A 47,154-nucleotide genomic window follows, 5' to 3' on the forward strand; every position below is an offset into this window, starting at 1 on the left:
CACGCCCTCGACCACGGCGGAGATGTACTCCGCCTTGTGGTGTCCGTAGGGATGGTTGGTGTCCGCCGGCTGGGCGGAGATGTGGAGCGCCGCCAGCGCCGCCAGCGAGGCGGCGACATTGATGATGCTTTCCAGCGCGTCCGACAGCAGCGCCACCGAGCCGGTGACGAGATAAGCGAGCGTCTTGAGGCCCAGGACCACGACGCCGACGCCGACGCTGGCCACCGCCACCCACAGCGTGGAGCGCTTCATCATCGCCTCCCGGCGCAGGATGGAGGAAGAGCCGTCCTCGGGCGCGGCTCGGCCCGGGCCGCGGCACGCCGGGGGGCTGTAGCCCTCTTTCAGCCGCAGTGCAACATGGCCGCGTCCCGGCCCGCGTCTCAGGACGCCGCGGCGGCTTTTTCCCCGATGCGCCTAGCGCCGGCGTCGGGCAGCGGCGCGAGCCGGCGGTGCAGGTGCACCATGTAGGCCATGCCGAACACCGGGGTGATGAGGTTGAGGATCGGCACCAGCAGGATCGGCGAAATCAGGAGGCCGGCAATGAAGATGGTGGTGGCGTTGGCCCGGCGCAGCGCCCGTGCCTCCTCCGGCGTGCGGTAGCGCATGGCCGCCATCTCGAAATATTCGCGCGAGAGCAGGTAGGCGTTGGCGACATAGAAGACGATCACGTTCACGCCCGGCACCAGCAGCAGGAGCAAAGCGGCGAGGTTGACCGCCAGCACCAGGCCGAAGAAGCGGATGGAATAGGCAAGCGAGCGCAGGATGGGCTGCGGCGTGCCGCGCCGGTCGCCGGGATAGCTCGCGCCCTCCACCCGCTCCGCCACGTCGTCGGCGAAGAAGCCGGCCACCAGCGAGGAGGCCGCCGGCACCAGATAGAACACGCCGAACACCAGCCCGAGCCCGGCCACCACGGCGAGCGTGGTCTCGACCCAGGGATAGGTCGGGATGTCGACGAAATGGGTCAGCGCCGCCTCCAGGCCGACGCCGAGCGCCACCAGCACCAGCAGGGCCAGGACGACGGATTTCAGCAGCAGCCCCCTCAGGAGGGGCGAGAAGGTCTGGCGCAGGGCTTCGAAGGCGGCGGCGAGCATGGCGCGTCCCGGTGGCGGTTCCGGTCACAGGTAAGCGCTCCCGGCCGCGCCCTCAAGGGCACGATGGCACCCGGCGCAGGGTGGCCGCCAGATCGGCGCGGCACGTCGGCTGCGCCCGTCTAAAACGCGAATGAACGTTCATTCTTGCGCGAGCGTGGCCTTTCGGGTAGTGAGAGCGAACGTTCATTCGCATCCCGGAGCCTGCCTTGTCCCTCCTCCTAGCGCCGCGCGCGGAAACGCCTGCCGGCCCGAAGCGCAGTCCCCAGCAGCAGCGCATCCTCGCCGCCGCCATGGCCTGCTTCGCGCGCGACGGCTTCCACGGCGCCTCCATGCAGAAGATCTGCGCCGAGGCGGGGATGAGCGCCGGGACGCTCTACCGCCACTTCCCCTCCAAGGAGGCGATCATCGCCGCCATCGTCGAGGACGAGCGGGCGGAGCGGCTCAAGGTGTTCGACGAGGTGCACAAGGCGCCCACCATCCTCGGCGGGCTGATGCACTGCCTGCGCCTGCTGCTTGAGGAGCAGGCACTGCCCACCGCCACGCTCGGCCCCGAGATCATGGCCGAGGCGATCCGCAACGCCTCGCTGCGCGCAGCGGTGGAGCCCTGCGAGGCGGAGACCCGCGGCCACCTGATGGCGGCGCTGGAGGAGGCGGTGGCGCGCGGCGAGATCGACCCTGCAATTCCCCTCGACCAGGTGCTGGTGCTGCTCCAGATCCTCGGCGACGGCATCATCCTCAACCATCAGCTTCACCCCGAATGGAACATCACGGAGCGGCTGCCGGAGCTGCACCGGCTGGTGGTGCGCATGCTCGCGCCGGCGCCGAAGGCCGTCTGACCATGGCCGCCCGCCGCCGCTCGCCCCTGCGTCAACCTGGCCGTGGCCCGTCCGCATCGCGTCACGGGATTGCCGCCGTTGCTGCCCATCTTCCGCCGCCCGCACTTCAGAAGGTCCTCTCCCTCATGGCCCGCGCCGCCACTCCTGCGTTCCCCGTGCTCGTCCTGGCCGCGGCCGGCCTGATGGCAGCGCCCGCCGCCGCGCTGGCCGAGGCCTCCACCGCCGCGGCGCCGTCCGCCCTCAGCGTCACCGTGGTGCGGCCGCTGGAGGACAAGATCACCGAGACGCTGCTCGTCACCGGCTCGCTTCTGCCGCGCGAGGAGATCGAGGTCGGCCCCGAGATCGAGGGCTACCGCGTGGTGGAGATCCTGGCGGAGGTCGGCGACGCGGTGGCCAAGGGCCAGGTGCTCGCCCGCCTCTCCCGCGAGGTGCTGGAGACCCAGCTCGCCCAGAACACCGCCAGCGCCGCCAAGGCCCGCGCCGCCATCGCCCAGCAGCGCGCCACGGTCGACCAGACGCTGGCGCAGGAGACCGAGGCGAGCGCCGCGGTCGACCGCGCCCGCCAGCTGCGCAAGAGCGGCACCGTCTCCCAGGAGACCCTCGACGAGCGCGAGCGCGCCGTGAAGGTGGCGAGCGCCCAGGTGGCGGCCGCCCGCGAGGCGCTCATCGCCGCCGAAGCGGAGGAGGTGTTCGTCAAGGCGCAGCGCGACGAGATCGAGGTGCGGCTGAAGCGCACCGAGGTGCGCGCCCCGGCGGCCGGCATCGTTCTGGCGCGCACCGCCCGCGTCGGCGCCATCGCCTTGTCGGCGCGCGCCGAGCCGCTGTTCCGCATCGCCCAGGACGGCGCCATCGACCTCGACGCCGAGGTGCCCGAGGACGCCATGCCGCGCATGAAGGCCGGCCTCAAGGCCGAGGTCACGCCCGCCGGCTTCGACGCGCCGCTCGCCGGGACGGTGCGCCTCGTCTCCGCCGAGGTGGACAGGTCCACCCGGCTCGGCAAGGTGAAGATTGCGCTCCCCGCGGACCCGCGCCTGAAGCCCGGCGCCTACGGGCGCGGCGTGATCGAGCTCGGCAGCCGGAGCGGCCTGTCGCTGCCGCAGTCGGCCGTGATGTTCGACGCCGCCGGCGCCTATGTGCTCGGCGTCGCGAACGGCATCGTCGCGCGCCGCCCGGTGAAGGTGGCGCTCAAGAGCGCCGGACGCATCCTCGTCGTCGACGGGCTCGTGGCCGGCGAACAGGTGGTGGCGCGCGCCGGCGGCTTCCTGCGCGAGGGCGACCGGGTCAGCCCGATCGAGACCGCCGCGAACGAGGTGCGCTGATGGCTCTGAACGTCTCCGCCTGGGCGATCCGCAAGCCGATCCCCTCGCTCGTCCTGTTCGTGGTGCTCACCGCGCTCGGCATCGTGCATTTCCGCTCGCTGCCGGTGACGCAGATGCCGAACATCGACGTGCCCATCGTCATGGTCACCGTCACCCAGGCAGGCGCCGCGCCGAGCGAGCTTGAGACCCAGGTGACCAAGAAGGTGGAGAACGCCATCGCCGGCGTCTCCGGGGTGAAGCACATCACCTCCTCGATCTCCGAGGGAACCAGCGTGACCACGGTGGAATTCCACCTGGAGACGCTGGTGGACCGGGCGGTGAACGACACCCGAGACGCCGTCACCAAGATCCGCACCGAGCTGCCGCGCACCATCGACGAGCCGCTGATCCAGCGCGTGGACATCGAGGGCCTGCCGATCGTCACCTTCGCGGTGTCCTCGCCGGCCATGACGCCGGAGGAGCTGTCCTGGTTCGTCGACGACACCATCGCCCGCGCGCTCCAGGGCATCCGCGGCGTCGCCCAGGTGAAGCGCGAGGGCGGTGTCGACCGCGAGATCCGCGTGGCGCTCGACCCCGACCGGCTGATGGCGCTCGGCGTCACCGCCGCCGAGGTCTCGCGCCAGCTGCGCGCCACCAACGTGGACGTCTCCGGCGGCCGCGGCGAGGTGGGCACCCAGGAGCAGTCGATCCGCACGCTGGCTGGCGCCGCCAGCGTCGAGGACCTGGCCGACACCCGCATCGCGCTGTCCAACGGGCGCTCGGTGCGCCTGAAAGACCTCGGCACGGTGAGCGACGGCGCGGCTGAGCCGCGCGTCTTCGCCCAGCTCAACGGCAAGAACGTGGTGGCGTTCGGCGTCTACCGCGCCAAGGGCTTCTCCGACGTCACGGTCTACGACCGGGTGCAGAAAGACCTCGACAAGCTGCGCGCCGCCTATCCCAACGTCACCGTCACCGAGATCGACACCACGGTCCGCTTCACCAAGTCGGACTACCAGAGCGCCATGCACACGCTGATCGAGGGGGCGATACTCGCGGTCATCGTGGTGTTCCTGTTCCTGCGCGACTTCCGGGCGACGGTCATCACCACGCTCGCCATCCCGCTGTCCATCCTGCCCACCTTCTGGGTCATGGACATGCTGGGCTTCTCGCTCAACGCGGTGAGCCTCCTGGCGGTCACGCTCGTCACCGGCATCCTGGTGGACGACGCCATCGTCGAGATCGAGAACATCGTGCGGCACATGCGGCAGGGCAAGTCGCCCTACCGCGCCGCCATCGAGGCGGCGGACGAGATCGGCCTCGCGGTGATGGCCACCACGCTCACCATCGTCGCGGTGTTCGTGCCGGTATCCTTCATGGGCGGCATCGCCGGGCAGTACTTCAAGCAGTTCGGCATCACGGTGGCGATCGCGGTGCTGTTCTCGCTGGCGGTGGCGCGGCTCATCACGCCGCTGCTCGCCGCTTACTTCCTGCGCGACGGCGGGCACGTGCCGAAAGACGGCATCGCCATGCGGGGCTACATGCGCCTGCTCGGCTGGTCGGTGCGGCACCGCTTCGTGACCATCGCCATGGGCCTCGGCATCTTCGTCGGCACCGTGTTCCTGTCGACGCTCCTGCCGTCCGGATTCCTGCCCACCAACGACATCTCCCGCTCCATGCTCTCCATCGAGCTGCCGCCGGGCACGACGCTGGCCGAGACCCAGCGCGTCGCCGACCGCATCACCCGGATGATGCTGGAGCGGCCCGAGGTGCGCGCGGTCTACGCCACCGCCGGCGGCGGCGGGCAGGGCGGCCTCGCCATGATGGCCGGCGAGGTGCGCAAGGCGCAGATCGTCATCAACCTGAAGCCGCGCGCCGAGCGTGAGATCAGCCAGAAGGCCTTCGAGGCCGAGCTGCGCGCGCCGCTCGCCGCCATGCCCGACATGCGCGTGACCTGGAGCAATGACGGCCAGAACGCGCAGCGCGGTTTCCAGGTGATCCTCTCCGGCAATGACGGCGCGGCGGTGGAAAAGGCGGCGCTGGCGCTGGAGAAGGAGATCCGCGACGGCGTGCCGGAGCTCACCAACGTGGTGTCCTCCGCCGCCCTCGACCGGCCGGAGATCCGCATCGTGCCGAAGCTCGACGAGGCGGCCGACCTCGGCGTCTCGGTGGATACCATCGCCGAGACCGTGCGCATCGCCACCATCGGCGACATCTCCGCCAACCTCGCCAAGTTCTCCGCCAGCGACCGGCAGATCGACATCCGCGTGCAGCTCGACGAGCGCGCCCGCACCCGGCTCGCCACCTTCGACGCGCTCAAGGTGCCCACCGCCTCAGGCGCCGCGGTGCCGCTCTCGGCGGTGGCGCGGGTGGAGTTCGGCAAGGGGCCGACCGCGCTCGACCGCTACGACCGCGCCCGCCGCATCGCGGTGGAAGCCGACCTCGTCGGCGCGACGCCGCTCGGCTCGGCGCTCGACAAGGTGAAGGCGCTGCCAGCGGCCCGGAACCTGCCGGCCGGCGTGACGCTGAAGGAAGCGGGCGACGCCGAGATCATGGAGGAGGTGTTCTCCGGCTTCGCCATGGCCATGGGGGCTGGCCTGATGATGGTGCTCGCCGTGCTGGTGCTGCTGTTCCACGACGTGCTGCAGCCCATTACCATCCTGATCTCGCTGCCGCTCTCGGTGGGCGGCGCCTTCATCGCCTTGCTCGTCACCGGCAATTCCATCTCGCTACCGGTGGTGATCGGCTTCCTGATGCTGATGGGCATCGTCACCAAGAACGCGATCCTCCTGGTCGACTTCGCCATCGAGGCGATGGCGCACGGCATGGACCGCACCACGGCGCTGATGGAGGCCGGGCACAAGCGGGCGCAGCCCATCGTCATGACTACCATCGCCATGGTGGCGGGCATGGTGCCCTCGGCGCTGGCGTTCGGCGAGGGCGGCGCGTTCCGCGCGCCCATGGCGATCGCCGTGATCGGCGGCCTCATCACCTCCACCGTGCTGTCGCTGGTGTTCGTGCCGGCGGTGTTCTCGGTGATGGACGACGTGAGCCGCTTCCTCGGCCGACTGTTCGGCCGCTTCATCGGCGCCCGCGACGAGGCGCCGGAGGCAGGGCCGGGCGGCCACGGCGACAGCCCGCATCAGCCGACCCTTCCGGGGCTGCCCCATCTGCCGCATGCCGCGGAGTGAGGCGGGTTCAGGAGCCTTCGGCGATATCCTCTCCGGTGATCTCCTGGAAGAGGCGGGCGCGCGCCGCCTCCAGCTCGCCGCGGTAGTCCTCGGCGAACGGCGCGCTCAGCACCTGCTCGAACGCCGCCACCAGGGTCCACAAAGCGGCGGGCTCGGCCGGGTGGCCGAAGCGGGCGCTCTGCAACTCGGCGTCGGGCGGGTCCGCGAGCCGGGCGATGACGTCGAATGCCACGATCGCCGCATCGCGCGGCAAGGTCAGCGTCACCATGTCGTCGGCGGGCGTTTCGGGCTCGGTCATCGGCTCTCCCTCGGCTCGGTCTTTGCTGCGCTCTTGGGGACGACTATCGGCGCGCAACGGCTACGATGAACAGGCGGGTGAACGGCAGCAGCACCTTGCCGTCCGCCCGCCGGTGGTAGGAGGCGGCGAGGCGCGCCTCGTACTCCTCCAGGAACTGGACGCGCTCGTCGCCCTCCAGCGGGTCGATGAACGGCCTCAGGCCGGCGCCCTTCATCCAGTCGACGATGGCGCCCACCCCGTCGAGCGGGTGGTTGTAGACCGAATGCCAGATGTCCACCTGGGCGGCGTCGCGCACCAGCATGTCGTAATAGGTCTCGGGCGCCGGCAGCGGCGTGCGGGCGGCGGCGGCCTGCCTGAGCTTGTCCGCCCACGGGCCGACCAGCGCCGTCTCGCGCATGGCGACATGCGCCGGGCCGTCGAGATTGTCCGGCATCTGCACCGCCAGCGCGCCGCCCGGCGCCAGCAGCGACATGAGACGCGGCAGCACGGTCGCGTGGTCCGGCACCCATTGCAGCACGGCATTGGCATAGATGAGGGCGGCCGGGCGATCGAGCGTGAAGGTCGCGGCGTCGGCCAGCGCGAACCGCGCGCCCGGCAGCCGGTGGCGGGCGGCGGCGATCATGTCGGGCGAGGTATCGAGGCCGAGGATCTCGGCATCCGGAAAGCGCGCGGCGAGCAGCTCGGTGGAATTGCCCGGCCCGCAGCCGAGGTCCACCACCAGCGGCGGCGCGGCGTCCGAAGCCGCGACGTCGGGCACCTGCGCCAGCAGATCGCGCGCCGGGCGGGTGCGGGCATCCTCGAACTTCAGATACTGGCGGGCGTTCCAGTCGGCCATGGTCCGTCTCCGGGCGGGAAGCGCCACTCTACAGAAGGTGCGTGCGGCGGGCAGCCGGAACATCGCCTCGTCCACCACCCGATCGCCACCGCCCGCGCGCGGCGTTCCGGGCTGGGACGAGCGTTCCGGCAAACGGCGCCGGCGCACGGTTTTCCGGCGAATGTCTCCCCGCTTCGGGAGCCGGGAGGGGCGGCGGCTGGAACCGCGCGATGCAGGAGGCGCGCGGCGCGATGGGGCGCCCGGACCACTGTAGTCGTCGCGTCACAGAAAATTCGTACATCCCCTCCACCGATCCCGTCCCTGGAGGGTTCCATGTCCTTCGCCGCCTTCGCGCGCGTCACGCTCGCGGCCGCCGCCTTGCTGCTGCCCGGCGCCGCGCTCGCCGACTTCAAGCTCGATCCGCGATTTACCGACGCCAACGGCGACATGGTCGCCGACGCGCCGGCCGACACGGCCAAGCAGCTCGACCCCGACACCCTGGTGTTCGCCTATACCCCGGTGGAGGACCCCGCGGTCTATGCCAAGGTGTGGGCCGAGTTCCTCGACCACCTGGCGAAGACCACCGGCAAGAAGGTCCAGTTCTTCCCGGTACAGTCCAACGCCGCGCAGCTCGAAGCGATGCGCGCGGGGCGCCTGCACGTGGCCGGCTTCAACACCGGCTCCAATCCCATCGCGGTGGCCTGTTCCGGCTTCGTGCCCTTCACCATGATGGCGGCGAAGGACGGGGCCTACGGCTACGAGATGGAGATCATCACCTATCCCGGTTCCGGCATCGCCAAGGTCGAGGACATCAAGGGCAAGAAGATGGCCTTCACCTCCGAGACCTCGAACTCCGGCTACAAGGCGCCGTCCGCGCTTCTGAAGTCGCAGTTCGGCATGGAGGCCGGCAAGGACTTCGAGCCGGTGTTCTCGGGCAAGCACGACAATTCCATCATCGGCGTCGCCAACAAGGACTATCCCGCCGCCGCCATCGCCAATTCGGTGATGAAGCGCATGATCGCCCGCGGCGTCATCAAGCCCGAGCAGGTGGTGACGATCTACAAGTCGCAGACCTTCCCCACCACCGGCTACGGCTATGTCTACAACCTGAAGCCCGAGCTGGCCGAGAAGGTGAAGCAGGCCTTCTTCACCTTCGACTGGGAAGGCACCGCGCTCCAGAAGGAGTTCAAGTCCGCCGAGCCGCCGCAGGAGAAGTTCATCCCCATCACCTTCAAGGACACCTGGGCGGTGGTGCGGCAGATCGACGACGCCATGGGCGTCGCCTACACCTGCAAGTGACGCCGAAGGCGTCACAGCCGGCGCGCGTGACAGGTGTGGGTCATGAGCCCCCTGCACGCGGCCTTGAGGGTCCGTCATCCCCCGGCTTGTCCGGGGGATCCACGGTGCCGCGAGGCCGTGCCCTGCGAACGCGTGGCCCCTGCGCCGCCCGGTGGATGCCCCGGACAAGCCGGGGCATGGCGGCGGTGGACGGGGCCTTGTCCGGGACCATTCGGTATCCGCTCCCCGGCCTACGCTTATGCTGACCCTCTCCCGCCTCACCAAGCGCTATGCCAAGGGCGACGCGGCGCTCACCGACGTGTCGCTGGAGGTGCCGGCGGGCCAGGTGGTCGGCCTCATCGGCCCGTCGGGCGCGGGCAAGTCCACCCTCATCCGCTGTGTCAACCGTCTGGTGGAGCCCACCTCCGGCGCGGTGCGGCTCGGCGCGCTCGACGTCACCGCCCTCTCGCGCTCCGGCCTGCGCAAGGCGCGCCGGCGTATGGGCATGATCTTCCAGGAATATGCTTTGGTGGAGCGGCTCTCCGTGATGGAGAACGTGCTCTCCGGCCGGCTCGGCTATGTGGGCTTCTGGCGCGCCTTCCTGCGCCGCTTCCCCCAGGCGGACGTGGACCGCGCCTTCGCGGTGCTGGAGCGCGTCGGCCTGCTCGACCATGTGGACAAGCGCGCCGACGAACTGTCCGGCGGCCAGCGCCAGCGCGTCGGCATCGCCCGCGCTCTGGTTCAGGAGCCGGACCTGCTGCTGGTGGACGAGCCCACCGCCAGCCTCGACCCCAAGACCTCGCGCCAGATCATGCGGCTCATCGTCGAGGTCTGCGCCGAGCGGCAACTGGCGGCGATCGTCAACATCCACGACGTGGCGCTGGCGCAGATGTTCGTCGAGCGCATCGTCGGGCTGAAGGCCGGGCGCATCGTGTTCGACGGGCCGCCCGACACTCTCGATGCCGCCGCGCTCACCGCCATCTATGGCGAGGAGGACTGGTCGCGCACCATCCGCGACGCGGACGACGCCGATGAGGGTCCCGACGAGGCCGACGAGGAGGCGCCCCGCGCCCCGCGCCCGGCCGCGCTGGGGGCCCGCGCGCTGTGAGCGCCGCTCCCGCGCGCCGCTGGCGCCCGCCGCCGCTGATCGCCAGCCCCTGGCTGCGCTACGGCCTCGCACTCGGCGCCGCCGTTTATCTCGCGCTGGCGCTCGGCTCGGTCGAGGTGAACTGGGCGCGCCTTTCCGAGGGCTGGGCGCGGGGGTTGCGCTTCCTCTCGGGCTTCGCCGCGCCGGACTTCTCGCGCCGCTGGGATGACATCGCCCAGGGCATGGTGGAGAGCCTCACCATGACGGTGACGGCGACCGTGGCGGGCATCGCCATCTCGGTGCCCATCGGCATCGGCGCGGCGCGCAACCTGGTGCCGCTGCCGGTCTATCTCGTGTGCCGCGCCATCGTCGCGCTGTCGCGCGCGCTGCATGAGATCGTGGTCGCCATCCTCCTGGTGGCGCTGGTGGGCTTCGGGCCGTTCGCGGGCTTCCTGACGCTTGCCTTCGCCACCATCGGCTTCCTCGCCAAGCTCCTGGCGGAGGACATCGAGGACGCGGACGCCGCGCCCATCGAGGCGGTGCGCGCCACCGGGGCGCCGTGGCTCTCGCTGGTGGCGTTCGGCGTGCTGCCGCAGGTGGCGCCGCGCCTGCTGGGGTTGTCGCTCTACCGGCTCGACATCAATTTCCGCGAATCCGCGGTGGTGGGCATCGTCGGCGCCGGCGGCATCGGCGCGACGCTCAACACCGCCATCGACCGCTACGAGTTCGACAGCGCCGCGGCGGTGCTGATCCTCATCATCGCCATCGTCATGGCGAGCGAATACGTCTCCGGCCTCGTCCGGGCGCGGGTGAAGTGATGCCCGTCGCCCCCCTCTCCGATGGCCGCAGGGCCTGGGCGCGCCGCACCCCGGCGGGCACGCTCGCCGCCTGGCTCGGCTGGCTCGCGCTGGTGGCGCTCACCGTGTTCTGCTGGCGCGTGATGACGCAGGACACCATCTGGAGCTTCGTGCGCGACGCGCCGGCCCAGGCGGCCGATATCGGCGCGCGCATGTTCCCGCCGCGCTGGAGCTATTTCCCGGTGCTCCTCAAGCCGCTGTGGGACACGCTCAACATCGCCACCCTGGGCACGCTGGCGGCGATCGTGCTCTCGGTCCCGGTGGCCTTCCTTGCCGCCCGCAACACCACGCCGAGCGCGGCGCTGGTGCGTCCCGCGGCGCTGTTCGTCATCGTCGCCTCGCGCTCCATCAACGCCATCATCTGGGCGCTGCTGCTGGTGGCGATCCTCGGGCCGGGCGTGCTGGCGGGCATCTGCGCCATCGCGCTCCGGTCCATCGGCTTCATCGGCAAGCTGCTCTACGAGGCGATCGAGGAGATCGACGCCACCCAGGTGGAGGCGGTCCGCGCCACCGGCGCCTCTGGGCCGCAGGTGCTCACTTACGCCATCGTGCCGCAGATCATGCCCGCCTTCGCCGGCATCAGCGTGTTTCGCTGGGACATCAACATCCGCGAATCCACGGTGCTCGGCCTCGTGGGCGCGGGCGGCCTCGGGCTCAACCTGGAAAGCTCGCTCAACACGCTGGCCTGGCCTCAGGTGACGCTGATCCTCATCGTCATCCTCGCGACCGTGGTGGCGAGCGAGTGGATCTCCGCCAAGGTCCGCGCCCGGTTCGGATGAGGCTGCGGCGGCGTCAGCGCCGCTTCGACCAGTTGACGATCATGTCGGAGGCCGTGAGCACGATCAGCGCCGTCATGGCGAGCGCAGTCGCCGTCAGCGCATAGATGATGAGGAAGGCGTAGCCGAACTTGTAGGTCAGCGCGGCGAAGAGAAATCCGAGATTGGCGATGAAGTAGTATTTCGCGTCCGGCAGCCCGTAGATGGCGTCCTTGAGGAACCAGCCGATAACGGGAACGCGGAGAACGGCGCGCGCGGCAGCCTGCATGATGACATCCCAATTACATCGCGTGCCCGCCCAATTCAGTTGAATGAGATGGGTGCGGTGTCGGAAGACACAGAAATCCTTGCCTGCACGTTCGCCGATGCGCCGGCATTGATCAAGCGCCGGAACGCCCCGGCGGCCTGCATCGGTGTCGCACCCCGCGCCCGGCTCGACAGAGTGCGGCGCGCTATGCGGCGCCCGGCGGCGCGCCTTCGGTGAGCGCCGCGAGGCCGGCGATGGCGGGCACCACGGCGCGGCGCATGGCGTGGCCGTAGAACAGCGAGAAATGGCCCGCCTTCGGCAAGGTGAGCCGCCGGCGCAAGCCTTCGGGCACGCCGGCGCACAGATCGTGCGCCGCGGCAGTCTGGCAGGGGGCGGAGATGTCGTCGTCCTCGGCCTCCACCGTGAGCAGCGCAGTGCGCGCGAGGGCCTGCGGCCGCACCGGCCGGCCGGCGATGGCGAGGGTGCCGCGGGCGAGCGCGTTCTCGCGGAAGATGGTCGCCACATTCTCCATGAAGAACTCGGCGGCGACGTCCATCATGGTCCAGCACAGGCGCGAGAGCGGGAAGCGCAGCGGGTCCGCGCCCTCGTCGAAGGTGAGCTTCATCGGCATCTCTCCGCCGGAGAGCGCCTGCCGCCAGAGATAGAGGCCGAACGTGTCCATCTGCCGCCAGGCGGGGAAGACGCGCCGGCCTGCGCCGGGAAAGCCGGTGCGCACGGTCTCGATCACCTGCGCCTCCAGCGCGTCGAGCGAGCGGTCCTGGAGTATGCGCCACAGCCGGGTGGGGTTGCGCGAAGGGTCCACCGGCCCGCCCATCAGCGTCAGGCTCGCCGGTGCTGCCCCCTCCTCGGAGAGCATCAGCGCCGCGACCAATGCCGGAACCACGCCCTGGCAGACGCCCACCAGATGCACCGGCGCGCCGCCGTCGTCCGGCCCGCCGCCCAGCGCGCGGGCCATCTGCGCGGCCTCCATGCAGTTCTCGGCGAAGCCGAAGCGGCCGGCCGCGAGCGGCACGTCGCGGGCATTGGGCCAGTCGGTGACGGCCACCGCGTCGAACGGCGCCAGCAGCGCCACCACGAGGTCGCGCATGAGCAGGGGATAGCTGCCGGCGAGCGGCGCCACCACCAGGGCCCTGCGGCGCGGATTTTCGCTGCGGCGGAAGCTGCGCAGCACGCCGAACGGCAAATGCGCCAGGATCTGGGACTGCACCGGCACCCGCACGCCGTCGTGATCGACCGACAGGATGCCGAAGTCGCGAAAGGCGTCATCCCCCGGTCCCGCGCCCGCCGGGGGCGGGCCGAGGCGCATGGGTCGGTGATCGTCGAGCCACATGACCGAACGCTCCTCGGGGAGCTGGCTTCAGCCCGTGAGCCTAAAGTGGGATCGACGCAAATAGAACCCGCTTGCGCAACCCCCGTGCGAAACGGGCGTCCGCCGCCCGTTCCCCGTCGCCCGTTCTCGGCCGCTGTTCCCGGTCCGCTGCCCGGCCGGATGCCGACCGGGCGGACGCGCCGCGCAGAAGGCGGCGCGCCCGCGCACGTCAAGCTCAGGCTAGGCCCGAATCACGCCGCAGCGGGGGGCTGGGGCGGCGCCAGGCCTCAGTTCTTGGGCGCAGTGGTGGCGGCGCCCGCCGGCGCGGCCGAGGCCATGGCAGCCTTGCACTGGGCCGAGACCTTGCTGCTCTGGTCGGTCAGGCACTTGGCGATGCGGCCGCCACCGGGCTGAATGCCTGCGCACAGGGTCTTCACATCGTTGCCGCACGCGGCCCTCAGCGCATCGTTCTGCGCCATGGCGGGGGAGGCGAGGAGCGCAAGCGCCGCGGCGAGGGGAAGAATCTGCTTCAGGGTCATGGGATCTCCGTCTGTCGTGAGGCGCGGACGCCGGACCAGGGCAATGGGGCGGCGTCGCCACGACCCGGCGTCCGCATGGCGGCGGCCTATCAGGGATAGACCACCACCGAGCCGGACCGCGTGACGGACCGGCCATAGGACCCCGTGGTCGTGCGCGAGTACATATAGGAGGGATAGCTGGTGCGCGCCACGCTGCCGGAGCGGGATACGGAGTTTCCATGGGGCCGGGTGACGCTGGCGGTCCGCGCGCATACGCCCGCGGCGCAGCCGCTGCCGGTATAGGTGCCGCGCGGGGTCGTGACAGTACCGGAGCGCGTCCAGGCCGCCGCCTCGCTCGCGATGGCGACGCTGAACAGCGCCGCGAGGGCGAGACGAAGGGCAAGGGACTTCGAGAGCTTCATGGGTCCAGCCTCCATGATGGGGCAAGCCGACGCCTGCCGGCCCGCCAATCCGATGGGGGCATGCTCGCCGCGGCGCTTTGCAGCGGCATTGCAGCCGGGTCCGGAGGCGTAACGTTTTGTAACGCCGGAGGCGGAGCCATTGCCGCCTGCGCGCGCGCCGCCTTAACGTCGCGCCATGGCCCAGCACACCCTGCTCATCGTCGAGGACGACCGCGAGATCCGCGCGCTGCTGTCGGATTTCCTCACGCGCGAGGGGTATGAGGTGCTGGCCGCCGCCGACGGAACGGCCATGGACCGCATCATCGCCGCCGCCCGCCCCGACCTCGTGGTGCTCGACCTGATGCTGCCCGGTGAGGACGGCCTGTCCATCTGCCGGCGGCTCAGGGCCAAAGGCGGCCTGCCCATCCTCATGCTCACCGCCAAGGGCGAGGAGATCGACCGCATCCTCGGCCTGGAGATGGGCGCCGACGACTATCTGCCCAAGCCCTTCAATCCCCGCGAACTGCTGGCGCGCATCCGCGCCGTGCTGCGCCGCGCCGAGGCCGGGACGGCGGCGGCGCCCGCGCGCCGGCTCGCGTTCGCCGATTTCGTCGCCGACCTCGACGCCCGCAGCCTTGCCGCCCCGGGCGGTGGGCCGCTGGACCTCACGTCGGCCGAGTTCGAGCTGCTGACCTGCTTCGTCGAGCGGCCGAAGCGCGTGCTCAGCCGCGACCAGCTGCTCGACTGGACGCGCGGGCGCACCGCCGACCCGTTCGACCGCACCATCGATGTCTCGGTGAGCCGCCTCAGGCGCAAGCTCGCCTCGGCGGACCCCGAGGCGGCCCAGCTCATCAAGACCGTGCGCAACGGCGGCTACCTGTTCGCCGCCGACGTGCGCGCCCTCTGAGCGCCCATGCCGCGCTTCGGCATCGCCGCGCGCATCGCGCTCATCGTCATGGCGGCGCTGGTCGCCGTGCAACTCCTCATGGTGGCGGCCTATGTGGCGGAGCGCCGCCAGGTGGCCTCCAGCCCGCCCTTCACGCCGCTGCTGGGGCAGATCGCCGCTCTGGCCAAGCTGATGGACGCGTTCGGCCCCCGGGAACGGGCGCTGGCCCTGGCCGCGAGCGCCCATCCCGGCTTCGTGCCGCGCATCGTCGATCAGGCGCCGGACGTCACGACGCCGCGGCTGCTGCGCCCCGCGGTGCGGCGGCTGCGGACGCTGGCCGATCTGGCGCCGGACCGGGACGTGGCGCTCGCGCTCATCGCCGGCGAGCGGCGCGGCGACCGGCCGGTGCAGCGGCTGCGGGAGCTGGTCGGCGCGCGCCTGCTCGCCGTGATCCAGCTGTCCGACGGCCGCTATCTGGAGGTGACGGCAGGGGGCGATCTCACCGTGCGGCTCATGGGGCTCCCGATCGGGCTCCTGTCCGGCATCCTCGGCCTGCTTGTGGCGATCGCCGCTTTGGTCGCGGTGCGGCGCGAGACGCGGCCGCTCTCCGACCTCGCCGAGGCGGTAGGCCGCTTCGGCGCGGCGCTGGAGCCGCAGACCGTGCGCGAGCGCGGCGCGCCGGACGTGCGCGCGGTGATCGGTGCGGTCAATGCCATGCAGGCCCGCATCGCCGATCTGGTGCGGACCCGCACGCTGGTCCTCGGCGCCATCAGCCACGATCTGCGCACCTATCTCACGCGCCTGCGGCTGCGGCTGGAACTGCTGCCGGAGGGACCGCAGGTGGAGAAGGCCCGTGCCGATCTCGACGACATGCGCGCACTTGTGGAGGACGCGCTCGCCTTCGCGCGCGCCTCCTTCTCAGCGGCCTCCGACGAGGTGGTGGACCTCGCGCGGATCGCCCGCACCGAATACGAGGCGCGCCGCGCCCAGGGCGCGCAGGTGACGCTATCGGGCGCCGATGCGCCGCTGGAGGTGCGCGGCTCGCCGGCGGCGCTCGCGCGCGTTGCCGCCAACCTTGTGGGCAACGCCATCGCCTATGCCGGCGCCGCCGAGGTGCGGCTTGCGGCCGAGGACGGCTTCGCCCTGCTGGTGGTGGAGGACCGCGGGCCGGGCATCCCGCAGGCGGAACGGGCGGCGGTGTTCGAGCCGTTCTACCGGGTGGAGCCCTCGCGCAACCGCGAGAGCGGCGGCGCGGGGCTCGGCCTCACCATCGTGCGGCAGATCGTCGAGGGCCACGGCGGCACGGTCGCGGCCGAGGACCGGCCCGGCGGCGGCGCCCGCCTCGCGGTGAGGCTTCCGCGGGCGGCACTGCCGGCGGGGTGAGGCTTTCGCACTGGGGCGGTATCGGCTACCCCTCGGCGGCACGCGACCCGCCCGGATGCCCCGATGCCCGAGACCCTGCTCTTCCACAGCGACTATGACGATGCCGCCGCCTGGAGCGGGGCATTGAAGGGCCAGTTGCCCGATCTCGACATCGTCGTCTCGACGCAGCCCTACGACCCGGCCGCGGTGCGGTATGCGCTGGTCTGGCAGCCGCCCATGGGCTTCTTCGCGCCGCTGGCGAACCTCGCCCTCGTCACCAATCTCGGCGCCGGGGTGGATGCGCTGGTGGGGCGCGCCGACCTGCCCGGCGTGCCGGTGACCCGCATCTGCGATCCGGAGATGGCGCGCATGATGGCCTCGTTCGTGCTCATGGCGGTGCTGCGCCACGCCCGCGACGTGCCGGAACTGGAGCGGGCGCGGCGCGCGCGGCGCTGGCACTGGGTGAACCCGCGCACGGCGGGCGAGATCACGGTGGGCATCCTCGGCCTCGGCGAGCTGGGCGCCAGGGCGGCGCGCGAGGTGGCCGGCCAGGGCTTCCGGGTGAAGGGTTGGTCGCGCTCGCCCAAGCGGCTCACCGGCATCGAGACCGTCCACGGCCTCGGGGCGCTGGACGGCTTCCTCGCCGACGTGGAGATCCTGGTGGTCATGCTGCCGCTCACGCCGCAGACGCGGCACGTGCTCGATGCCCGCCGCCTCGCTTTGCTGCCGAAAGGCGCGAAGCTCATCAACGTGGCGCGCGGCCCGGTGGTGGACGAGCAGGCGCTGATCGCGGCACTGCGTTCCGGCCACATGGAAAGCGCCACGCTCGACGTGTTCGAGGCGGAGCCGCTGCCGCAGGACAGCCCGCTCTGGGAGATGGAGAACGTGCTCATCACGCCGCATCTCGCCTCGGTGGCCATCCCGGCGAGCGCGGCGGCGCAGATCGCCGAGAACATCCGCCGCCTGCGGCGCGGCGAGGCGCCTCTGTTCCAGGTGGAGCCCGAGCGGGGCTATTGAGCGTCCGTACCCAGGGCGTCGGCGGCGAGCCGCGCCTCGATCTCGCCGACCGATCCCGCCGCGCGCACGGCGCCGCGCTCGATCAGGAGCGCCCGGTCGGCGATGGCGCGGGTGAAGGCGACGTTCTGCTCGCTGACGAGGATGGACAGGCCCTCGGCCTTGAGCGCCGCCACCGCCTTCGCCATCTCGGCGACGATGCGCGGGGCGAGGCCCTCGGACGGCTCGTCGAGCAGCAGCACCGCCGGATTGCCCATCAGGGTACGGGCGAGCGCGAGCATCTGCTGCTCGCCGCCGCTCATGGCGCCGCCGCGCCGGTGGCGCATCTCGGCGAGGTTGGGGAACATGGCGAACAGCCGCGCCTCGGTGAACGGTGCCCGGCCGGAGCGCGGCGGCCGGCGGCCGGTCTCCAGGTTCTCCAGCACGGTCAGGTCGGTGAAAATGCGCCGGTCCTCCGGCACGTAGCCGAGGCCGAGCCGGGCGCGCTCGAACGCCGGCAGGCGCGCGATGTCCTGCCCGCCCAGCCGCACCGTCCCGGTGGCCGGCACGAGGCCCATGATCGCCTTCAGCGTGGTGGACTTGCCCGCGCCGTTGCGGCCCACGAGGGCCAGCACCTCCCCCGGCGCCAGCGCCAGCGAGACGCCGAACAGCACCTGCGCCCTGCCGTAGGCGGCGGCGAGATCCTGCGCTTCGAGCTGGAGGCCGCCGCTCACGGACCCGCCTCCTCGCCCAGATAGACCGCGCGCACCTTCGGGTCGCGCCGGACGGCGTCGGGTGGTCCCTCGGCGATCAGCGCGCCGCGGTCGAGCACCAGGATGCGGTCGGCATGGCCGAACACCGCCTCCATGTCGTGCTCGGTGAACAGGACGCCGATGGCGCGGTCGCGGGCGATGTCGCGGGCGAGGCGCATGAGGTCGGCCCGTTCGGCGCGGGCCATGCCGGCGGTGGGCTCGTCCATCAGCAGCAGGCGCGGCGCATTGCCCAGCGCCAGCGCCAGCTCCAGCCGCTTCACGTCGCCATAGGCGAGTTCGCCCGCCGCCCGGTCGGCGGCGCCGGCGAGCCCCACATGGCCGAGCAGCGCGTCGGCCTCGGCGCGGTGGCTCCGGTCGGCGCGGCCCATGAGGCGGAACAGCTCGCCGGCGCGCGAGAGCAGCGCGGTCTGCACGTTCTCGCGCACGCTCAGGGACGGGAACGTCGCCGCCACCTGGAAGGTGCGCCCCACCCCGAGCGCGAAGCGCCCGCTGGCCGGCACGCGCGTGATGTCGCGGCCTTGGAGCAGCACCCGCCCGGCGTCGGGCCGCAACTGCCCGCCGAGCATGGCGAACAGCGTGCTCTTTCCCGCGCCGTTGGGGCCTATCAGCGCCAGCATCTCGCCCGGCGCCAGCGTGAACGAGACGTCGCGCACCGCCTCGACGCCGCCATAGGCCTTGGCGAGGCCCCGCGCCTCCAGGAGCGGGGCGCTCATGGCGTCGCCCTCCGCCGCGCCAGGAGGTCGAGCGCGGCCCCGGCGATGCCGCGCGGCGCGGCCACCACCAGCGCCACCACGAGGCCGCCCAGCAGCAGCTTGGAATAGGCCGTGGCGCTGACGAGGACGATGGACAGGAGCTTGTAGAGGATGGCGCCGGGCACCGGCCCGATCACCGTGCCGACGCCGCCCAGCAGCACCATGGCGAGCGCGTCCACCGAGAGCGGGATGCCCAGCACGTCCGGGAACACGCTGCCCTTCAGGAACGCGAACAAGGCGCCCGCCACCCCCGCGAGCGTGCCGGCGATGGCGAAGGCGGCCCACTGCACGCGCTGGCGCGACAAACCGAGCGCCTCGGCGCGGGCCGGGTTGTCGCGCACCGCCCGCAGCGCAAGGCCGAAGGGCGAGAAGATCACCATGCGCAGCAGCGCCACCCCGAGGAGCGCCGCCGCAAGGGAAAGCCAGTAGAACGTTGCGGGCGAAGCGGCCCAGGCGGCGGGCCAGATGCCGATCAGCCCGTTGTCGCCGCCGGTGACGCCGACCCACTGGAACGCCACCGCCCAGGCGATCTGCGCGAAGGCGAGCGTCAGCATGGCCGAATAGACGCCCGAGAGCCGCACGCAGAACCAGCCGAACGCCACCGCGCCGAGCAAGGCGAGGAGCGGCCCCGCCGCGAGGGCGGCCAGCATGGGCGCGCCGGCGGTCACCGCCAGCGCCGCGCCATATGCGCCGAGGCCGAAATAGGCGGCGTGCCCGAACGAGGCCATGCCGCCCGCGCCCATGACGAGGTGCAGGCTTGCGGCGAACAGCACGAACAGCGCCACCTCCGCGCCCACCGAGAGCGCATAGGCGCCGCCGGCGAGCGGCAGCATCGCGGCGAGGGCGGCGAGCGCCAGCGCAATCGCCCGCTCCGGCGCGGTGAACGGGCGCCACGGCCGCGCCGTCACCACGAGCGCGCCGCGCTGCGCGCTCTGCGGGCGCCCGAGCAGCCCGTAGGGCCGCGCCACCAGGACCACCGCCATCACGAGGAACACCAGGACCAGCGAGACCTCCGGCAGCACCAGGATGCCGAAGGCGTTCAGCTCCGCCACCAGCAGCGCGGCGAGGAAGGCGCCCGGCACCGAGCCCAGCCCGCCGATCACCACCACCACGAACGCCTCGACGATGATCTTGAGGTCCATGGTGTGGTGGGCGGTCTCCCCGCGCGGCAATTGCAGCGCCCCGCCCAAGGCGGCGAGGACGATGCCGAGCGCGAACACCGAGGTGAAGAGCCATTTCTGGTTCACGCCCAGCGCCGCCACCATGTCGCGATCCTGCGTCGCCGCGCGCACCAGGATGCCCCAGCGCGTGCGCTTGAGCGCCAGCGTGAGGGCGAGCAGCACCAGGGGGCCGAGCGCCACCAGGAAGAGGTCGTAGGCGGGCACCTGCTGGCCCATCACCTCCACGGCCCCCTTGAGGCCGGGGGCGCGCGCGCCGAGCAGGTCCTCCGGGCCGAACAGGAGGACGACCACATCCTCCATCATCAGCGTCACGCCGAAGGTGGCGAGCAGCTGGAACAGCTCCGGCGCGCGGTAGATGCGCCGCAGCAGCGTCATCTCCATCAGCGCGCCGAGCGCGCCGACGAGAAGCGCCGCGAGCACGACGGCGCCCCAGAAGCCGACCGGCCCGGCGAGGCGCTGCTGGAGCCAGTAGGCCGCATAGGCGCCCAGCATGTAGAACGCGCCGTGGGCGAAATTGACGATCCGCGTGACGCCGAAGATCAGCGACAGCCCGCTCGCCACGAGGAAGAGCGAGCAGGCCGCGGCGAGGCCGGTCAGGAACTGGGCGAGGATGAGGTCCAAGGCGTAGCCCGCGCGTCGCGCCGCGGCGAGGGGCGGCCCCTCCTCTTGTCCGCTTTGCGGCGCCGCATCAAGGGGCGCGGCGCCGCAAAGCGGTGCGGCGCCGCCGCGATGGCAGCGGCGCCGGGGCGCTGCGGCCTATTGCGGCGTGATGCCGGCTTCCTTCACGGCCTGCATCCACTTGGGATATTCGGCCTTCACGAAGCGGTCGAACTCGTCCGAGGGGCTGAACACCACCGCGAAGCCGATCTGCTCCAGGCGCGCCGCCGTCTCCTGGTCGGCGAGGAACGCCTTCACCTTCGCCTCGATCGCGGCCACCACCGGCTTGGGCATGCCGGCGGGGCCGAACAGGCCGAGCCAGGCGTCGAGGTCGAAGCCGGGGATGGCCACTTCCGAAATGGTCGGCATGTCCGGGAGCTGCTTCAGCCGCGTCGCGCCGGTGGCGGCGAGCGGGCGCACCTTGCCCGCGGCCACCTGCGGCAGTCCCGTCACGGCGTCGGTGATCATCACCGGGATGTGCCCGCCCATGACGTCGTTCAGGCCCTGCACGGTGGTGTTGTAGCGCACCGGCAGCATGTCGATGCCGGCAAGGCGGGTGAGCGTCGCGCCGACGATGACGCCGGTGCTGTTGCCGGTGGCGTAGCTGAGCTTGTTGGGGTTCGCCTTGGCGTAGGCGATCAGTTCGGGCAGCGTCTTCACCGGCAGGTTCGGATTGACCACCACGAAGGAATAGATGCCGCCCAGGCGGGCGATGGAGGTGAAGTCCTTCAGCGGGTCGTAGGGCACGTTCTTGATGATGCCCTGGGCCGCCGACTGGGTGGTGTTGGTGGTCATGAACAGCGTGTAGCCGTCGGGCTCGGACTTCGCGACGTAGGAGGCCGCGACGACGCCCTGCGCGCCCGGCTTGTTCTCCACCACGAAGGGCTGCCCGAACTGCGCTTGCAGGAAGGCGGCGAGGGTGCGCGCGAAGCCGTCGGTCGCACTGCCCGGGCCGAACGGGACGACGATCTTGACCGCACGGTCGGGATAGGTCGCCTGCGTCGCGCTCGCCGGCACGGCGGCCAGCGCGAGAATAGCGGCCAGCGATGCGGACATGAACCGCGTGAACCTCATGTGGTGTTCCTCCCTGCTTTGCGCCGACCGTGGGCCGGGAGGACGGGCGCGGGCAATTGAAACGATTCCAGCCTTCGCTGAAGGAATTTCGCCCGGCCGTCGGCCGGCGCATCGCTGCCACAGCGGCCGGGGCGCGCTTCGGCCGGCCGCATCCGCACCTGCGGCGCCCCGCGGCCGGCTGCCGTGCCCGCCGTTGGACGACCGGCCCCGCGGCCGGCTGCGGTTGCGCCGGGCGGCCGCGGCGGCCAAGCGGGGAGAGAGGCGAAGCGCAAGCGTTCACAGGATCGGGGTATGTCCCCGCATCCCTTGCCAGGGGTATCGCGGGACGCTAGCTTGCGATCCGCAGGCAGAGACGGCCCGCGCGCGGTCGAAGCGCGGTCTTCCCCCGTGCCCCGGCGGTCGGGAGCAAGATTTGGCGCTCCGGTGCCGAAGAGCCGGACTGCGTCAACTGAAATAAATTCATCGATACCAGGATGATTATTCTAGCCACCGCCCGATCAGGCGACGGCGGCGGCTCCGGCGCGCCCGCGCAGGCCGAAAACGAGTGATTTCATGCCCTTATGGCGACGGCTGCGGCGTCGCGGCGGCGTCTGGCGCTGGGGAAAGGCGTGCCGGAGGTTTCTTGACTGCGACCTCATGACCTCCTCATTCTTGATATTAATCAAATTCCTAAGAACGAGGTCCAGGGAGCCGGCGCCAAGGATGCGGACACGCTTTCCTTCCATGATGAGCCTCAGGGCATTCGAGGCTGCGGCCCGGCATCTCAGCTTCACCCGCGCAGGCGTGGAGCTGAACCTGACGCCGACCGCCATCAGCCACCAGATCCGCAACCTGGAGGAAACCCTCGGCGCCCGGCTTTTCATCCGCAACAACAATGCCCTGACCCTGACGCGCACGGCCGAGGCCTATCTCAGCTCGGTGCGCTCGGCGATTGTCGAGATCTCCTCCGCCACCAACCGGGCGGCCGACAATTCCGACGAGCGGGTGCTCACGGTGCAATGCCTCGGCACCTTCGCCATCAAGCGCCTGCTGCCGCATTTGCACGACTTCAGGACGCTCTACCCGTCCATCTCCCTGCGCCTGCGCACCACGCAATGGTTCGAGAATGCGGCGAACTACGATTTCGACGTCGCCATCTGGCACGGCGCCGGCGACTGGGCCGGGGTGAGCGTGGACAAGCTCGGCACCGAGGAGGTGTTCCCCGTGTGCAGCCCGCGCCTGTTCGCCCGCGGGCCGCGCCTGCGCGAGCCGGCCGATCTCGCCGACCATACGGTGATCCGTACCTCGTCCCTGATCCTGCGCGACGAATGGCCGTTCTGGCTCGAGGCGGCGGACGTCCCCGGCCTCGAATTCCAGTCGGAGATCGCCTGCGACTACATGATTACCTCGCTCCATGCCGCCATTGACGGGCTCGGCGTGATCCTGGGGCGGTCGGGCGTGGTGGGGCCGGACCTGGAGAGCGGGCGGCTGGTGGAGCCGTTCGGCCTGAGGGCGCGCTCGACCTTCAGCTACTATCTCGTCACGCCCCACGCCAATGCCGGCGTGAACAAGGTCGCGACCTTCCGCGGCTGGCTGCTGGAGCGCCTCAACGAGGCGCCGGCGCCGCGCACCCTGAGTGCGTGAGGCCGCCGCCGCCTCCCGATCCCGCCCCGTCGTCGCGACGCCCTTCGCCCGCCCACCGGGGCCGGGGCGGGCCGGCCGTCGCCTTTCTTCGATGAATTCCAAAGAAATTTCAACACCTTGATCTCTCGCTGAATTTTGCTCAGCGCCCGTTTCAGAAATCATCGTTGGCGCGAAATCCGGCGATCGCGCACCCATAGCTCGTCAAGAAGATGCGAGCGGAGCAAACGATGCCCGAGGTGTTCGTCACCACGTCCGACCAACTGCCGGAAGGCGGGCGCGCCACGGTGCGCGCCGGAAAGCACGAGATCGGCGTGATCCGCGCCAAGGGCAAGCTGCACGCCTTCCTGAACCTGTGCCCGCACCAGGGCGGGCCGGTCTGCGCCGGGCTGATGATCCACAAGGTGGAGGAGATCATCGCCGAGGACCACACCTACCAGGGCATGCGCTTCAACGAGGATGTGCTGCACATCGTCTGCCCCTGGCACGGCTGGGAATTCGACATCGAGACCGGCAAGTGCGCGGGCGACGGCGCCGTGGGCCTGCGCCGCTTCACCGCCGTGGAGAGGGACGCCAATGTCTATGTCATCGTCTGAACTGGCCCGCGCCGCCATGCCGCCCGCTCCGCCCGCCCTCAGTGAGGACGACATCGCCCGCCTGATCGCGCAGCTCCGGGCTGCGGCGGCCGGCGTCGGCGGCATCGACTTTCCCGAAGGCGCGCTGAACGAGCTCGCGACGCTCCTGGTGCAGGTCTGCGGCGCCAAGTTCGATGGCGGGAACCGGGTCCAGGTGCTCGGCGACGGCGGCGCGGTGAGCGCCACGGCCGTCCTCGTCACCGTCTCGGCGATGATGAAGGCCTCGAACCTCGAAATCTTCGAGCTCGGCATGTGGCAGTCCTGGTCGGGCACCCGCTGAGCACACGGCAAGGAATTTCAGCCATGCATTTCCGCTCCAGCACCCCCGCTTACGACATGAACATCGAGGGCTTCCACACCGGGGAGCACCTCGCCAACGCCCGCGCCCAGGCCGATGCCCGCGGGCTCGACGACGTCCTGGTGGTGGACGTGGATTCGCACCACTACGAGACCGACAACCTCGCCGAGATCCTCGAATACATCGAGGACCCGGCGCTGAAGCAGCTCGCCATCAACACCTACGCCTACAAGGGCGCGACCTCGGTGCTGGTGGACCAGCCGGGCTACCAGGACGGCGGCGGGCGCGTGACGCGCTACATGGAGCGCAAGCACGAGAAGATCGATCTCACCGGTCGCCCGCGCGAGGTGGAGCAGACGCTGCGCTGGATGGATGCGCTCAGCGTCGACTATGCCTGCCTGTTCCCCACCCCCATGCTGTTCCTCGGCCTGCACCCGCAGCACGAGGTCGAGGTGGGCATGGCGCGGGCCTACAATCGCTGGCTGACCGACAACGTCACGCCCACCTGCAAGCGGCTGAAGACCATGCTCTATCTGCCGTTCAACGATCCCGAGGCCACCTACCGGATGGTCAAGGAGTTCGGCCACAAGGAAGGCGTGATCGGCTTCATGGTGGTCTCGACCCGCTACAAGCCGGTCTATGACAACGCCTACATGAAGACCTACGCGCTGCTGGAGGAGATGGGGCTGCCGCTCTCCTTCCATGCCTCGTACCACTGGAACGACCAGCTGGTCTCGCTCACCAACCGCTTCATCACCGCCCACGCGGTGGGCTTCACCTTCTTCAACGCGGTGCACTGCGCCAACTGGGTCATCAACGGCCTGCCCGAGCGCTTCCCGAAGCTGAAGGTGATCTGGATCGAATCGGGCCTCGCCTGGGTGCCGTGGCTGATGCAGCGGCTCGACAACGACTTCCGCATGCGCACCTCGGAGGCGCCCTCGCTGAAGCGGCTGCCGAGCGACTATATGCGCGAGATGTACTACACCACCCAGCCCATGGAGATGGTGAACAACATGGAGGCGCTGGAACTCACCTTCAAGATGATCAATGCGGATACGCAGCTGCTCTATTCGTCCGACTATCCCCACTGGGACATGGACCTGCCGAGCACCATCTGGGATCTGAAGTTCCTCTCCGAGCAGTCGAAGCGCAACATCCTCGGCCTCAACGCCAAGCGCATCTTCAACCTGGACATCTCGGACCGCTTCCCGGCGCAGGCCCCGGCGGCGGGCGCGATGGCGCCGGCGAAGTAGGCGAGCTGAGAACGCGGCGGCCCGCCCATCCTGCGCCTGCGTCATGCCCCGGCTTGTCCGGGGCATCCACCTGATCGCCTATGCTGCGCTCGGAAGCGGGGCGCCGCGCGCGCGGCACGGTGGACGCCCTGGACGAGCCGGGGGATGACGGGCCGAAGGGCAGGGGCGGCTCGTCGACCAACAAGGGACCGACCACCGCTCAGACCGGGCGGCGGTCGTCGATGGTCTTCGCGTCCGCGGGCAGGGTGCCGGGCGCGAGCAGAGCGAGGCGCCCGCGCAGCTTGGTCGCGGCGCGCAGATCGTCCAGCAGCGCCTCCTGCGCCAGGGCGCCGGCGTCCGCCACCTCGATCTCCAGCAGCATGTCGTCCTGGTCGCCGATGCGGTCCACCACGAGCCGCGCCTTGGCGACCGCGGGGTGCTTCTTCACCGCCGCCGTCACCTGCACCGGGTGCACGAACATGCCGCGGATCTTGGTCACCTGGTCGGCCCGGCCCATCCAGCCCTTCAGCCGCATGTTCGTGCGGCCGCAAGGGCTCAGGCCCGGAAGAACGGCCGAGAGATCGCCGGTCGCGAAGCGGATGAGGGGGTAGTCGGCGTCGAACAGCGTCACCACCACCTCGCCGACCTCGCCCTCCGCCTCCACCGGGTCGCCGGTGCCGGGGCGCAGGATCTCGACCAGGCAGCCTTCCTCGACGATCATCCCCTCCTCGGCCTCGCTCTCATAGGCGACGAGGCCGAGATCGGCGGTGCCGTAGCACTGGCGGGCGGCGATGCCGGCCGCCTTCAGCTCGGCCCGGTGCGGCGGCAGGAAGGCTTCGCCCGTTACCAGCGCCTTCTTCAGCGAGGAGATGTCGGTGCCGGTCTCGCGGGCCTTGTCCACCAGGATCTTGAGGAAGGAGGGCGTGCCGCCATAGCCCTGGGGGCGGATGTCGGCGATGGCGCGCAATTGCAGGTCGGTCTGGCCGACGCCCGCCGGCACCACCGCGCAGCCGAGCGCATGGGCGCCGCTCTCGATCATCGAGCCGGCCGGGGTCAGGTGGTAGGAGAAGGAATTGTGGACGATGTCGCCGGCGCGGAAGCCGGCCGCGAACAGGCCGCGGGCGAAGCGCCAGAAGTCCGGGCCGTGGCCCTCGGGATCGTAGATCGGCCCCGGCGACATGAAGATGCGCGCGAGCCTGCCCGGCGCCACCGCGTTGAGGCCGCCGAAGGGCAGGCTTTTCGGCTGGATTTCCAGCAAATCGGACTTGCGGGTGACGGGCAGCCGCGCCAGTGCCGCGCGCGAGGTCACCGACGCGGGGTCCACGCCTTTGAACAGCGCTCCGAAATAGGCGGACTTCGCCTTCGCATGGGCGACCTGCGCCGGCAGCGCCTCCATCAGCGCGGCCTCGCGCGCCTCGGGGGAGCGGGTCTCGCTGGCGTCGTAGTGGCGGTTCGGGTCGGTCATGGTTGGGCTCGCATCAAAAGCTGGCCGGGGCGCAGAGGTGAGGTTCCAGGTGCCGTCATGCCCCGGCTTGTCCGGGGCATCCACTCATCCGTGCCGGCGCGCTTCGAAGCTGAACGCCAGCCGGGCTGCCGGGTGGATCGCCCGGACGAGCCGGGCGATGACGGTGGCAGTTGAGACTGGCGCGACGACATGACGGTACGGATTCGCCGAACCCTCAGCCGGCGCCCGATCACCGCTAAAGCCACCGCTTGCGGCGCTTGAAGCTCTTGAGGTTCTTGAACGACTTGCGCTCCTCGCCGCCGCCCTGGCCGAGATAGAATTCCTTCACGTCCTCGTTCGACTGGAGCGCCGCCGCCGTGCCGTCGAGCACGATCTTGCCCTGCTCCATGATGTAGCCGTAGTCTGCCACCGACAGCGCCACGCGCGCATTCTGCTCCACCAGCAGGATGGTGACGCCGAGGTCGCGGTTGAGCTTGCGGATGATGGCGAACACCTCCTTCACCAGCAGCGGCGACAGGCCCATGGAGGGCTCGTCCATGAGGATGAGCTTCGGGCGGGCCATCATGGCGCGGCCGATGGCCAGCATCTGCTGCTCGCCGCCGGAGAGGTAGCCGGCGAGGCCCGTGCGTTCCTTGAGGCGCGGGAAGTAGTCGTAGACGCGCTCGATGTCGCTCTTCACCTCGTTGTCGCGCCGGGTGAAGGCGCCGAGGCGCAGATTCTCGAGGCAGGTCATGTCGGAGATGATGCGCCGGCCCTCCATCACCTGGAAGATGCCGCGGCGCACGATCTTGTCCGGCTCGATGCCGTTGATCTTCTCGCCGGCGAAGGTGATGTCGCCGCGCGTGATCTCGCCGTCCTCGGACTTGAGCAACCCGGAGATGGCCTTGAGCGTGGTGGACTTGCCGGCGCCGTTGGAGCCGAGCAGCGCCACCACCTGGCCCTGGGGCACCTTCAGCGAGAGGCCGCGCAGGACGAGTATCACGTCATTGTAGACCACCTCGATATTGTCCACCGCCAGCAGCGTCTGCGGCGCCGCCTCGGCGGGGGGATCGATCTTCAGTGCGGCCTCGGCCATGGCGGTCTCCAGTTCAGGTCCTGAGCCGTGCTTCCTGCACAGGCGTGCCTTCCGTCGCGCCGCCATGCTCCGGCTTGACCGGAGCATCCATTCGCCGTCCCCCGCGGCGGGAGAATGGGTCCTCCGGTCAAGCCGCAGGACGACGTCGCGAGGCGAGGCGGGCCGCGGCCCGCCTCGCCTCGTTCCTCACCAGCCCTGCAGCTCGGTCTTGCGGGGCAGGTCGATGGTGGCGACCTTGTCCAGCTTGATGACGCCGCTCTTCACCAGTTCGGCCACCGACGCGTCGGTGGGGCCGTTCACCACGGCGCGGTAGAGGTCCACGCTGGTGGTGGGACGGTGGTCCGTGGCGGTCCAGGTGGACGGCTTGCACACGCCCTCGGTGCCCTTCGGCACCCAGTTGGCCTTCTGGTACATGCCGTCGCGGATCTTCACGCCGCCGATGCCGCCGTTCTTGTCCGCCCACTCCATGGCCTCCTTCATGTAGAGGGCCGTGCAGATGGCGGAGAGATAGTGCACCGGCCGGTAGGCGGTGCCCGACGGGTCGGAGGTCTTGGAGATCTCCTTCATGGTGGCGAGGCCGGGCGCGTCGCCGGACCAGGTGACGGCGGTGCGCACCGGGAACACCACGCCGTTGGCGGCGTCGCCCGCCGCCTTGGCGGCGTTCTCGTCCATGCCCCAGACGTTGCCGAAGAACTGCACGTCCACGCCCGCGGTCTTGCAGGCCTTCAGCACCGAGATGTTGGAGCCGGCGGTGTTGCCGAGATAGGCGTAGTTGGCGCCGGACTGCTTCAGCGTCAGGCACTGGGGCGTGTAGTCACCCGGGGTCAGCGCGAAGGTGATCGGATCGAGCACCTCGAAGCCCAGTTCCTTGGCATAAGCCTCGGCCGCCGCCTTGGGCGAGTTGGGGAACGGGTGGTTGGCGCCCATGTGCACCCACTTGGGCTTGCCGGGCTTGCCCTTCTTCTTCCAGTCGTCGGCGGCCCACTGCACCATGGCGCGCGCGGCGTCCGAATAGGACGGGCCGTAGAAGAAGTTGAACGGCGCGGCGCGCTCGCTCTTCTCGTTCACCTTGCCCTTGGGATCGGTGAGCGAGGCGGAGTAGGAGGCGGAGAAATAGGGCACCTCCTCCTTGGTCACCATGGCGACCAGCGCCTCGGTGTCGGCGGTGCCCCAGCCCTGGATGGCGACCACCTTGTCGGAGCCCACCCACTTCTTGAAGGCGGCCAGCGCGCGCGGCACCTGGTAGCCGTACTCGTTGAAGTCGGAATTGATCTTCTTGCCGTTCACGCCGCCATTGGCGTTGATCCAGGCGATGGTGTCCTGGATGCCCTGGCCGTAGGGCTGGCCCACGTCCGAAGTGCCGCCCGAATAGTCGGCGAGATGGCCGATATTGATGGACTGGGCGGCGGCCGGTCCGGCGGCGGCGATCGCCAGCGCCGACACGACGGACAACGCGATCTTCTTCATGTGCGTCTCCTTGGTTGATCCTCTTGGGGCGGGGTGGTCTTGCTGCCGCCTTCGCCGGGGTGGGCTTCGGGTCAGTACGAGAACGGGTAGAGCTTCCAGTAGGCCTTGATCAGCCGCCAGCGGTGCGCGAGGCCGTCCGGCTCGAAGATCAGGAACAGGATGATGGTGGCACCGATCAGCATCTCGCGCATGTAGGTGATGCCGTCCTTCAGGTGCAGCACCTGGTCGATGGTGCTGCCCTGGAGCGCGCTCGCCAGCATGCCCGTCAGTTCCGGCAGCAGCACCATGAAGATGGTGCCCATGAGCGAGCCCATGATCGAGCCGAGCCCGCCGATGATGATCATGCCGAGGAACTGGATCGAGAACAGGATGTCGAGCCCCTCCACCGACATGAAGCCGATATAGTGGGCATAGAGCGCGCCGCCGATGCCGGCATAGAAGGACGAGATGCCGAACGCCATGGTGCGGTACTTCGTCAGGTTCACGCCCATCATCTCGGCGGAGAGATAATGGTCGCGCACCGCGATCAGCGCCCGCCCGTCGCGGGTGCGCATCAGGTTGGTGGCGCCGAGATACATCACCACCACGAAGAACAGCACCACGTAGAAGTAGCGCGTGTCGCCGGAGAGGTCGTAGCCGAACAGCTCGAACGGCGGCGCCATGGCGCCGTGGGTGCCGCCGGTGAACCACTCGGCGCGCACGAAGAAGTCCTGCAGGATGAACTGCGCGGCCAGCGTCGCGATGGCGAGGTAGAGCCCCTTCACCCGCGCCGCCGGCAGGCCGAAGATGAGGCCGACGATGGTGGTCCACAGCCCCGCCAGCACGATGGCGAGCGGCACCGGCACGCCCTTGTTGGCGAGATAGGCCGAGGCGAAGCCGCCGAAGCCGAAGAACACCGCGTGGCCGATGGAGATCTGGCCCGAGAAGCCGACCAGGATGTTCAGCCCCAAGGCGGCGATGCCGAGATAGCCGATCTGGATCATCAGGCTCAGCACATAGCGCGACAGGAACATCGGCGCGAAGCACAGGGCGACGATTGCCGCCACGATCAGGATCAGCGTCAGGCGGGTCGAGAAGATGGTCTGGTCGGCCTGGTAGCTGGTGCGGTAGTCGCCGCACGGGCGCAAGGAGGTCATGGCCATGGTCTCAGACCCTCTCGATGTCGCGGGTGCCGAACAGCCCGTAGGGCTTGATCATCAGGATCAGGATCAGGGCGTAGAAGGGCGCGATCTCGTAGAGGTTGCCCCACTTGAGATACTGGCTGTCCACGAACTGGGCGAGGTTCTCAAGAAGGCCGACGATGAGGCCGCCCACCACCGCGCCGAACACGCTGTCGAGGCCGCCGAGGATCACCGCCGGGAACACCTTGATGCCGAAGAAGGAGAGCGCGGAGGAGACGCCGTTGACGATGCCGACCACCACGCCGGCGACCGCCGAGACCGCCGCCGAGATGCCCCAGGACAGCGCGAACACCTGGCGCACCGAGATGCCGAGCGACTGCGCCACCTGCTGGGAGAAGGCGGTGGCCCGCATGGCGAGGCCCATCTTCGAATACTTAAAGAACCAGGCGAAGCCGGCCATGATGGCGAGGCTCACCCCGGTGGACATCAGGTAGGCGGTCTGCACCTGGAGCCCGAGGATGTTCACCTGCGCCACCGGGAAGATGGGCGGGAACGGCTGGGCGAACGTGCCGAACATCCACTTCATCAGCGCCTGGAAGAAGATGGACAGGCCGATCGTCACCATGATGACGGAAATGATCGGCTCGCCGATCAGCGGCCGCAGCACCACCATCTGCACCAGGATGCCGAACACCATCATGAAGGCGATGGCGATCAGGAAGCCCCAGAAGAAGGGGATGTCCCATGCGGTCAGAAGCCACCAGCACACCCACGCGCCGATCAGCAGGAACTCGCCCTGGGCGAAGTTCACCACTTGGCTGGCCTTGTAGATGAGCACGAAGCACATGCCGACCACGCCGTAGAGCGTGCCGATGATGAGCCCGTTGATGATGAGCTGGACGAGGAGCTGGGACTGCATCAGACGCTCCCGATGAAATCTGGCCGGCTCCCCTCTCCCCTTGCGGGAGAGGGGGCGGGGGTGAGGGGTGAGGACGTCGGCGCGGGGGGCTGCGAGGCAAGGGCGAGCGCAAGCGCCCCCTCACCCCAACCCTCTCCCGCGAGGGGAGAGCGAGCAGCGCGGTGATCGCGGCAACGGTCCATCACGCCGCCCTCCTTTTGGCTTCGGTGGCGGCGGTGCCGGCGCGGGTGTCCAGCTCGACCACGTCGAGCTTGGTCTTGATGCGCTGTTTGGTGCCGTCCTGGAAGGTGATGGTGGTGTCCACGTCGATCACCTTCGCGCCCTGATACATGGCGTCGATGATGGTGCCGTAGCGCTCGTTGATGACGCCGCGGCGCACCTTGCGGGTGCGGGTCAGCTCGCCGTCGTCCGCGTCCAGCTCCTTGTAGAGCAGCAGGAAGCGGGAGACGCGCTGCTTCGCGGCCAGCGTCTTGTTCACTTCCTCCACCTCCTTGCGCAGGAGGGCGATGACCTCCGGCTTCGCGGAGAGGTCGGTATAGGTGGTGAAGGCGATGCGCTGCTTCTCCGCCCATTTCGAGACGATGGAGAAGCGGATGCAGATGATCGCGGCGAGGCTCTCGCGCCCGTCGCCGAGGATCACCGCCTCGGCCACATAGGGCGAGAACTTCAGCTTGTTCTCGATGTACTGCGGCGAGAAGCGGTCGCCCTGCGTGGTCTTGGCCATGTCGCGGATGCGGTCGATGACCACCAGATGGCCCTTGTCGTTGAAATAGCCGGCGTCGCCGGTGCGCATCCAGCCTTCTTCCGCGAACGACTTCGCCGTCTCCTCGGCATTGCCGAAATAGCCGGTGAACATGTTGGGGTGGCGCGTGACCACCTCGCCGAGGCCATTGGGATCGGGGTCGTCGATGCGGATCTCCACCCCCTCCATGGGCACGCCGACGGTGTCGAAGTCTACGTCGGCGGCCTGGTGCAGGGTGTAGGCGCCGAGCAGCTCGGTCTGGCCGTAGAGCTGGCGCATGGGCACGCCCAGCGCCAGGAAGAAGCGGAAGGTGTCGGGCCCGAGCGCCGCGCCGCCGGTGGCGGCGGACTTCAGGCGAGTGAAGCCGAGCCGGTCGCGCAAGGCGCGGAACAGGATGAAGTCGGCGAGCGCCGAGCGCTGGCCGCGCTCCAGCGCCTTGAGGCCGAGCGCCATGCCGAAGTGGAACATGGCGCGCTTGAGCGCCGAGGCGTCCATCATGCGGGCGCGCACGTCGGCGGCGATCTGCTCCCACACGCGCGGGGCGAACAGCACGAAGGTCGGGCCGATCTCGCGCATGTCGGCCATCATGGTCTCCGGCTCCTCCACGAAGTTCACCTTCATGCGGGAGAGGATCGCCTGGCCGAACGCGTAGATCTGCTCCATGATCCAGGGCATCTGGAGCACGCTGACATACTCGTCGTCGGGCCCGCGCGGGTCCATGGCGAGGTAGGCCTTGCAGTGGCGCAGCAGCGCGCCGCCGGTCAGCATGGCGAGCTTGGGGTGGGAGGTGGTGCCCGAGGTGGTGCACAGGATGGCGACGTCGTCGCCCTTGCCGGCCGCCACCATGTCCGCATAGGCGGAGGGCGCCGCCGCGTCGCGGGCGCGGCCCTGCTCCTCCAGACTTTCCAGCGAGACGAGGCGCGGATCGTCGTATTTGCGGATGCCGCGCGGGTCGGAATAGACGATGTGGCGGACGGTGGGGATCTTCTCTTCGAGCTGGAGCAGCTTGTCCACCTGCTCCTCGTCCTCGGCGAACACCACGGCCACGTCCGCATAGGTGATGAGATAGGCCACCTCGTCGGCCAGAGCGTCGCGGTAGATGCCGAGGCTCATGCCGCCGAGCGCGTGGGCCGCGACCTCGCCCATCAGCCATTCCGGGCGGTTGTCGCCGAGCAGCGCCACCACGTCGCCGCGGGAAACGCCGAGGCCGGTGAGGCCGAGCGCGATGTGCCTCACCCGGCGCGCCACCTCGGCCCAGGTGTAGGCATTCCAGATGCCGAGGTCCTTCTCGCGCAGCCAGATGTCGCCGCCATGCTCGGCGGCGTGCAACTCCAGGAGCTTGGGCAGGGTGTCGTAGCGGGTGATGTCGGGCAGGGTCATGTGCGCGGCCCTCACGCCACTTCGTCTTCGTGGACCGACGCGCCGTCGATCTCGAGGTCGTCCTCGCCGAGATAGGCCTTGCGCACATTCTCGTTGGCGAGCACCTCGGCCGGCAGGCCCTCGGCGATCTTGCGGCCGAAATCGAGCACCATCACCCGGTGGGAGATGTCCATCACCACCCCCATGTCGTGCTCGATCATGATGATGGTCATGCCCCATTCCTCGTTGAGGTCGATGATGTAGCGGGCCATGTCCTCCTTCTCTTCGAGGTTCATGCCCGCCATGGGCTCGTCGAGGAGGATGATCTTCGGCTCCAGCGCCACGGCGCGGGCGAGCTCCACGCGCTTCCTGAGGCCGTAGGAGAGCGTGCCGGCGGTGGCCTTGCGCACATGCTGGATCTCAAGGAAGTCGATGACGTTCTCGACCGCCTTGCGGTGCTCCAGCTCTTCCTTCTGGGCGCCGCCGATCCAGTAGATCGCGCCGGAGAAGAAGTTGTTCTTCAACAAATGGTGGCGCCCGACCATGATGTTGTCGAGCACGCTCATGTGGCTGAACAGAGCGAGGTTCTGGAACGTGCGGCCGATGCCGATGGCGGCCCGCTTGTTGGGCTTGAGCTTGGTGATGTCGCGCCCCTCGAAGCGCACCCGCCCCTCGGTGGGCGAATAGCGCCCGGAGATGCAGTTGAGCATGGAGGTCTTGCCGGCGCCGTTGGGGCCGATGATGGAGAACAGCTCGCCGGGCTTCACGTGGAAGCTCACGTCGGAGAGCGCCTTCAGGCCGCCGAATCGCAGGGAGATGTTGTCCACGTCCAGGATGGCGTGCGAATCCGCGCGCGCCTGGGGAACCACGTTCGTGGTGCTCAAGCCGTCCTCCCTATCTGTCCCGGAGGTTCGGCCCTGCCGCCCTCCATGTGGCGCCCCGCGTATCGCGTTGGCTCGGCGCCTGCCCGATCGTAACGTCGGGCTTCAGGAAACAATCAAGCGTTCTTTTTTATTCTGGTCAAGCGGCATTTCTTGTCGCAGGATGCCCTTGCGTGGCGGCGTCTCAGACTTCAGTCTAAGACATTCCGATCCCACGCGCGGTTGCGCTCCGGGCGCAATCCAATCACCACCCAGGGGCCGCAGCAAGGCCGGGATGGACGTTGAGAGGCAGACGCTGAAGAGGCCATGGCGCGCACCATCGGATCAAACGGCGCCCGCACTGCGGAGGCCATCCGGCAGGCGGGCGTGACGCTCATCTACCGGCACGGCTACGAGGCCATGAGCCTGCGGCAACTGGCGGCCGAGGTGGGGCTCCAGTCGGGCTCGCTCTACAAATATTTCGACAACAAGCAGTCGCTGCTGTTCGACATCGTGCGCGAGCACATGGCGGACCTGCTGGCGAAGGCGGAGGCGGACCTCGCCGGCATCGACGACCCGATGGCGCGGCTGAAGGCGTTCTCGGCCTTCCATCTGCGCTACCACATGCAGCGCATGGCTCATGTCTTCATCGCCAACATGGAGATCAGGAGCCTCGACGACGACCACCGGGCCATGGTGGTGGGGCTGCGCCGGCGCTACGAGAACCTGCTGGAGGACACGCTGCGCGCGGGGGCGCAGGCCGGCGTGTTCCGGATCGCCGAGCCGAAGGTCGCCACCTACGCCATCATCTCCATGCTCACCGGCATCTGCATGTGGTACCGGCCCGGCGGCCGGCTCAGCCAGGACCAGCTGGTGGACATCTATACCGGCCTCGTGGTGGACGGCGTGACCGGGCCGCAGGGCCTCACAGCCGCGGCCGAGCGGCACCGCGCGCTGGCGTGAGGGCGCCCCGCTTGCCATCCTCCGCCCGCTCGCCCATATAGGGGCCGGGAGGTTGGCGGTGGACGAGCCACTCGCCAACCGGGTCAGGTCCGGAAGGAAGCAGCCCCAACGAGCCCGGTCTCGGGTCTTCGTCCAGCCTCCCACCCCTTTCCTTTCGCGAGCCCTGTTGCCGCGCCCCGTCGCTGCGCCATTCGCGCCGCAGGGCGTGCCGCGCGGCGGTATCCCGGACGGCCGTCCGTGGCCGTGGACGACGGGGATTTGCCCGCCCGACCATCGACGCCTGCGTGCGCGATGCTATGTATGGGGGGAGGGCCATCGGCGGCCCCGAAGGCGGCAGGATGAGCGATCAGCAGCGCAGCGACGAGGAGCAGGACGGCCCGGGCCTCGACCTCGGCCTGGCCGATGCCGCGCCCGCGCGCCCCGCGCCTGCGGCCGCGCCCGCGCCCTATAGGGTGCTCGCCCGCAAATACCGGCCGCAGAATTTCGAGGACCTGATCGGCCAGGAGGCGATGGTGCGCACGCTGCGCAACGCCTTCGCCTCGGGGCGCATCGCCCAGGCCTATATCCTCACCGGCGTGCGCGGGGTGGGCAAGACCACCACCGCCCGCATCCTCGCCCGCGCGCTCAATTACGAGCCGGCGGACGGCGCCCCCGGCGGGCCGACGCTCGACCTCTCCGCCTTCGGCCGCCACTGCCGCGACATCGTCGAATCGCGCCACGTGGACGTGATGGAGATGGATGCCGCGTCCAACACCTCCATCAACGACATCCGCGAGATCATCGAGAGCGCGCGCTACCGCCCGGTGATGGCGCGCTACAAGGTCTACATCATCGACGAGGTGCACATGCTCTCCACGGCGGCCTTCAACGGGCTGCTGAAGACGCTGGAGGAGCCGCCGGAGCATGTGAAGTTCATCTTCGCCACCACCGAGATCCGCAAGGTGCCGGTCACGGTGCTGTCGCGCTGCCAGCGCTTCGACCTGCGCCGCGTGGAGGCGGGGGAACTCGCCGCGCACCTGTCGGGCATCTGCGCCAAGGAAGGCGTGACCATCGAGCCGGAGGCGCTCGCCATCGTCGCGCGGGCGGCGGAAGGCTCGGTGCGCGATTCGCTCTCGCTGCTCGACCAGGCCATCGCCCATGGCGGCGGCAGGGTGAGCGCGGAAGAGGTGCGGCGCCTGCTCGGCCTCGCCGACAAGGGGCGCGTCATCGACCTGTTCGAGGCGCTCATGAAGGGCGAGATGGCGCGTGCGCTGGGCGAGTTCCGCGACCAGTACGACGCCGGCGCCGATCCGGCGGTGATCCTCACCGACCTCGCCGAATTCACGCACCTCGTCACCCGCCTCAAGATCGTGCCGCAGAGCGCCGAGGACGCCGCTCTGGTGGAGGCCGAGCGCCTGCGCGGCGCCGAGATGGCGCAGGGCCTGTCCATGCGCGTTCTGGCGCGGGCCTGGCAGATGCTCACCAAGGGCGTCGGCGAGGTGCAGCAGGCGCCCAAGCCCGCCCAGGCGGCGGAGATGGTGCTTGTGCGCCTCGGCTACGCGGCCGATCTTCCCACCCCCGACGAGGCGCTGCGCCAATTGCGCGACCAGGGCGGCAGCGGGAGCGAGGCGCGCGGCCCGGCAGGCAGCGGCACCGGCGGACAAGGCGGCCCCATGGCCGCCACATCGTCCGGCGCGCGGCTCGCGCTCGCCCCGGCGCCGACCTCTGCCCCCGTGCGCGCGCCCGCCATGGCGCGGCCGGAACCAGCCGTCGCCGGCCCCCGGCTCGCCGATCTCGCGGATGTCGCGCGCCTCTGCGCCGAGAAGCGCGATTTGCTGCTGAAGCACGCGGTGGAGCACCAGCTGCGCCCGGTGCATATGGAGGAGGGGCGCATCGAGGTCTCGCTGGTGCGGGGCGCGCAGGCGAGCGTGGTTCAGGACCTCTCGCGCAAGCTGTCCGAATGGACCGGCCGGCGCTGGCTCGTCTCCCTCGCGAGCCGCGAGGGCGGCCCGACGCTGGCGGAGGAGAATGCCGCCCGCAAGGCCGAGCGCGAGGAGGGCATCAAGGCCCATCCTCTGGTGGCCGCCGTGCTCGCCCGCTTCCCCGGCGCCGAGGTGGTGGACGTGCGGTCCAGAGCCGACCCCGCCGAGATCGCCGGCGCGGAGGCCCTGCCCCCCATGGAGGAGGACCTCCAGATGGGACCGGGGCCGGACGACGAGATCGAATATTGAGAATGGGAGGCGAGAGCCGATGCGCGACCTGATGGGCATGATGAAGCAGGCCAAGGAGCTTCAGGACCGCATGCAGCAGATGCAGGCGGAGATGGAGACCATCGAGGTTGCGGGCTCCGCGGGCGGCGGACTCGTCAGCGTCACCGTCACCGCCAAGGGCGAGTGCAAGGCGGTGCGCATCGACCCTTCTCTGGTGAAGCCGGAGGAGACCGAGATCCTGGAGGACCTCATCGTCGCCGCCTTGGCGGACGCCCGCGGCAAGGCCGAGCGGGTGATGCAGGAGAAGATGCAGGCGCTCACCGGCGGCCTCGCCCTGCCACCGGGCCTGAAGCTGTTCTGACGGGCGCGCCCTACCGCTCCCAGCGCATTTCCTTCAGGCGCGGGTCGGCCGCGAACGCGTCGCGCCCGAAGGCGAGGTGCTGGCGCGGGAACTCGCACACCGCGGCGATGCCGGACGGGCCGGCCAGGATGTGCCAGGTACGCCGCTCCGCAGGCTCCCGCGCGGCGAAGGCGGCGCAGGCGAGCACAGCAAGGTTCGCCCCCGCATCGGGATCGCGCACGGACCGGTAGCGCAGGATCTCCACCTCGGCCGCCCGTGCGGCATCCGCGAGGCCCTGGCACGGCGCGTAGTCGACCAGGGCGGTCCATGCCGGCGCGTCCCGGCTGAGCTGGGGTGCCGTGAGGTCGAGGTGCCGCGCGCTCGCCACCTCGGCGGCGAAAGCGGTGTACTGGCCGGCATTCTCGGGCCACGGGGTCGTGGGCGATTCGGCGAAGAACAGCAGCCGGTAGAAGGCGAGCTCGGCCACCGCCGTCTGTGGCCGCTCGGCGGCGTAATAGACCCCGGCCGTGCGCCCGGCGCGGCGGAAGCGCGAGCCGCGCGGATAGGGCGGCGCGTAGCGGAACGGGGTCGAGAGCAGGTAGTCGAGATGCCGGCAGTCCGGCGGCACCGCCGGCTTGGTGGCCTCGATCATCTCCTCCAGCACGCGCTGCTCGTCCAGCGTGTCCACCAGCTTGAGCGTCGAGGTGAGGTGCTGCGCCTCCACCAGGCGCCAGCAGCGCCCGGCATAGGGCCGCGCCTCAGACGACAGCGCGCCGGGCGTCCAGATAGGCGATGACATCGATCAGCCCGCTGATGGTTCGGACCTTCTCGATGGGCGTCCCGTCGAGGGCGGTGTTGGGATTGGCGAGCCAGGCGCGGGCGATCGCCTCGTCGCCGCCGGTGATGGCGTCGAGCGAGCGGAACAGGCGCACGAACAGCAGCGCCAGCTCGAACGGCTTGCTGCCCGCCTCCAGCGTGAATTCGCCCTTCTTCATGCGCGTGAGCGTCGGCGGGCTGAGGCCGATGATTGCGGCCAGCGTCTGCGCATTCACGGCGAGCCGCTCGGCGGCCCGCAGCAGCGCCTTGGTCAGCACGGCGCCCTGGCTGGAGGGGGAGGGGGCTGGGCTGGCGGAGGCCTGGGCGTGGTTGGGCGCGCGCATGGCGATCCTCAAATTTCTATGAGAATATTATCTCAAATAAATTCCATAAGGAAGAAAAATGATTCGCGCGCGCGGTATTTGCGCCCGCGTGCGCCCGCCAAGGATGATGCGGGATGACCAGGGTGCTGAAACGAAGAAGGGCGGCCTCACGGCCGCCCTTCTCGTTCATCGCTGGAACGGGGATCACTCCGCCGCGCCGGCCTCGCCCTTGGAGCCGGCCTCGCGCTCGGCCTTGGCCTTGGCTTCGAGGTCCTCGCCGGTGGTCTGGTCGACCACCTTCATGGACAGGCGGGTCTTGCCGCGCTCGTCGAAGCCCATGAGCTTCACCTTCACCTTGTCGCCTTCCTTGACGACGTCGGAGGGCTTCGCCACGCGCTCGTTGGCCATCTGCGACACGTGGACGAGGCCGTCCTTGGAGCCGAAGAAGTTCACGAAGGCGCCGAAGTCCACCACCTTCACGACCGTGCCCTCGTAGATCTGTCCCACTTCCGGCTCGGAAGCGATGGACTTGATCCAGTTGATGGCGGCCTTGATGGCCTCGCCATTGGCGGAGGCGATCTTGATGGTGCCGTCGTCCTCGATGTTGATCTTGGCGCCGGTCTTCTCGACGATCTCGCGGATCACCTTGCCGCCGGAGCCGATCACTTCGCGGATCTTGTCCACGGCGATCTTCATCACCTCGATGCGCGGGGCGTGCTCGCCGAGTTCCGCGCGGGCGGTGGTGAGGGCCTTCGCCATCTCGCCGAGGATGTGGACGCGGCCGTCCTTCGCCTGGGTGAGGGCGACCTTCATGATCTCCTCGGTGATGCCGGCGATCTTGATGTCCATCTGGAGCGAGGTCACGCCCTGCTCGGTGCCGGCCACCTTGAAGTCCATGTCGCCGAGGTGGTCCTCGTCGCCGAGGATGTCGGAGAGCACGGCGAACTTGTCGCCTTCCAGGATCAGGCCCATGGCGATGCCCGCCACCGGGCGGCGCAGCGGCACGCCCGCATCCATCAGCGCCAGCGAAGTGCCGCAGACGGTGGCCATGGAGGACGAGCCGTTGGACTCGAGGATCTCCGACACCACGCGCAGGGTGTAGGGGAACTCGTGCTTCAGCGGCAGCATGGGGTGGATGGCGCGCCAGGCGAGCTTGCCGTGGCCGATCTCGCGGCGGCCGGGCGAGCCCATGCGGCCGGTCTCGCCCACGGAGAAGGGCGGGAAGTTGTAGTGCAGCAGGAAGTGCTCCTTGTAGGTGCCTTCCAGGCTGTCGATGAACTGCTCGTCCTCGCCGGTGCCGAGGGTGGCGACCACGAGGGCCTGCGTCTCGCCGCGGGTGAACAAAGCGGAGCCGTGGGCGCGCGGCAGGATGCCGACCTCGGAGACGATCGGGCGCACGGTGCGCACGTCGCGGCCGTCGATGCGGATGCCGTCGTTCAGGATGGCCCAGCGCACGATGTTGGCTTCGAGCGCCTTGAACACCTCGGAGACCACCTGCGGGTTCGGCACCTGCGTGCCGTCCTGCGCCAGCTCCTCGTAATATTTCTTCACCTTGGACTTGGCAGCGCCGACGGCGGCGTAGCGGTCCTGCTTCTGCTTGATCTTGTAGGCGTCGCGCAGGTCGGCCTCGGCGATCTCCTTGACCTTCGCCTCGATCGCGGAGACGTCGGCCGGCTGGAAGTTGCGCGGCTCCTTGGCGGCCTTCTCGGCCAGATTGATGATGGCCTGGATCACCGGCTGGAAGTGGCGGTGGCCGAACATCACCGCGCCGAGCATGATCTCCTCGGGCAGTTCCTTGGCCTCGGACTCCACCATCAGCACCGCGTCGCCCGTGCCGGCGACGACCAGGTCGAGCGCGCTCTCCTTCACCTCGTCGAGGGTGGGGTTGAGCACGTACTCGTTCTCGATGAAGCCGACGCGCGCCGCGCCCACCGGGCCCATGAAGGGCACGCCGGAGAGGGTGAGGGCCGCCGAGGAGGCGACCAGCGCGACGACGTCGGGGTCGTTCTCGAGGTCATGCGCCAGAACGGTGACGACCACCTGGGTGTCGCACTTGTAGCCGTCCGGGAACAGGGGGCGGATCGGGCGGTCGATCAGGCGCGAGACCAGCGTCTCCTTCTCGGAGGGACGGCCCTCGCGCTTGAAGTAGCCGCCGGGGATGCGGCCGGCCGCGTAGGTCTTTTCCTGGTAGTTCACGGTCAGGGGGAAGAAGTCCTGGCCCGGCTTCGGCTCCTTCGCCGAGACGACGGTGGCGAGAACCTTGGTGTCGCCGTAGGTGGCGAGCACGGAGCCGTCGGCCTGGCGGGCCATCTTGCCGGTCTCCAGGATCAGCGTGCGGCCGCCCCAGTCCAGCTCTTCGCGATGGATGTCGAACATCGTGTGGTCTTTCTCTTCAGCGGACGAAGAAAAAGAGCCATGAGCAAGACGGCCGGACGCGCCGCGCGGCAGGGCGCGTCACGGGGCCCCTCCGACGGTTGCGTCCGGCGATCCTGCCATGGCTCGATTTCTGCCTTCGCGTGCCCGCGGCAGGCCCCATGCCCGCCGCGCCGGCGCGCCGCGATGGATCGCAGCGCGCGATATTCCGCAGCGCCGGCCCTTCCGGCCGGCGGCGGGAGGGGGCGTCAGCGGCGGATGCCGAGACGCTCGATCAGGGACTTGTAGCGCCCCTCGTCCTTCTTCTTCAGATAGTCGAGGAGGCTGCGGCGCTGGGAGACCAGCTTCAGCAGGCCGCGGCGCGAATGGTTGTCCTTGGCGTGGGTCTTGAAGTGCTCGGTGAGGTTCGAGATCCGCACGGTGAGGATCGCCACCTGCACCTCCGGCGAGCCGGTGTCGCCGCCCTTGGTGGCATATTCGGTGATGAGCGCCTGCTTGCGCTCGGCCGTGATCGACATCGGATGATCCTTTCAGATGGAGAAATAAGGGTGCACCGAAGCCCGCGCGATCGAGCCGGGGGGGCGTCCGGTGCACGTTCGGCCTGGCCGGGATGTCGTCCAGCGCGGTCGAACAAGCGCGAAATGCGGCGCCGAAGGCACCGCTCGCGCGGCGGACTATACATATTTGCCCGCAGCGTGCCAGCGGAATGTTGCAACTCGGGCGCCGCCCTCAGGAGCAGGCGAGATAGTCGCGGAACACCCAGCCCAGCGGCTGGCCGGTGTCGATGGCGACCACATAGGCCCACGTCTTGCCCTTGCCGTCGGTGGCGTCGGCCTCGATGCGCACCAAGGTGCCGTTCTTCACCTGGCCGAGGATGTCGCCATAGGGGCCGCTGCGCACATTGAGCGGTGTCCCCGTGGGGTCGGCGGCCCGGCACCGGCTCTGAGCCGACGCCGGAAGGCTCGCCATGACCGCGAGGACGCCGGCGAGCAGCCCGCAGGCGACGTGGCCGGCGGGCGGGCGGCGGATGGCGGGGGAGGCCGTCATGGGACACCTCGGGCTGGGGCGGTCATCGACCGAGGCGGGGTCGCCCCGGCCGCAGCCCCAAAGTGTAGCAGAGCGGAGTGTAGCAGAGCGGCGCCCCGCGCGAGGGCGCCGGCCTCACTCTCCGTGCTGGCCGCCGCCGGCCTCGCCGCGATGTTCGCCGCGGTTGCCGCCTTTGCCCGGCCCCCTGCCCGCGCCTTTGCCGCCTCCATTGCCGCCTCCCTTGCCGCCTCCCTTGCCGCCCTGGCGCGCCCAGTTGAATACGCGGTGGGGGAACACCTCGCCGCCCTCCACGTCGCCGATGGCGATCAGGGCGCCCTGGCAGAACACGCCCGCATGGCCGTGCATCACCGGCGCGTCGCGTCCGCGCAGGATCACGCTCTGGCCGCAGCGCAGGCGGTGGGCGTCGGGCGGGGTGACGTTGAGGCGCGCCAGCTCCTCCAGCGCGATCTCCACCGGGTCCAGCGCTTCGGCGAGCGCCGCCTCGCCATCCTCGGCGCGCGCTTTCAGTTCGTCGAGCGGAACGAGATCCTCCTCCAGGAAGGCGCCGACGCGGGTGCGCCGCAGCGCGCTCACATGGCCGCGGCAGCCGAGCATGCGGCCGAGGTCGCGGGCGATGGCGCGCACATAGGTGCCCTTGCCGCACTCCGCCTCGATCACCGCGTGGTCGGCGTCCGGCCGGTCCACGAGGGCGATGGAATGAATGGTGACGGGGCGCGCCTCCAGCACCACCTCTTCGCCCTCGCGGGCGAGGTCGTAGGCGCGCTCGCCGCCGATCTTGAGCGCCGAATAGGCCGGCGGCACCTGCAGGATCTCGCCCTTGAAGGCCTCCAGCATGGCGCGGATGTCGAGGTCGTCGGGCCGGCGCTCGTCGGTCGTCACCGGCTTGCCCTCGGCATCGTCGGTGTCGGTCTCGATGCCGAAGCGCACCGTGAAGCGGTAGGACTTGCGGCCGTCCATCACGTAAGGAACGGTCTTGGTGGCCTCGCCGAAGGCGATCGGCAGGCAGCCGGAGGCGAGCGGGTCGAGCGTGCCCGCATGGCCCGCCTTCTTGGCCCCGAACAGGCGCTTGACGATGCTCACCGCCTGGGTGGACGTGAGGCCGGTGGGCTTGTCGAGCAGCACCCAGCCGTCGAGGTCGCGCTTCGGGCTGCGCGGGCGATCGTCGCGGCCGCGCTGGCCGCGGGGCATCCCCTCGCGCGGCACCCCCTCGCGCGGCATGGCGTCGGGGAGCATCACGCCCTCGCGGGGGGCGCCGTCGCGCGGCTCGGTGGGTTCGGGACGCGGAGCGGTGGCTGCGGCGGTCATTCTTTGTCGGTCTCGTCGTCGCGGGGTTCGGGGGCGTCGGTCGGATGGTCGATGTCGCGCGCCACCTGCGGCGAGCGCAGCAGCGCGTCCATGCGGGCGGCCTCGGCGAACGAGGTGTCCTCCAGGAACCGCAGGTCCGGCACGGACTTCAGCTCCACCAGGCGCGCGATCTCCATGCGCAGGGCCTTGCGGTTCGCAGCCAGCGCCTTGATCACCGGCCGCACGTCCTTGCCGCCGAGCGGCATCACGTAGCAGGTGGCGATCTTCAGGTCCGGCGACATGCGCACTTCCGGCACCGTGATGATGTGGCCGGCCAGCACCGGGTCCACATGGTCGCCGCGCTGGAGCACCTGGGCGAGGGCGTGACGCACCAGCTCGCCCACGCGCAGCATGCGCTGGGAGGGGCCGCCCCCCGTGCGGGTATCAGGTTTCATGGGTCTGTTCTCTTTGGGCGCCGGGCCTGGGCCGCGGCACCTTCTCCTTCAAGGGGGAGCGGGCGGGGTTGGACCGTGCCGCTCCGGTTGGATTCGTCGTGGCAAGCGCCGCCTCGGCTCGACAGGCCATGCCCGGGCTCGTTCCGGGCATCCACGCCGCGCCGCCTGCAGGAGGCCTGCACGCTTGTGCCCGGCCGCCGGGCGTGGATGGCCGGGACAAGCCCGGCCATGACGGTTCAGCGAAGAGCGTCCCGTCTCACAGCGAGCGCTGGACCACCTCGACGCGGAAGCACTCGATCACGTCGCCCGCACGCATGTCCTGGTAGTTCTCGAACGACATGCCGCAGTCCTGGCCCGCATGCACCGTGTTCACCGCATCCTTGAAGCGGTTGAGCGTGGCAAGCTTACCCTCGTGGATCACCACGTTGTCGCGGATGAGGCGCACGTGCTGGCCCTTCTCCACGACGCCGTCGGTGACGGTGCAGCCGGCCACCTTGCCCACCTTGGAGACCGCGAAGATCTCCTTGATGAGGGCGTTGCCCAGCATGGTCTCGCGGTTGATGGGCGCGAGCAGGCCGCTCATGGCCTTCTTCACGTCATCCACGAGGTCGTAGATGATGTTGTAGTAGCGGATCTCGATGCCCGCCCGGTCGGCCGCGTCGCGCGCTTCCTTGTTGGCGCGGACGTTGAAGGCGATGATCGCGGCGCCGGAGGTCTCCGCCAGCGTCACGTCGCTCTCGTTGATGCCGCCCGCTCCCGAATGGATGATGCGGGCCTGCACCTCGTCGTTGCCGACCTTCTCCAGCGCGCCGATGATGGCTTCCACCGAGCCCGACACGTCGCCCTTGATGATGAGCGGGAATTCCTTCCGGCCGGTCGCCTTGACCTGGCTCATCATCTGCTCGAGCGAGCCGCGCACGGTCGCCGACCGCGCCGCCGCCTTCTCGCGCTTCTGGCGCTGGCGGTATTCGGTGATCTCGCGGGCCCGGGCCTCGTTCTCCACCACGGCGAGGCGGTCGCCCGCCTCCGGGGTGCCGTTGAAGCCCAGCACCTCGGCCGGGAAGGACGGTCCCGCCGAATCCACGTTGGCGCCGGTATCCGAGATGAGGGCGCGCGCGCGGCCCCATTCGGCGCCGGCCACCACGATGTCGCCGACCTTCAGCGTGCCGCGCTGGACCAGGACGGTGGCCACGGGGCCCCGGCCGCGGTCGAGCTTGGCTTCCACCACCGTGCCCTCGGCGGGGCGGTCCGGATTGGCCTTGAGGTCCAGCAGTTCCGACTGCAGCGCGATGGCCTCGAGCAGCTTGTCGAGGTTGAGGCGCTCCTTGGCGGACACCTCCACCTCGAGCGTCTCGCCGCCCATGCTCTCCACCTGCACCTCGTGCTGGAGCAGCTCGGTGCGCACCCGCTCGGGCTTGGCGCCGGGCTTGTCGATCTTGTTGATGGCCACGATCAGCGGCACCTTGGCGGCGCGGGCGTGGTTGATGGCCTCCACGGTCTGGGGCATCACGCCGTCGTCCGCCGCCACCACCAGCACCACGATGTCCGTCACCTTGGCGCCGCGGGCGCGCATGGCGGTGAAGGCGGCATGGCCGGGGGTGTCGATGAAGGTGATCTTCGAGCCCGAGGGCGCGGTCACCTGGTAGGCGCCGATGTGCTGGGTGATGCCGCCGGCTTCTCCGGACACCACGTTGGCCTTGCGGATGGCGTCCAGCAGCGAGGTCTTGCCGTGGTCGACGTGACCCATGATGGTCACGACGGCAGGGCGCGGCAGCATGGTCTCCATCGCGTCCGGCGTGTCGAACAGGCCTTCCTCGACGTCCGACTCCGACACGCGGCGCACCGTGTGGCCGAGATCGGTGGCGATCAGCTCGGCGGTGTCGGCGTCGACCACGTCGGTGATCTTCAGCATCTGGCCCTGCTTCATCAGCATCCGGATCACGTCGACCGCCCGTTCGGACATGCGGTTGGCGAGTTCCTGGATGGTGATGGTCTCGGGCAGGATCACCTCGCGGGCGATCTTTTCCTTGGTCTCCTGCTGCCGGTGGCCGGTCATGCGCTGGGTGCGGCGGCGGAACGAGGCGAGCGAACGCTGGCGCTCCTCCTCGCCCGACTGGGCAGTGACGAGGGTGAGGCGGCCGCGCTGCTTCTCCTGGCCGGCGGGGGCGCGGGGAACCTTGACGGGCGGAGCCGGACGCGCGCCGGGGCCGCGGCGGACCGCGCCGCGGCGCTCCTCTTCCTCGCTCTCGGTCGTGCCGGCCGGGCGGGGGGTGAGCGGGCGGGCTGTCGTGGCGGTGGTGGTCGCGGCGCCGCCGGCGGGACGGGCGCCCTGCTCCTCGCCGAAGCGCTTGCGCGCCTCCTGCTCGGCGCGGCGCTTGCTCTCGTCGTCGTGGGCGCGGCGGCTCTCCTCCTCGCGCTTGCGCGCTTCGGCGGCCTCGCGCTCGGCGCGTTCGGTGCGGTCGCGCTCGGCGCGGCGGCGGGCCTCGGCCTCCGCGGCGCGGCGCTCCTCGGCCATGCGCTGCTCTTCCACGGCGCGGGCGCGGGCGTCGGCGAGCGCGCTGGCGCGGGCGTTGCGCTCCTCGTCGGTGAGGGTGCGCAGCACCACGCCCGAGCCGCCGGGACGCTGCTGGGTGGAGCGGCCGGGAGGGCCGCCGGCGCGGCGGGCATCACCGCCTGCGCCGGGACGGCCGGCCGGGCCGGAACTCTGGCTGGAACCCTGGCCGGGGCGGGCCGAGCCGCCGGCCGAGCGCTGCGGCGCCGACGCGCCGGAGCGCGAGGACGCGGCGCCGGACGCCGTGCGGGTCGGCGGCGCAGCCTCGGCTCGGGCCGGGGCGGCGGGTGTCTTGGGCGCGGCGGGCGCCTCGGCGGCGGCGC

The 47,154-nt window shown here is 70.1% G+C and carries 44 protein-coding genes and 1 other RNA gene (1 of these 45 running past the window's edge); 18 read left to right on the top strand and 27 right to left on the bottom strand.

Annotated elements, in window-relative coordinates:
* Together D9R14_RS19325 and D9R14_RS19330 are read right to left on the bottom strand one after the other, a co-directional pair.
* Nucleotides 1-252, bottom strand: the 5' portion of a protein-coding gene (locus D9R14_RS19325) for a cation diffusion facilitator family transporter (protein WP_121625035.1). It extends 639 nt beyond the left edge of the window; only the first 252 of its 891 coding nucleotides appear in the window; the start codon lies at nt 250-252; the stop codon falls past the left edge of the window.
* 128 nt (nt 253-380) lie between these two features.
* Nucleotides 381-1,091: a sulfate transporter family protein gene (locus D9R14_RS19330; protein ID WP_121624991.1), complete on the bottom strand. Its 711-nt coding sequence runs from the start codon at nt 1,089-1,091 to the stop codon at nt 381-383.
* Between the two features lie 206 nt (nt 1,092-1,297).
* Here D9R14_RS19330 and D9R14_RS19335 point away from each other — a divergent pair, with 206 nt between their 5' ends.
* The 3 genes from D9R14_RS19335 (at nt 1,298) to D9R14_RS19345 (ending at nt 6,413) form a co-directional block, all read left to right on the top strand.
* Nucleotides 1,298-1,927: a TetR/AcrR family transcriptional regulator gene (locus D9R14_RS19335; RefSeq protein WP_121624992.1), complete on the top strand. Its 630-nt coding sequence runs from the start codon at nt 1,298-1,300 to the stop codon at nt 1,925-1,927.
* A 125-nt stretch (nt 1,928-2,052) separates the two neighbouring features.
* Nucleotides 2,053-3,246: an efflux RND transporter periplasmic adaptor subunit gene (locus tag D9R14_RS19340; protein ID WP_121624993.1), complete on the top strand. Its 1,194-nt coding sequence runs from the start codon at nt 2,053-2,055 to the stop codon at nt 3,244-3,246.
* A complete protein-coding gene (locus D9R14_RS19345; RefSeq protein ID WP_121624994.1) occupies nt 3,246-6,413 on the top strand; it encodes an efflux RND transporter permease subunit in 3,168 nt (1,055 codons plus the stop codon). Before D9R14_RS19340 ends, D9R14_RS19345 begins: the two co-directional genes overlap by 1 nt.
* A 7-nt stretch (nt 6,414-6,420) precedes the next feature.
* On the opposite strand, the gene D9R14_RS19350 is transcribed toward D9R14_RS19345, so the two are convergent.
* Both D9R14_RS19350 and tam read right to left on the bottom strand, forming a co-directional pair.
* Nucleotides 6,421-6,711 carry a hypothetical protein gene (locus D9R14_RS19350; protein WP_121624995.1) on the bottom strand — a complete coding sequence of 97 codons (291 nt, stop codon included), beginning with the start codon at nt 6,709-6,711 and terminating at the stop codon, nt 6,421-6,423.
* Nucleotides 6,712-6,754: 43 nt separating this feature from the next.
* Nucleotides 6,755-7,546, bottom strand: coding sequence for a trans-aconitate 2-methyltransferase (gene tam, locus D9R14_RS19355; protein WP_121624996.1), 792 nt, complete (start codon nt 7,544-7,546; stop codon nt 6,755-6,757).
* 312 nt (nt 7,547-7,858) lie between these two features.
* On the opposite strand from tam, the gene phnD reads away from it, so the two are divergent.
* The 4 genes from phnD (at nt 7,859) to phnE (D9R14_RS19375) (ending at nt 11,526) form a co-directional block, all read left to right on the top strand.
* Nucleotides 7,859-8,824, top strand: coding sequence for a phosphate/phosphite/phosphonate ABC transporter substrate-binding protein (gene phnD / locus D9R14_RS19360; protein WP_121624997.1), 966 nt, complete (start codon nt 7,859-7,861; stop codon nt 8,822-8,824).
* A 238-nt stretch (nt 8,825-9,062) separates the two neighbouring features.
* Complete coding sequence (gene phnC / locus D9R14_RS19365) at nt 9,063-9,911, top strand: phosphonate ABC transporter ATP-binding protein (protein WP_121624998.1); 849 nt, start codon at nt 9,063-9,065, stop codon at nt 9,909-9,911.
* Nucleotides 9,908-10,708, top strand: a complete 801-nt coding sequence (gene phnE, locus D9R14_RS19370; RefSeq protein ID WP_121624999.1) for a phosphonate ABC transporter, permease protein PhnE — start codon at nt 9,908-9,910, stop codon at nt 10,706-10,708. Before phnC ends, phnE (D9R14_RS19370) begins: the two co-directional genes overlap by 4 nt.
* On the top strand, nt 10,708-11,526 hold the full coding sequence (gene phnE / locus D9R14_RS19375; protein WP_121625000.1) for a phosphonate ABC transporter, permease protein PhnE: 819 nt from the start codon (nt 10,708-10,710) through the stop codon (nt 11,524-11,526). Before phnE (D9R14_RS19370) ends, phnE (D9R14_RS19375) begins: the two co-directional genes overlap by 1 nt.
* A 13-nt stretch (nt 11,527-11,539) precedes the next feature.
* Here the strand turns inward: phnE (D9R14_RS19375) and D9R14_RS19380 are convergent, their stop codons facing one another.
* From D9R14_RS19380 to D9R14_RS19395, 4 genes are all read right to left on the bottom strand, one after another.
* The gene (locus tag D9R14_RS19380) at nt 11,540-11,791 is read right to left on the bottom strand and encodes a hypothetical protein (RefSeq protein ID WP_121625001.1); all 252 of its coding nucleotides are present in this window, start codon (nt 11,789-11,791) and stop codon (nt 11,540-11,542) included.
* A 184-nt stretch (nt 11,792-11,975) separates the two neighbouring features.
* Nucleotides 11,976-13,121 (bottom strand): alpha/beta hydrolase family protein, encoded by a 1,146-nt coding sequence (locus tag D9R14_RS19385; protein WP_121625002.1) that lies wholly within the window; start codon nt 13,119-13,121, stop codon nt 11,976-11,978.
* 266 nt (nt 13,122-13,387) lie between these two features.
* A complete protein-coding gene (locus D9R14_RS19390) occupies nt 13,388-13,639 on the bottom strand; it encodes a hypothetical protein (protein WP_121625003.1) in 252 nt (83 codons plus the stop codon).
* Nucleotides 13,640-13,728: 89 nt separating this feature from the next.
* Nucleotides 13,729-14,040: a hypothetical protein gene (locus tag D9R14_RS19395; RefSeq protein WP_121625004.1), complete on the bottom strand. Its 312-nt coding sequence runs from the start codon at nt 14,038-14,040 to the stop codon at nt 13,729-13,731.
* A 175-nt stretch (nt 14,041-14,215) separates the two neighbouring features.
* Between D9R14_RS19395 and D9R14_RS19400 the strand changes: the two genes are divergently transcribed.
* The 3 genes from D9R14_RS19400 to D9R14_RS19410 all read left to right on the top strand — a co-directional run bounded on the left by D9R14_RS19400 (nt 14,216) and on the right by D9R14_RS19410 (nt 17,284).
* Nucleotides 14,216-14,926 (top strand): response regulator, encoded by a 711-nt coding sequence (locus D9R14_RS19400; RefSeq protein ID WP_121625005.1) that lies wholly within the window; start codon nt 14,216-14,218, stop codon nt 14,924-14,926.
* Nucleotides 14,927-14,932: 6 nt separating this feature from the next.
* Nucleotides 14,933-16,288 (top strand): sensor histidine kinase, encoded by a 1,356-nt coding sequence (locus D9R14_RS19405; protein ID WP_121625006.1) that lies wholly within the window; start codon nt 14,933-14,935, stop codon nt 16,286-16,288.
* A 63-nt stretch (nt 16,289-16,351) separates the two neighbouring features.
* Entirely contained in the window at nt 16,352-17,284 is a 933-nt protein-coding gene (locus tag D9R14_RS19410) for a 2-hydroxyacid dehydrogenase (RefSeq protein WP_121625007.1), read from the top strand.
* On the opposite strand, the gene D9R14_RS19415 is transcribed toward D9R14_RS19410, so the two are convergent.
* From D9R14_RS19415 to D9R14_RS19430, 4 genes are all read right to left on the bottom strand, one after another.
* Entirely contained in the window at nt 17,278-17,994 is a 717-nt protein-coding gene (locus D9R14_RS19415; protein WP_121625008.1) for an ABC transporter ATP-binding protein, read from the bottom strand. The two genes, D9R14_RS19410 and D9R14_RS19415, sit on opposite strands and share 7 nt — an antisense overlap.
* Nucleotides 17,991-18,746: an ABC transporter ATP-binding protein gene (locus tag D9R14_RS19420; protein ID WP_121625009.1), complete on the bottom strand. Its 756-nt coding sequence runs from the start codon at nt 18,744-18,746 to the stop codon at nt 17,991-17,993. Before D9R14_RS19420 ends, D9R14_RS19415 begins: the two co-directional genes overlap by 4 nt.
* Nucleotides 18,743-20,587, bottom strand: a complete 1,845-nt coding sequence (locus tag D9R14_RS19425) for an ABC transporter permease (RefSeq protein WP_121625010.1) — start codon at nt 20,585-20,587, stop codon at nt 18,743-18,745. Before D9R14_RS19425 ends, D9R14_RS19420 begins: the two co-directional genes overlap by 4 nt.
* A 135-nt stretch (nt 20,588-20,722) precedes the next feature.
* Nucleotides 20,723-21,697, bottom strand: a complete 975-nt coding sequence (locus D9R14_RS19430; RefSeq protein ID WP_210210878.1) for a Bug family tripartite tricarboxylate transporter substrate binding protein — start codon at nt 21,695-21,697, stop codon at nt 20,723-20,725.
* A gap of 702 nt (nt 21,698-22,399) precedes the next feature.
* On the opposite strand from D9R14_RS19430, the gene gcvA reads away from it, so the two are divergent.
* The 4 genes from gcvA to D9R14_RS19450 all read left to right on the top strand — a co-directional run bounded on the left by gcvA (nt 22,400) and on the right by D9R14_RS19450 (nt 25,503).
* Nucleotides 22,400-23,320: a transcriptional regulator GcvA gene (gcvA, locus tag D9R14_RS19435; protein WP_281042024.1), complete on the top strand. Its 921-nt coding sequence runs from the start codon at nt 22,400-22,402 to the stop codon at nt 23,318-23,320.
* 227 nt (nt 23,321-23,547) lie between these two features.
* Nucleotides 23,548-23,913 carry a Rieske (2Fe-2S) protein gene (locus tag D9R14_RS19440; protein WP_121625012.1) on the top strand — a complete coding sequence of 122 codons (366 nt, stop codon included), beginning with the start codon at nt 23,548-23,550 and terminating at the stop codon, nt 23,911-23,913.
* A complete protein-coding gene (locus D9R14_RS19445; RefSeq protein WP_147453072.1) occupies nt 23,894-24,232 on the top strand; it encodes a hypothetical protein in 339 nt (112 codons plus the stop codon). Before D9R14_RS19440 ends, D9R14_RS19445 begins: the two co-directional genes overlap by 20 nt.
* A 23-nt stretch (nt 24,233-24,255) precedes the next feature.
* Nucleotides 24,256-25,503, top strand: coding sequence for an amidohydrolase family protein (locus tag D9R14_RS19450; RefSeq protein WP_121625014.1), 1,248 nt, complete (start codon nt 24,256-24,258; stop codon nt 25,501-25,503).
* Nucleotides 25,504-25,702: 199 nt separating this feature from the next.
* Here D9R14_RS19450 and D9R14_RS19455 read toward each other — a convergent pair whose 3' ends face one another.
* The 7 genes from D9R14_RS19455 to D9R14_RS19485 form a co-directional block, all read right to left on the bottom strand.
* On the bottom strand, nt 25,703-26,947 hold the full coding sequence (locus D9R14_RS19455) for a phenylacetate--CoA ligase family protein (protein WP_121625015.1): 1,245 nt from the start codon (nt 26,945-26,947) through the stop codon (nt 25,703-25,705).
* 235 nt (nt 26,948-27,182) lie between these two features.
* Nucleotides 27,183-28,022, bottom strand: coding sequence for an ABC transporter ATP-binding protein (locus D9R14_RS19460; RefSeq protein ID WP_121625016.1), 840 nt, complete (start codon nt 28,020-28,022; stop codon nt 27,183-27,185).
* A gap of 186 nt (nt 28,023-28,208) precedes the next feature.
* Complete coding sequence (locus tag D9R14_RS19465) at nt 28,209-29,489, bottom strand: ABC transporter substrate-binding protein (RefSeq protein WP_121625017.1); 1,281 nt, start codon at nt 29,487-29,489, stop codon at nt 28,209-28,211.
* Between the two features lie 71 nt (nt 29,490-29,560).
* On the bottom strand, nt 29,561-30,631 hold the full coding sequence (locus D9R14_RS19470; protein WP_121625018.1) for a branched-chain amino acid ABC transporter permease: 1,071 nt from the start codon (nt 30,629-30,631) through the stop codon (nt 29,561-29,563).
* A 4-nt stretch (nt 30,632-30,635) separates the two neighbouring features.
* Nucleotides 30,636-31,529 (bottom strand): branched-chain amino acid ABC transporter permease, encoded by an 894-nt coding sequence (locus D9R14_RS19475; RefSeq protein ID WP_121625019.1) that lies wholly within the window; start codon nt 31,527-31,529, stop codon nt 30,636-30,638.
* A 181-nt stretch (nt 31,530-31,710) separates the two neighbouring features.
* Complete coding sequence (locus D9R14_RS19480; protein WP_121625020.1) at nt 31,711-33,651, bottom strand: long-chain fatty acid--CoA ligase; 1,941 nt, start codon at nt 33,649-33,651, stop codon at nt 31,711-31,713.
* A gap of 11 nt (nt 33,652-33,662) precedes the next feature.
* A complete protein-coding gene (locus D9R14_RS19485; RefSeq protein WP_394010925.1) occupies nt 33,663-34,466 on the bottom strand; it encodes an ABC transporter ATP-binding protein in 804 nt (267 codons plus the stop codon).
* 351 nt (nt 34,467-34,817) lie between these two features.
* Between D9R14_RS19485 and D9R14_RS19490 the strand changes: the two genes are divergently transcribed.
* From D9R14_RS19490 to D9R14_RS19505, 4 genes are all read left to right on the top strand, one after another.
* A complete protein-coding gene (locus tag D9R14_RS19490; protein WP_121625021.1) occupies nt 34,818-35,453 on the top strand; it encodes a TetR/AcrR family transcriptional regulator in 636 nt (211 codons plus the stop codon).
* 46 nt (nt 35,454-35,499) lie between these two features.
* Nucleotides 35,500-35,598, top strand: an RNA gene (gene ffs / locus D9R14_RS19495) — signal recognition particle sRNA small type.
* Nucleotides 35,599-35,791: 193 nt separating this feature from the next.
* Complete coding sequence (locus D9R14_RS19500; RefSeq protein ID WP_121625022.1) at nt 35,792-37,663, top strand: DNA polymerase III subunit gamma/tau; 1,872 nt, start codon at nt 35,792-35,794, stop codon at nt 37,661-37,663.
* 19 nt (nt 37,664-37,682) lie between these two features.
* A complete protein-coding gene (locus tag D9R14_RS19505; protein ID WP_121625023.1) occupies nt 37,683-38,003 on the top strand; it encodes a YbaB/EbfC family nucleoid-associated protein in 321 nt (106 codons plus the stop codon).
* Between the two features lie 10 nt (nt 38,004-38,013).
* On the opposite strand, the gene D9R14_RS19510 is transcribed toward D9R14_RS19505, so the two are convergent.
* The 8 genes from D9R14_RS19510 to infB all read right to left on the bottom strand — a co-directional run.
* Nucleotides 38,014-38,781, bottom strand: a complete 768-nt coding sequence (locus D9R14_RS19510) for an RES family NAD+ phosphorylase (protein WP_121625024.1) — start codon at nt 38,779-38,781, stop codon at nt 38,014-38,016.
* Entirely contained in the window at nt 38,741-39,142 is a 402-nt protein-coding gene (locus D9R14_RS19515) for an antitoxin Xre/MbcA/ParS toxin-binding domain-containing protein (RefSeq protein ID WP_121625025.1), read from the bottom strand. The genes D9R14_RS19510 and D9R14_RS19515 overlap by 41 nt, the downstream gene beginning before the upstream one ends.
* Nucleotides 39,143-39,325: 183 nt before the next feature.
* Nucleotides 39,326-41,497 carry a polyribonucleotide nucleotidyltransferase gene (pnp, locus tag D9R14_RS19520; RefSeq protein WP_121625026.1) on the bottom strand — a complete coding sequence of 724 codons (2,172 nt, stop codon included), beginning with the start codon at nt 41,495-41,497 and terminating at the stop codon, nt 39,326-39,328.
* 245 nt (nt 41,498-41,742) lie between these two features.
* Nucleotides 41,743-42,012 carry a 30S ribosomal protein S15 gene (rpsO, locus tag D9R14_RS19525; protein WP_121625027.1) on the bottom strand — a complete coding sequence of 90 codons (270 nt, stop codon included), beginning with the start codon at nt 42,010-42,012 and terminating at the stop codon, nt 41,743-41,745.
* A gap of 211 nt (nt 42,013-42,223) precedes the next feature.
* Entirely contained in the window at nt 42,224-42,541 is a 318-nt protein-coding gene (locus D9R14_RS19530; RefSeq protein ID WP_121625028.1) for an SH3 domain-containing protein, read from the bottom strand.
* Between the two features lie 114 nt (nt 42,542-42,655).
* Nucleotides 42,656-43,759, bottom strand: coding sequence for a tRNA pseudouridine(55) synthase TruB (truB, locus tag D9R14_RS19535; protein WP_394010923.1), 1,104 nt, complete (start codon nt 43,757-43,759; stop codon nt 42,656-42,658).
* 83 nt (nt 43,760-43,842) lie between these two features.
* Nucleotides 43,843-44,280, bottom strand: a complete 438-nt coding sequence (gene rbfA, locus D9R14_RS19540) for a 30S ribosome-binding factor RbfA (protein WP_121625029.1) — start codon at nt 44,278-44,280, stop codon at nt 43,843-43,845.
* 256 nt (nt 44,281-44,536) lie between these two features.
* A partial coding sequence (gene infB / locus D9R14_RS19550; RefSeq protein ID WP_245420900.1) for a translation initiation factor IF-2 occupies nt 44,537-47,154 on the bottom strand: 2,618 nt, incomplete at its 5' end.

Source organism: Xanthobacter tagetidis, assembly GCF_003667445.1.
GTDB classification, from domain to species: Bacteria; Pseudomonadota; Alphaproteobacteria; order Rhizobiales; family Xanthobacteraceae; genus Xanthobacter; species Xanthobacter tagetidis.

Coding starts and splice junctions, on each gene's coding strand:
- D9R14_RS19330 (WP_121624991.1), bottom strand. CDS start 1,091: ATGCTCGCCGCCGCCTTCGAAGCCCTGCGCCAGACCTTCTCGCCCCTC.
- D9R14_RS19340 (WP_121624993.1), top strand. CDS start 2,053: ATGGCCCGCGCCGCCACTCCTGCGTTCCCCGTGCTCGTCCTGGCCGCG.
- D9R14_RS19345 (WP_121624994.1), top strand. CDS start 3,246: ATGGCTCTGAACGTCTCCGCCTGGGCGATCCGCAAGCCGATCCCCTCG.
- D9R14_RS19350 (WP_121624995.1), bottom strand. CDS start 6,711: ATGACCGAGCCCGAAACGCCCGCCGACGACATGGTGACGCTGACCTTG.
- tam (WP_121624996.1), bottom strand. CDS start 7,546: ATGGCCGACTGGAACGCCCGCCAGTATCTGAAGTTCGAGGATGCCCGC.
- phnD (WP_121624997.1), top strand. CDS start 7,859: ATGTCCTTCGCCGCCTTCGCGCGCGTCACGCTCGCGGCCGCCGCCTTG.
- phnC (WP_121624998.1), top strand. CDS start 9,063: ATGCTGACCCTCTCCCGCCTCACCAAGCGCTATGCCAAGGGCGACGCG.
- phnE (WP_121625000.1), top strand. CDS start 10,708: ATGCCCGTCGCCCCCCTCTCCGATGGCCGCAGGGCCTGGGCGCGCCGC.
- D9R14_RS19380 (WP_121625001.1), bottom strand. CDS start 11,791: ATGCAGGCTGCCGCGCGCGCCGTTCTCCGCGTTCCCGTTATCGGCTGG.
- D9R14_RS19385 (WP_121625002.1), bottom strand. CDS start 13,121: ATGTGGCTCGACGATCACCGACCCATGCGCCTCGGCCCGCCCCCGGCG.
- D9R14_RS19390 (WP_121625003.1), bottom strand. CDS start 13,639: ATGACCCTGAAGCAGATTCTTCCCCTCGCCGCGGCGCTTGCGCTCCTC.
- D9R14_RS19395 (WP_121625004.1), bottom strand. CDS start 14,040: ATGAAGCTCTCGAAGTCCCTTGCCCTTCGTCTCGCCCTCGCGGCGCTG.
- D9R14_RS19400 (WP_121625005.1), top strand. CDS start 14,216: ATGGCCCAGCACACCCTGCTCATCGTCGAGGACGACCGCGAGATCCGC.
- D9R14_RS19405 (WP_121625006.1), top strand. CDS start 14,933: ATGCCGCGCTTCGGCATCGCCGCGCGCATCGCGCTCATCGTCATGGCG.
- D9R14_RS19410 (WP_121625007.1), top strand. CDS start 16,352: ATGCCCGAGACCCTGCTCTTCCACAGCGACTATGACGATGCCGCCGCC.
- D9R14_RS19420 (WP_121625009.1), bottom strand. CDS start 18,746: ATGAGCGCCCCGCTCCTGGAGGCGCGGGGCCTCGCCAAGGCCTATGGC.
- D9R14_RS19430 (WP_210210878.1), bottom strand. CDS start 21,697: ATGAGGTTCACGCGGTTCATGTCCGCATCGCTGGCCGCTATTCTCGCG.
- gcvA (WP_281042024.1), top strand. CDS start 22,400: ATGCGGACACGCTTTCCTTCCATGATGAGCCTCAGGGCATTCGAGGCT.
- D9R14_RS19440 (WP_121625012.1), top strand. CDS start 23,548: ATGCCCGAGGTGTTCGTCACCACGTCCGACCAACTGCCGGAAGGCGGG.
- D9R14_RS19445 (WP_147453072.1), top strand. CDS start 23,894: ATGTCTATGTCATCGTCTGAACTGGCCCGCGCCGCCATGCCGCCCGCT.
- D9R14_RS19450 (WP_121625014.1), top strand. CDS start 24,256: ATGCATTTCCGCTCCAGCACCCCCGCTTACGACATGAACATCGAGGGC.
- D9R14_RS19455 (WP_121625015.1), bottom strand. CDS start 26,947: ATGACCGACCCGAACCGCCACTACGACGCCAGCGAGACCCGCTCCCCC.
- D9R14_RS19460 (WP_121625016.1), bottom strand. CDS start 28,022: ATGGCCGAGGCCGCACTGAAGATCGATCCCCCCGCCGAGGCGGCGCCG.
- D9R14_RS19465 (WP_121625017.1), bottom strand. CDS start 29,489: ATGAAGAAGATCGCGTTGTCCGTCGTGTCGGCGCTGGCGATCGCCGCC.
- D9R14_RS19470 (WP_121625018.1), bottom strand. CDS start 30,631: ATGGCCATGACCTCCTTGCGCCCGTGCGGCGACTACCGCACCAGCTAC.
- D9R14_RS19475 (WP_121625019.1), bottom strand. CDS start 31,529: ATGCAGTCCCAGCTCCTCGTCCAGCTCATCATCAACGGGCTCATCATC.
- D9R14_RS19480 (WP_121625020.1), bottom strand. CDS start 33,651: ATGACCCTGCCCGACATCACCCGCTACGACACCCTGCCCAAGCTCCTG.
- D9R14_RS19490 (WP_121625021.1), top strand. CDS start 34,818: ATGGCGCGCACCATCGGATCAAACGGCGCCCGCACTGCGGAGGCCATC.
- D9R14_RS19500 (WP_121625022.1), top strand. CDS start 35,792: ATGAGCGATCAGCAGCGCAGCGACGAGGAGCAGGACGGCCCGGGCCTC.
- D9R14_RS19505 (WP_121625023.1), top strand. CDS start 37,683: ATGCGCGACCTGATGGGCATGATGAAGCAGGCCAAGGAGCTTCAGGAC.
- D9R14_RS19510 (WP_121625024.1), bottom strand. CDS start 38,781: ATGTCATCGCCTATCTGGACGCCCGGCGCGCTGTCGTCTGAGGCGCGG.
- D9R14_RS19515 (WP_121625025.1), bottom strand. CDS start 39,142: ATGCGCGCGCCCAACCACGCCCAGGCCTCCGCCAGCCCAGCCCCCTCC.
- pnp (WP_121625026.1), bottom strand. CDS start 41,497: ATGTTCGACATCCATCGCGAAGAGCTGGACTGGGGCGGCCGCACGCTG.
- rpsO (WP_121625027.1), bottom strand. CDS start 42,012: ATGTCGATCACGGCCGAGCGCAAGCAGGCGCTCATCACCGAATATGCC.
- D9R14_RS19530 (WP_121625028.1), bottom strand. CDS start 42,541: ATGACGGCCTCCCCCGCCATCCGCCGCCCGCCCGCCGGCCACGTCGCC.
- truB (WP_394010923.1), bottom strand. CDS start 43,759: ATGCCGCGCGAGGGGGTGCCGCGCGAGGGGATGCCCCGCGGCCAGCGC.
- rbfA (WP_121625029.1), bottom strand. CDS start 44,280: ATGAAACCTGATACCCGCACGGGGGGCGGCCCCTCCCAGCGCATGCTG.